Origin of the sequence: Veillonella sp. 20925_1_51 (genome assembly GCF_041431445.1) — a bacterium.
GTDB lineage: Bacteria > Bacillota > Negativicutes > Veillonellales > Veillonellaceae > Veillonella > Veillonella nakazawae.
The window spans coordinates 57,672-115,342 of record NZ_JAPVXT010000006.1; the positions used below are offsets into that span (position 1 = coordinate 57,672).

58 protein-coding genes (2 of these 58 cut by a window edge) are annotated in these 57,671 nt (G+C 38.9%); 55 read left to right on the forward strand and 3 right to left on the reverse strand.

Annotated features, from left to right (window positions below):
• The 35 genes from O3607_RS07365 to O3607_RS07535 form a co-directional block, all read left to right on the forward strand.
• Nucleotides 1–703 carry the 3' portion of a lysophospholipid acyltransferase family protein gene (locus O3607_RS07365; RefSeq protein ID WP_316707158.1) on the forward strand. Its footprint begins 200 nt before the window's first position, so only the last 703 of its 903 coding nucleotides appear in the window; the start codon falls outside the window, past its left edge; its stop codon occupies nucleotides 701–703.
• A gap of 262 nt (nucleotides 704–965) precedes the next feature.
• Nucleotides 966–1,805 carry a UDP-3-O-acyl-N-acetylglucosamine deacetylase gene (lpxC, locus tag O3607_RS07370; RefSeq protein WP_119206296.1) on the forward strand — a complete coding sequence of 280 codons (840 nt, stop codon included), beginning with the start codon at nucleotides 966–968 and terminating at the stop codon, nucleotides 1,803–1,805.
• The gene (fabZ, locus tag O3607_RS07375; protein WP_004695477.1) at nucleotides 1,802–2,227 is read left to right on the forward strand and encodes a 3-hydroxyacyl-ACP dehydratase FabZ; all 426 of its coding nucleotides are present in this window, start codon (nucleotides 1,802–1,804) and stop codon (nucleotides 2,225–2,227) included. The genes lpxC and fabZ overlap by 4 nt, the downstream gene beginning before the upstream one ends.
• Before the next feature lie 19 nt (nucleotides 2,228–2,246).
• Nucleotides 2,247–3,059 (forward strand): acyl-ACP--UDP-N-acetylglucosamine O-acyltransferase, encoded by an 813-nt coding sequence (gene lpxA, locus O3607_RS07380; RefSeq protein WP_174683260.1) that lies wholly within the window; start codon nucleotides 2,247–2,249, stop codon nucleotides 3,057–3,059.
• A gap of 367 nt (nucleotides 3,060–3,426) precedes the next feature.
• On the forward strand, nucleotides 3,427–4,263 hold the full coding sequence (locus O3607_RS07385; RefSeq protein WP_105090303.1) for an LpxI family protein: 837 nt from the start codon (nucleotides 3,427–3,429) through the stop codon (nucleotides 4,261–4,263).
• The gene (gene lpxB / locus O3607_RS07390) at nucleotides 4,263–5,405 is read left to right on the forward strand and encodes a lipid-A-disaccharide synthase (protein WP_060924943.1); all 1,143 of its coding nucleotides are present in this window, start codon (nucleotides 4,263–4,265) and stop codon (nucleotides 5,403–5,405) included. The genes O3607_RS07385 and lpxB overlap by 1 nt, the downstream gene beginning before the upstream one ends.
• On the forward strand, nucleotides 5,398–7,128 hold the full coding sequence (locus O3607_RS07395; RefSeq protein WP_060924942.1) for an ABC transporter ATP-binding protein: 1,731 nt from the start codon (nucleotides 5,398–5,400) through the stop codon (nucleotides 7,126–7,128). The genes lpxB and O3607_RS07395 overlap by 8 nt, the downstream gene beginning before the upstream one ends.
• Nucleotides 7,129–7,130: 2 nt before the next feature.
• Nucleotides 7,131–8,435 carry a 3-deoxy-D-manno-octulosonic acid transferase gene (locus O3607_RS07400; RefSeq protein ID WP_172703443.1) on the forward strand — a complete coding sequence of 435 codons (1,305 nt, stop codon included), beginning with the start codon at nucleotides 7,131–7,133 and terminating at the stop codon, nucleotides 8,433–8,435.
• A gap of 56 nt (nucleotides 8,436–8,491) precedes the next feature.
• The gene (lpxK, locus tag O3607_RS07405) at nucleotides 8,492–9,604 is read left to right on the forward strand and encodes a tetraacyldisaccharide 4'-kinase (RefSeq protein ID WP_316120070.1); all 1,113 of its coding nucleotides are present in this window, start codon (nucleotides 8,492–8,494) and stop codon (nucleotides 9,602–9,604) included.
• Nucleotides 9,605–9,648: 44 nt separating this feature from the next.
• Entirely contained in the window at nucleotides 9,649–10,380 is a 732-nt protein-coding gene (gene kdsB / locus O3607_RS07410; protein ID WP_316593321.1) for a 3-deoxy-manno-octulosonate cytidylyltransferase, read from the forward strand.
• On the forward strand, nucleotides 10,381–11,199 hold the full coding sequence (gene kdsA / locus O3607_RS07415; protein WP_105081432.1) for a 3-deoxy-8-phosphooctulonate synthase: 819 nt from the start codon (nucleotides 10,381–10,383) through the stop codon (nucleotides 11,197–11,199). It abuts the gene before it with no gap.
• Nucleotides 11,200–11,210: 11 nt separating this feature from the next.
• On the forward strand, nucleotides 11,211–12,182 hold the full coding sequence (locus O3607_RS07420; protein ID WP_371443641.1) for an SIS domain-containing protein: 972 nt from the start codon (nucleotides 11,211–11,213) through the stop codon (nucleotides 12,180–12,182).
• Entirely contained in the window at nucleotides 12,182–12,703 is a 522-nt protein-coding gene (locus O3607_RS07425) for an HAD family hydrolase (RefSeq protein WP_060924937.1), read from the forward strand. Before O3607_RS07420 ends, O3607_RS07425 begins: the two co-directional genes overlap by 1 nt.
• A 14-nt stretch (nucleotides 12,704–12,717) precedes the next feature.
• Nucleotides 12,718–13,650 (forward strand): lysophospholipid acyltransferase family protein, encoded by a 933-nt coding sequence (locus O3607_RS07430; RefSeq protein WP_060924936.1) that lies wholly within the window; start codon nucleotides 12,718–12,720, stop codon nucleotides 13,648–13,650.
• Nucleotides 13,637–14,173: an LPS export ABC transporter periplasmic protein LptC gene (gene lptC, locus O3607_RS07435; protein WP_024065922.1), complete on the forward strand. Its 537-nt coding sequence runs from the start codon at nucleotides 13,637–13,639 to the stop codon at nucleotides 14,171–14,173. Before O3607_RS07430 ends, lptC begins: the two co-directional genes overlap by 14 nt.
• Before the next feature lie 14 nt (nucleotides 14,174–14,187).
• Nucleotides 14,188–14,907: an LptA/OstA family protein gene (locus O3607_RS07440; RefSeq protein ID WP_119209190.1), complete on the forward strand. Its 720-nt coding sequence runs from the start codon at nucleotides 14,188–14,190 to the stop codon at nucleotides 14,905–14,907.
• A gap of 9 nt (nucleotides 14,908–14,916) precedes the next feature.
• Nucleotides 14,917–15,636, forward strand: a complete 720-nt coding sequence (lptB, locus tag O3607_RS07445; protein ID WP_349224622.1) for an LPS export ABC transporter ATP-binding protein — start codon at nucleotides 14,917–14,919, stop codon at nucleotides 15,634–15,636.
• A 9-nt stretch (nucleotides 15,637–15,645) separates the two neighbouring features.
• On the forward strand, nucleotides 15,646–16,737 hold the full coding sequence (locus tag O3607_RS07450) for an LptF/LptG family permease (RefSeq protein WP_119209191.1): 1,092 nt from the start codon (nucleotides 15,646–15,648) through the stop codon (nucleotides 16,735–16,737).
• 87 nt (nucleotides 16,738–16,824) lie between these two features.
• The gene (locus tag O3607_RS07455) at nucleotides 16,825–18,039 is read left to right on the forward strand and encodes a DUF3084 domain-containing protein (protein WP_119209192.1); all 1,215 of its coding nucleotides are present in this window, start codon (nucleotides 16,825–16,827) and stop codon (nucleotides 18,037–18,039) included.
• A gap of 114 nt (nucleotides 18,040–18,153) precedes the next feature.
• Nucleotides 18,154–18,681: a hypothetical protein gene (locus tag O3607_RS07460; protein WP_024066127.1), complete on the forward strand. Its 528-nt coding sequence runs from the start codon at nucleotides 18,154–18,156 to the stop codon at nucleotides 18,679–18,681.
• Nucleotides 18,671–19,540, forward strand: coding sequence for a YitT family protein (locus O3607_RS07465; protein ID WP_105090307.1), 870 nt, complete (start codon nucleotides 18,671–18,673; stop codon nucleotides 19,538–19,540). Before O3607_RS07460 ends, O3607_RS07465 begins: the two co-directional genes overlap by 11 nt.
• Before the next feature lie 9 nt (nucleotides 19,541–19,549).
• Nucleotides 19,550–20,122, forward strand: coding sequence for a signal peptidase I (gene lepB / locus O3607_RS07470; RefSeq protein WP_213467080.1), 573 nt, complete (start codon nucleotides 19,550–19,552; stop codon nucleotides 20,120–20,122).
• A gap of 612 nt (nucleotides 20,123–20,734) precedes the next feature.
• Nucleotides 20,735–21,997, forward strand: a complete 1,263-nt coding sequence (locus tag O3607_RS07475) for an S-layer homology domain-containing protein (RefSeq protein WP_295216480.1) — start codon at nucleotides 20,735–20,737, stop codon at nucleotides 21,995–21,997.
• A 606-nt stretch (nucleotides 21,998–22,603) separates the two neighbouring features.
• Nucleotides 22,604–23,839, forward strand: coding sequence for a putative porin (locus tag O3607_RS07480; RefSeq protein WP_371443642.1), 1,236 nt, complete (start codon nucleotides 22,604–22,606; stop codon nucleotides 23,837–23,839).
• Between the two features lie 288 nt (nucleotides 23,840–24,127).
• Nucleotides 24,128–24,940 (forward strand): Cof-type HAD-IIB family hydrolase, encoded by an 813-nt coding sequence (locus tag O3607_RS07485; protein ID WP_156718920.1) that lies wholly within the window; start codon nucleotides 24,128–24,130, stop codon nucleotides 24,938–24,940.
• Between the two features lie 12 nt (nucleotides 24,941–24,952).
• Nucleotides 24,953–25,867 carry an RNase adapter RapZ gene (rapZ, locus tag O3607_RS07490; protein WP_105086205.1) on the forward strand — a complete coding sequence of 305 codons (915 nt, stop codon included), beginning with the start codon at nucleotides 24,953–24,955 and terminating at the stop codon, nucleotides 25,865–25,867.
• 12 nt (nucleotides 25,868–25,879) lie between these two features.
• Entirely contained in the window at nucleotides 25,880–27,229 is a 1,350-nt protein-coding gene (gene yvcK / locus O3607_RS07495; RefSeq protein WP_156718919.1) for a uridine diphosphate-N-acetylglucosamine-binding protein YvcK, read from the forward strand.
• Between the two features lie 15 nt (nucleotides 27,230–27,244).
• On the forward strand, nucleotides 27,245–28,192 hold the full coding sequence (whiA, locus tag O3607_RS07500; protein WP_060924926.1) for a DNA-binding protein WhiA: 948 nt from the start codon (nucleotides 27,245–27,247) through the stop codon (nucleotides 28,190–28,192).
• 12 nt (nucleotides 28,193–28,204) lie between these two features.
• Nucleotides 28,205–30,970, forward strand: coding sequence for an ATPase (locus O3607_RS07505; RefSeq protein WP_371443643.1), 2,766 nt, complete (start codon nucleotides 28,205–28,207; stop codon nucleotides 30,968–30,970).
• A 352-nt stretch (nucleotides 30,971–31,322) separates the two neighbouring features.
• On the forward strand, nucleotides 31,323–32,273 hold the full coding sequence (locus O3607_RS07510) for an aspartate carbamoyltransferase catalytic subunit (RefSeq protein ID WP_060924924.1): 951 nt from the start codon (nucleotides 31,323–31,325) through the stop codon (nucleotides 32,271–32,273).
• Nucleotides 32,257–33,543, forward strand: a complete 1,287-nt coding sequence (locus O3607_RS07515) for a dihydroorotase (protein ID WP_039969456.1) — start codon at nucleotides 32,257–32,259, stop codon at nucleotides 33,541–33,543. The genes O3607_RS07510 and O3607_RS07515 overlap by 17 nt, the downstream gene beginning before the upstream one ends.
• Entirely contained in the window at nucleotides 33,543–34,610 is a 1,068-nt protein-coding gene (carA, locus tag O3607_RS07520; RefSeq protein WP_060924922.1) for a glutamine-hydrolyzing carbamoyl-phosphate synthase small subunit, read from the forward strand. The genes O3607_RS07515 and carA overlap by 1 nt, the downstream gene beginning before the upstream one ends.
• 1 nt (nucleotide 34,611) lies before the next feature.
• The gene (gene carB, locus O3607_RS07525; protein WP_371443644.1) at nucleotides 34,612–37,812 is read left to right on the forward strand and encodes a carbamoyl-phosphate synthase large subunit; all 3,201 of its coding nucleotides are present in this window, start codon (nucleotides 34,612–34,614) and stop codon (nucleotides 37,810–37,812) included.
• A 4-nt stretch (nucleotides 37,813–37,816) separates the two neighbouring features.
• Entirely contained in the window at nucleotides 37,817–38,584 is a 768-nt protein-coding gene (locus tag O3607_RS07530) for a dihydroorotate dehydrogenase electron transfer subunit (protein ID WP_119206528.1), read from the forward strand.
• Complete coding sequence (locus tag O3607_RS07535; protein WP_024065728.1) at nucleotides 38,584–39,534, forward strand: dihydroorotate dehydrogenase; 951 nt, start codon at nucleotides 38,584–38,586, stop codon at nucleotides 39,532–39,534. The genes O3607_RS07530 and O3607_RS07535 overlap by 1 nt, the downstream gene beginning before the upstream one ends.
• A 208-nt stretch (nucleotides 39,535–39,742) precedes the next feature.
• Here O3607_RS07535 and O3607_RS07540 read toward each other — a convergent pair whose 3' ends face one another.
• Nucleotides 39,743–40,633: a LysR family transcriptional regulator gene (locus O3607_RS07540; RefSeq protein ID WP_060924918.1), complete on the reverse strand. Its 891-nt coding sequence runs from the start codon at nucleotides 40,631–40,633 to the stop codon at nucleotides 39,743–39,745.
• A gap of 195 nt (nucleotides 40,634–40,828) precedes the next feature.
• On the opposite strand from O3607_RS07540, the gene O3607_RS07545 reads away from it, so the two are divergent.
• Nucleotides 40,829–41,017 carry a hypothetical protein gene (locus O3607_RS07545; RefSeq protein WP_024065726.1) on the forward strand — a complete coding sequence of 63 codons (189 nt, stop codon included), beginning with the start codon at nucleotides 40,829–40,831 and terminating at the stop codon, nucleotides 41,015–41,017.
• A 21-nt stretch (nucleotides 41,018–41,038) separates the two neighbouring features.
• Here the strand turns inward: O3607_RS07545 and O3607_RS07550 are convergent, their stop codons facing one another.
• Nucleotides 41,039–41,692 carry a YigZ family protein gene (locus O3607_RS07550; protein WP_024065725.1) on the reverse strand — a complete coding sequence of 218 codons (654 nt, stop codon included), beginning with the start codon at nucleotides 41,690–41,692 and terminating at the stop codon, nucleotides 41,039–41,041.
• Nucleotides 41,693–42,029: 337 nt separating this feature from the next.
• Between O3607_RS07550 and O3607_RS07555 the strand changes: the two genes are divergently transcribed.
• Together O3607_RS07555 and O3607_RS07560 are read left to right on the forward strand one after the other, a co-directional pair.
• A complete protein-coding gene (locus O3607_RS07555) occupies nucleotides 42,030–44,204 on the forward strand; it encodes a heavy metal translocating P-type ATPase (protein ID WP_371443645.1) in 2,175 nt (724 codons plus the stop codon).
• Between the two features lie 191 nt (nucleotides 44,205–44,395).
• Nucleotides 44,396–44,923, forward strand: a complete 528-nt coding sequence (locus O3607_RS07560; RefSeq protein ID WP_005387332.1) for an ECF transporter S component — start codon at nucleotides 44,396–44,398, stop codon at nucleotides 44,921–44,923.
• Nucleotides 44,924–45,091: 168 nt separating this feature from the next.
• Here the strand turns inward: O3607_RS07560 and O3607_RS07565 are convergent, their stop codons facing one another.
• Complete coding sequence (locus O3607_RS07565) at nucleotides 45,092–46,417, reverse strand: FAD-containing oxidoreductase (RefSeq protein ID WP_005387333.1); 1,326 nt, start codon at nucleotides 46,415–46,417, stop codon at nucleotides 45,092–45,094.
• A 233-nt stretch (nucleotides 46,418–46,650) separates the two neighbouring features.
• Here O3607_RS07565 and ylxM point away from each other — a divergent pair, with 233 nt between their 5' ends.
• From ylxM to ruvB, 17 genes are all read left to right on the forward strand, one after another.
• Nucleotides 46,651–46,986 (forward strand): YlxM family DNA-binding protein, encoded by a 336-nt coding sequence (gene ylxM / locus O3607_RS07570; protein ID WP_316120094.1) that lies wholly within the window; start codon nucleotides 46,651–46,653, stop codon nucleotides 46,984–46,986.
• Nucleotides 46,976–48,328: a signal recognition particle protein gene (gene ffh, locus O3607_RS07575; RefSeq protein WP_316120095.1), complete on the forward strand. Its 1,353-nt coding sequence runs from the start codon at nucleotides 46,976–46,978 to the stop codon at nucleotides 48,326–48,328. Before ylxM ends, ffh begins: the two co-directional genes overlap by 11 nt.
• Before the next feature lie 59 nt (nucleotides 48,329–48,387).
• Nucleotides 48,388–48,651 carry a 30S ribosomal protein S16 gene (gene rpsP / locus O3607_RS07580; protein ID WP_005377914.1) on the forward strand — a complete coding sequence of 88 codons (264 nt, stop codon included), beginning with the start codon at nucleotides 48,388–48,390 and terminating at the stop codon, nucleotides 48,649–48,651.
• Nucleotides 48,652–48,672: 21 nt separating this feature from the next.
• Nucleotides 48,673–48,900 (forward strand): KH domain-containing protein, encoded by a 228-nt coding sequence (locus O3607_RS07585; protein ID WP_009352618.1) that lies wholly within the window; start codon nucleotides 48,673–48,675, stop codon nucleotides 48,898–48,900.
• A gap of 14 nt (nucleotides 48,901–48,914) precedes the next feature.
• On the forward strand, nucleotides 48,915–49,322 hold the full coding sequence (locus O3607_RS07590) for a YlqD family protein (RefSeq protein WP_105086221.1): 408 nt from the start codon (nucleotides 48,915–48,917) through the stop codon (nucleotides 49,320–49,322).
• Nucleotides 49,322–49,819 carry a ribosome maturation factor RimM gene (gene rimM, locus O3607_RS07595; protein WP_060924912.1) on the forward strand — a complete coding sequence of 166 codons (498 nt, stop codon included), beginning with the start codon at nucleotides 49,322–49,324 and terminating at the stop codon, nucleotides 49,817–49,819. The genes O3607_RS07590 and rimM overlap by 1 nt, the downstream gene beginning before the upstream one ends.
• Before the next feature lie 121 nt (nucleotides 49,820–49,940).
• Entirely contained in the window at nucleotides 49,941–50,771 is an 831-nt protein-coding gene (gene trmD, locus O3607_RS07600) for a tRNA (guanosine(37)-N1)-methyltransferase TrmD (protein ID WP_316120097.1), read from the forward strand.
• Nucleotides 50,768–51,421, forward strand: a complete 654-nt coding sequence (locus O3607_RS07605) for an NAD(P)H-binding protein (protein WP_302859026.1) — start codon at nucleotides 50,768–50,770, stop codon at nucleotides 51,419–51,421. Before trmD ends, O3607_RS07605 begins: the two co-directional genes overlap by 4 nt.
• A 76-nt stretch (nucleotides 51,422–51,497) precedes the next feature.
• Complete coding sequence (locus O3607_RS07610; protein WP_316120101.1) at nucleotides 51,498–52,568, forward strand: hypothetical protein; 1,071 nt, start codon at nucleotides 51,498–51,500, stop codon at nucleotides 52,566–52,568.
• 10 nt (nucleotides 52,569–52,578) lie between these two features.
• The gene (locus O3607_RS07615; RefSeq protein WP_285365761.1) at nucleotides 52,579–53,010 is read left to right on the forward strand and encodes a DUF350 domain-containing protein; all 432 of its coding nucleotides are present in this window, start codon (nucleotides 52,579–52,581) and stop codon (nucleotides 53,008–53,010) included.
• Nucleotides 53,011–53,021: 11 nt separating this feature from the next.
• Nucleotides 53,022–53,582 (forward strand): hypothetical protein, encoded by a 561-nt coding sequence (locus tag O3607_RS07620; protein WP_371443646.1) that lies wholly within the window; start codon nucleotides 53,022–53,024, stop codon nucleotides 53,580–53,582.
• A 14-nt stretch (nucleotides 53,583–53,596) separates the two neighbouring features.
• Nucleotides 53,597–54,883: a glutathionylspermidine synthase family protein gene (locus O3607_RS07625; protein WP_371443647.1), complete on the forward strand. Its 1,287-nt coding sequence runs from the start codon at nucleotides 53,597–53,599 to the stop codon at nucleotides 54,881–54,883.
• Between the two features lie 113 nt (nucleotides 54,884–54,996).
• Nucleotides 54,997–55,569 carry an RNA methyltransferase gene (locus O3607_RS07630; protein ID WP_129823863.1) on the forward strand — a complete coding sequence of 191 codons (573 nt, stop codon included), beginning with the start codon at nucleotides 54,997–54,999 and terminating at the stop codon, nucleotides 55,567–55,569.
• Nucleotides 55,570–55,578: 9 nt separating this feature from the next.
• Nucleotides 55,579–56,316 carry a YebC/PmpR family DNA-binding transcriptional regulator gene (locus tag O3607_RS07635; RefSeq protein ID WP_005387348.1) on the forward strand — a complete coding sequence of 246 codons (738 nt, stop codon included), beginning with the start codon at nucleotides 55,579–55,581 and terminating at the stop codon, nucleotides 56,314–56,316.
• A 205-nt stretch (nucleotides 56,317–56,521) separates the two neighbouring features.
• Nucleotides 56,522–57,016, forward strand: coding sequence for a crossover junction endodeoxyribonuclease RuvC (gene ruvC / locus O3607_RS07640; RefSeq protein ID WP_129823864.1), 495 nt, complete (start codon nucleotides 56,522–56,524; stop codon nucleotides 57,014–57,016).
• Entirely contained in the window at nucleotides 57,016–57,624 is a 609-nt protein-coding gene (gene ruvA / locus O3607_RS07645; protein ID WP_024066356.1) for a Holliday junction branch migration protein RuvA, read from the forward strand. Before ruvC ends, ruvA begins: the two co-directional genes overlap by 1 nt.
• Before the next feature lie 2 nt (nucleotides 57,625–57,626).
• Nucleotides 57,627–57,671, forward strand: partial view of a Holliday junction branch migration DNA helicase RuvB gene (ruvB, locus tag O3607_RS07650; protein WP_129823865.1) — the beginning only. It continues 960 nt past the right edge of the window; 45 of the gene's 1,005 nt are visible here — the first part of the coding sequence; it begins with the start codon at nucleotides 57,627–57,629; its stop codon lies beyond the right edge, outside the window.

Genomic DNA, 57,671 nt, shown 5'->3' on the forward strand with positions numbered 1-57,671 from the left:
TACACGCTTTGGTCGTATGATTATTGATGTATTACGCTATCCTGAAATTAAGGATGGTGCATACAAAGATATGGTAGAGTTTATTAACAAAGAGTACTTAGATGATGCTTTAGAAAATGGTCGAGGCGCAATCTTGGCGGCTGTTCATAGTGGCAACTGGGAACTCCTTGGGGGGGTTCTTGCTTCGGAAGGGTATCCGTTGATTTCTGTGGCCATGAAACAGAATGGTGATGCTGATAAGTTTATCAATGAATATCGTCGGATTATGCACCAACATGTGACTTATAAAACTGGTGTGAGGGAAATGATCAATGAGCTAAAAAAAGGTGCTTTTTTAGGCCTTATTATGGATCAGGATCCTGGTGATGATGGTGTTCTTGTACCATTCTTTGGTTATGAAACATTGACGGCTGCTGGCCCAGCTGTACTGGCTCGTATGCAAGATGTACCTATCATTTTTGTGACAATACATTATAGTCCATTTTCTGAGAAGTATGAGATTGAAGTGCATCCACCAATTTATGTGGAGCGTACAGATGATAAAAAACGTGATATAGCGGTAACAACAACGCTTTTAAATGAGTTTATTGAAGATTATATTAGAAGATATCCTGAAGATTGGTTCTGGCTTCATAACCGTTGGAAGTGGACACGTCGTTTTTATGGCGAGCAGATTGAAACTCCGCCAGATGTATATCGCTAATAATTAAATATAAAGAGATTTTACATGTATATTTGTACAGTGTCGATTTAGATGCCGCATGAATAAAGCATAGTAAAGTCTCTTTTTATTTTGCAGTGTATAAAGTACTATTTATAATTAAATTTATATAAAGTTAATTATGTGAAAAATGCTTTCAAAATCATTGAATATATGGTAAATTTCTTGTAACACCTATGCAAATAGGGTATAATACATATTGGTGTATAGTAAACGTGAATTCAGATTATGAAAGGACTTTCTTATGAGTAAGCCACAACAAACAATTAAACAGGCTATTTCATATCAAGGGATTGGCCTTCATAGCGGTGAACCAGTGAATATGGTTTTTAAACCTGCACCTGAAAATACAGGAATTGTGTTTATCCGCACGGACATTGAAGGTCATCCTTCTGTGCGAGCACATATTGATAATGTGACGAACACTATGCGCGCTACTACATTAGAAAATGGTGAAGCGAAGGTTTTCACTGTAGAACATGTTATGGCTGCGTTCAGTGCTATGAATATTGATAACTGTTATATCGAGATGGATTCTCCTGAACCTGCTGTAGGTGATGGTAGTAGTGCTATTTTTGTAGGCCTTATAGAAGAGGCTGGCATTCAAGAACAAACAGCACCACGTCATGTATATAAAATAACTCGCTCTCATGCTATTTATGATGGTGATCGTTTTGTAGTTATTTTGCCATACGATGGCTATCGCATTACATTTACATCGGTTAACAGTCATCCGTTACTTGGTACGCAAAATTGCGATTTTGAGGTTTCACCAGAATCCTTTAAAGAGCATATTAGTGCTGCTAGAACTATCGGATTTATGAAAGAATTAGAACAATTACAGGCTATGGGCCTTGCAAAAGGTGGTACCTTAGATAATGCGTTAGTTTATGATGATGAGAAGTGTTTGTCTGTACCTCGCTTTGATGACGAATTAGTTCGTCATAAGGCATTAGACGTAGTAGGCGACTTATTCTTATTAGGACGAATCGAAGGTCATGTAATTGCTATGAAATCGAGTCATGAATTAAACTCAAAATTGGCTCGTAGTATAATGGAAGAAATAAGGGAGACACAGCCATGATTCTTAATCACGAAGACATTTTAGAAATTTTACCTCATCGTTATCCTATGCTTTTGGTAGATCGCATCGTTGAGTTAGAACCTATGAAACGCGCTGTGGGCATTAAAAATGCTACATTCAACGAATTGTTCTTCCAAGGTCACTTCCCAGGCAATCCAGTAATGCCAGGCGTGTTATTGACTGAGGCTATTGCACAAGTTGGTGGTATTGCTTTGCTATACCCTGAAGAAAACCGAGGTCTTACACCTATGTTTACAGGTATTGATAAAGTTCGTTTCCGTCATCCTGTAAAACCTGGTGATCAAGTGCGTATGGAAGTTGATATTGTAAAAATCAAAGGTAAAATGGGTAAGGTTGAAGGCCGTGCCTATGTTGGCGACAAATTGTGCGCTAGCGGTGAATACATGTTTGCCCTTGTATAATGATTGAGGAGTGATTGTAGTGATAGTTGTAGGCATGGAAAATGCAGAATCCAACATCCATAGTACAGCCATAGTCCATCCAAATGCTAAATTGGGCAAAGATGTAATCGTAGGTCCTGGCGCTGTAATCGGCGAACATGTCGAAATTGGCGATGGGACACAAATCGGTGCACATGTTGTAATTGGTGGTTGGACAACCATTGGTAAGCGTTGTGAGATTTATCCTAACGCATCTATTGGGTTGGAACCGCAAGATTTAAAATTCAAAGGCGAAAAAAGCTATTGTAATATTGGCGATGAAACGGTTATCCGTGAATTTGTCACTATTAGCCGCGCTACTGGAGAAGGTGAAGAAACACGTGTAGGCAATAACTGCTTGCTTCAAGCATGTACACATGTGGCTCATAACTGTATTGTTGGCAATAATGTAATTATGAGTAACTGTGCAGGCTTAGCTGGTCACGCTATCGTTGAAGATCGCGTAGTTATTGGTGGCCTTGCAGGTATTCATCAATTTGTTAAGATTGGTCGAAATGCTATGGTTGGTGGCATGGCTAAGGTGGTCCAAGATATTCCACCATACGTTATTGCTGATGGTCAACCAGCGCGTGTTATCGGCCTTAACTCTGTTGGTTTATCTCGTGCAGGTATTTCAGAAGAAGTACGCCGAGATTTGAAACAAGCATTCCGTATTATTTATCGTTCTGGTTTTAGCTTATCTAAGGCTATTGAAGAAATGGAAATGCAGCTTGATTCTTCTGTAGAAATCGAAAATTTATTACGCTTCTTACGCAATGCCGATCGTGGTATTATGCGTACACGTCGCGACTAATTCAAAAGACCTCGTACAATGTACGAGGTCTTTTTGTGTAATCTATAAAGATTAATATTTTTATATGATCTATAAAATTTAGAATTTTAATGAGATAAGAATTTTATAATAGTAGTTCATTAATATAAAATATTTTGATAAAAATATTTGAATATATTTTACGTTCTTGAGTTGTAAAATTGGGATTAAAATAATTCTGTTAAAATGTTGAAGAAATAGGCATAAAACATGGTGTTTTAATGGTAAAAAGTATCTATTTATAGTACAATATATTGTATATGATTATGTCTTTTTTGAGGCATTATTTATTGTAAATTTGTAATTACTAATTGATATATAGGCCGTAGGTCATCTAGGAGGTATAGTCTTGGCAAAGGTAGGATTGATTGCAGGCATTGGAGTTTTACCTGTAGAATTCATGCGTGCCGCTCATGTATTAGGCCACGAAGTGGTTGTTATCGGTGTGGTACCTGATATTGACCCAGCTTTAAAAGCTGAGGCCGATGCTTTCTATGATATTAGTGTTGCTAAACTAGGTAAAATCTTCAAAACCTTGAAAAATGAAGGTGTTGTGGAGTTAACCATGTTAGGCAAAGTTACTAAAGAAATTCTTTTTAAGGGCCTTGCTTTCCCAGACTTGAAAACATTAGGCGTGCTTAAACGTTTGAAAAATCGCAAGGATGACACGATTATGCTTGCCATCGTTGATGAAATCGAAAGAGAAGGATTTAAAGTTTTAGATCAAACCGTATATCTAAAACCATTTATGCCAAAGGTGGGGGTGCTTTCAAAAGCACAACCAACTGATGAGCAATGGGCGGATATTTGCTTTGGCTTTGAATTAGCAAAACAAATGGGTGGTCTTGATATTGGACAAACTGTTGTTGTTAAGCACAAAGCGGCAATGGCTATCGAGGCTATTGAAGGTACTGATAAGTGCATTTTGCGTGGCGGTGAGTTAGGTCGTGGCGATGCAGTTGTAGTTAAAACAGAAAAGCCAAATCAAGACGTGCGTTTTGATGTACCTGCTGTGGGGATTAAAACATTAATGTCTATGATTGACAGTGGCTGTAAAGTGTTAGCTGTTGAAGCAGAAAAGACTATTTTTGTTCAGCAAGAAGACGTACTTGATATGGCTAATCGCCATGGTATTGTCATCTGTGCTGTAGACCAAGAATTTGTGAATTCCAGAAAGGATGCATAATGAAAGTCATGTTTTCTGCCGGAGAAGCATCCGGTGATACTCATGCGGCCAGCGTTGCAAATGCACTAAAAGAAATAGATCCTTCGGTCGATATGTTTGGTATGGGTGGCACCTTGATGGAACGCGCTGGTGTTCGCATCGTATACGATATTAAAAATTTAGGTGTTATAGGGATTGTAGAGATTGTCAAATCCTTACCAAAATTCTTTAAACTTCGCACCTATTTAAAACGTGTCATGATGAAGGAAAAACCGGATATTCTCGTATGTGTAGACTATCCTGGATTTAATATGAAGCTGGCAGCCGTAGCTCATGAATTAGGGATTCCTGTTCTATATTACATTGCCCCTACAATTTGGGCATGGCATAGTAGCCGTGGCAATACGATTCGCAAGTATGTCACTAAGGTAGCATCTATATTTCCTTTTGAAGCAGAAGCGTATCGCAAATATAAATGCGATGTAGAATTTGTAGGGCATCCTTTATTGGATATCGTACATCCTACAATGACTAAAGATGAGGCTGAGGAATATTTTGGAGCCCGTAAAGAGGCTAAAAAGGTTTTACTCATGCCTGGCAGTCGCAAGCAAGAGGTTTTATCATTGCTTGATACGATGTTAAAAAGTGGTGAGCAATTGATGGCAAACCATGAAGATATTCAATTCTTCTTACCTCGAGCACATACCATCGATCGCAGTGAGCTGGAAACCTTTATCGATGCCCATAAGGTGCCTGTTACGATTACAGAAGACCATACGTATGACTTGATGCAGATTTGTGATGTGTGCCTTGCCGCATCAGGAACTGCTACGTTGGAAACAGCAATGATGGAATTACCGACAGTGTTACTGTACCGTGTCTCCCCAATTACTTATGGTATTGGAAAAATGGTAGTAAATGTATCACATGTAGGATTGCCTAATATTGTGGCTGGTAAAGAGGTAATTCCTGAATTATTACAAGATTCTGTTACACCACAGGCTATTGTATCTTTAGTGGAACCTCTTCTAACTGATGTTGAGAAAAATAAAGCTATGCGCAGTGAATTGCGTGAAGTACATCATAAATTAGGTGAACCAGGCGCCGTAAAGCGTGTAGCGGAATTAGTATATAATCTCGGTAAGGAGAAATGTAATGAATAGTTACTCTAGGCTCTTATATTTTGTAAAGCCTTATTATAAACGCATGATCTTTGCAGTATTTTGCATGATTGTTGCGGCTGCAGCCTACTTGGTAGTTCCTTGGTTAATTAAAAATGTAGTAGACCAAGTATTAGATGAAAAGAATATGTTTATGTTGAACCTCATTGTAGGGGCTATCATTCTTATATTCTTAATTCGTGGCTTTGCTACCTATGGTCAAACCTATAATATGTCCTACATTGGACAACGTGTCATCATCGATGTCCGTGAGGCTATTTTTAATCACTTGCAAAAATTAAGTTTATCTTATTTTGACCGCCGTAAAACAGGCGTTATCATGAGTAATCTTACAAATGACGTTGCTGCGCTTCAGTCTGCTGTAGTGGATAACTTAATTTCCTTTATTACAGAATCTGTAACACTGATAGGTTCTCTCGTGTCTATGCTTCTCATTGATTGGAAATTGACACTCGTTACCTTTATTACGGTTCCTGTAGTGTTGGTCATTATCAATGTATTTGGTAAAAAGCTTCGCGTCGCAGGTCATGATGTACAAGGTCGTGTGGCTGACATTACAGCCCTTTTACAAGAGGTTATTAGTGCAATTCGTGTTGTGAAATCCTTCGCCCGTGAAGATTTTGAACGCAAGCGTTTTGAAGATGAAAATGATCGCAACTTTAAAGCTGTTATTAAAGCTACTAAGTTGACTAGTTTACTAAGTCCAATGGTTGAGTTTTCTGCGGCTATTGCAGTGGCAGTCATTCTTTGGTATGGTGGCTATTCTGTAGTAACAGGAACTATTACAGCAGGCTCTTTGATTGCTTTCTTGATTTATGCCATTAATTTGTCCAACCCGGTAAAACGCTTGAGCCAAGTGTATGGTAACATTCAAAAAGCCTTAGCAGCAGCTGATCGTGTATTTGAAATCTTAGATACTAAAACTGATGTTGTAGAAAAAGCTGATGCTATTACGTTGCCATCTATTAAAGGCGATGTAGAGTTTAAAGATGTTTCCTTCTCTTATGATGGTGAAAAAACGGCGCTTGAAAACTTCACGTTGTCTGTTAAGGCTGGTGAAAGTGTAGCCCTTGTTGGTCCATCTGGAGCAGGTAAAACGACTCTTGCTAACTTGTTACCTCGCTTCTACGATGTAACGGGTGGCGCTCTTACCATTGATGGTTATAATGTAAAAGATGTTACATTTAAATCATTACGTGAGCAAATCGGACTTGTACCACAAGAAACAGTATTATTTAATGCCACAATTAAAGAGAATATCTTGTATGGTCGATTAGATGCTACTGATGAAGAGGTATATGAAGCTGCTAAGGCTGCTAATGTTCTTGAGTTCGTAGAAAAGATGCCTGATGGTCTCGATACAGTTGTAGGTGAGCGAGGCAGCTCCTTATCTGGCGGTCAACGTCAACGGGTAGCCATTGCACGTGCTATTTTAAAAGATCCTCGTATTCTAATCTTGGATGAAGCCACATCTGCATTAGATACAGAGAGTGAAAAACTTGTACAAGAGGCACTAGATCGCCTCATGAAAGGGCGTACTGCATTTGTTATTGCCCATCGATTGAGCACAGTTCAAAATGCTCATCAAATTGTTGTACTTAATCAAGGCCACTTGGTAGAGCAGGGGACTCACCAAGAGCTATTAGCTGTTAATGGCGGATTGTACAATCATCTCTATTCCGTTCAATTCTCCAACAAAGGATAACCATGTACTGGATATATAATGTATTGCTCATATTTTATTGGATTGGCTTGATTCCGGTTATTTTATACCGTCTCGCCTTTGAAGATGGATTTTATGAGCGTATCAAACAGAGTGCAGGCTATATGCCAGCCTCATTACTAAAGAAAATTGAAGGACGTCGTGCTATTTGGATTCATGCTGCTTCTGTAGGGGAAATTGTAGCTACTAGTCCGTTAGTAAAAGAGGTAAAAAAGGAATTTCCTGAAGCCGTTGTGGTCGTATCTGTCGTAACTGCTACAGGTCATGCAATGGCACATCGCATTATTCCGGAGGCAGAAGGTATTATTTTCTTCCCTCTTGATTTGCCTTATTTGACACGTAAGATTTTGCATATTATTAAACCTATTACTATCTTACTTGTAGAAACAGAAATTTGGCCAAATTTCTTGCGCATTGCGCAATCAGAAGATATTCCTGTTATGATGGTTAATGGGCGGATTTCTGATCGTAGTATGAAACGCTATAAATATATTAGTGCGTTCACAAAAGAAATGTTGCGTTCTATTGAACGTTTTTGTATGCAATCTAAGTTTGATGCAGCACATATTGAAGTGTTAGGAGCTCATACACCAGATATTACTGTAACAGGGAATATGAAGTACGACCAAACGTACGCTACTGTATCAAACGAAGAAAAACAATCTCTTCTTGAAGAGTTTGGCTTTGGTAATAATCATCCTATAATTATTGCTGGTAGTACACATAAGGGTGAGGAAGAAACAATATTTGAGACCTTTAAACAAGTATTACAAGAATACCCTCAAGCTCGTTTACTAATTGCGCCTCGTGAGATATATCGCGGTCATGATGTTCAAAATCTAGCGAAGCGTTATGAATTAAATGCTATTTGTCGTAGTGATATGACAGAGCCAGTTCATGAAGGAATACCTGTAGTTGTTTTGGATACTATTGGCGAACTCGGTCGTTTATATAGCTTAGGGGATATTATTTTTGTTGGTGGTTCTCTTGTGAAAACTGGGGGCCATAATATTCTCGAACCGGCAGCACATGGTAAACCAATTCTTGTAGGACCATATATGTTTAATTTCAAAGAGATTTTCGCTTTATTACATTCTCGTCATGCTTGTGAGCAGGTGAAGAATGGTAAAGAATTAACTGATATGGTATTGCGATTATGTAAGGATAAGGATTTATCAACGGAAATGGGGCAAAACTGTCTTGATATTATTCGTGAAAATCGCGGTGCTACACAACGCAATACACAAGAGTTACGTCAGTTATTTGAAAAACACCATATTATTCCATAAGCTAGATATAATTTATTAGATTCATCTATGATGTTACATAATAGGAGGAGTCACCTATGAGTGGGGAAGCATTATTTAAATCCATCGTTAGTGGTGAGAATCAATCCATATTAGGTGATATAGCTCGTTCCAGCTTGGGCTTTCTAAGTAAAGGTTACGAAAAGGCTGTATCAATACGAAACGCTCGATTTGATGCGGGAAACGGGGTTACTAAAGTTACCGTTCCGGTTATCAGTGTTGGGAATATTACTGCTGGTGGTACAGGTAAAACCCCAATGGTGAGATTTATATGTGATGTACTCGCCCGAAAAGGACTCCATCCTACTGTGCTAAGTCGTGGCTATCGGGCTGAGGACAATAAGAAAAATATAATTATTTCTAAAGATGGTGCTATGTTGGTAGAGCCATTTATTAGTGGTGATGAAGCTTGGTTGTTAGCCAAAGTATTACAAAAGTCTAATGTGATCATCGGTCGTGAACGGGCTAAATCTGCAGAAATTGCTATAAATGAGCTCGGTGCAGATTGTTTAGTTATGGATGATGGCTTTCAACATCGCGCATTAGCTCGAGATATTGATATCGTTCTTATTGATGCTTCTAACCCATTTGGTTATGACCATGTATTACCCCGTGGTTTATTACGAGAACCGCTTAGTGGGTTACAGAGAGCTAGTATTATTGTTCTTACCAAGGTGGATCAAGTGGCACCAGGTGTTGTTTCAGGTATCCGTAAGCGTTTAGCTCATATGCTTCCCAATACACCTGTATATGAAACAATCCACAAGCCTCAATGTATGTATACATTAGATGAGTGGGCCAATGGAGAAAATGGTTCTCCAGTCGATACATATCAAAAGCATCGAATCATGGCGGTTAGTGGTATTGGGAACCCTCAATCCTTTACACAAACATTGACCGATATCGGATATAATGTGGTCCATACAATGCCATTTGGTGATCATCATAATTTCGAAAATGATGATGTTGTAGATATTTGGAAAGAGGCATTTGCTCATCAAGCAGATGCTATTTGTATCACGGAGAAGGATGCGGTGAAGTTGAGTCAATTGCATGCAATTGAAGACTTGAAAATGCCGATTCTAGTGCTATCTATTGGGATTGAATTTATCTCTGAAAAACAAGAATTCATAGAAAATTTAGAGATTTAGTGTATAATAATTAGATACACGAATAACAGAAATGGGGGATTATTGTGAAGTTTGGATGCGTTATTCCTGCTCGTTATGGTTCTACAAGATTACCAGGAAAACCATTAGCGGATATAGCAGGTAAACCAATGATTGAACGTGTTTATGCAAGAGTGTCACAAGCGACAAAAACTGAGTGTACTATTGTTGCTACAGATGATGAACGTGTATATTCTGCAGTTCAAAACTTTGGAGGTTCTGTTATGATGACAGACCCTAATCACCCTACAGGAACTGATCGATTAGCTGAGGTTGCTAATCATTATACAGACTTAGATGTCATTATTAATGTTCAAGGCGATGAACCTATGATTGAGCCAAAACTTATTGATGAATTGGCCCAACTTTTTGAAGAAGATCCAAACTTACAAATGGCAACTGTAGCAACTCCTTTATTGGAGGATGAATACGATGAACCATCAGCTGTAAAGGTTATTTTAAATAATCGCAATGATGCGATGTATTTTTCTAGATCCTTAATTCCGTATCCACGTCATGATTTTGTACGTGCGCCGTTAAAACATATTGGCATCTATGCATATCGTAGAGATTTCTTATTAAATTACGCTAAGATGGAGCCAACTGCTGCGGAGCAAACAGAATCGTTAGAGCAATTACGCGCTCTTGAAAATGGCTATACTATTCGTGTTATTCTTACAGATAAACGATTTATCGGTGTAGATACACCGGAAGACTTAGCTCGTGTAAATGCAATTTACGAGCAAGAGGAGAAATAAATGAAAACAGTTCAAATTAAAGATATTACAGTAGGCGGTGGCAAAGGCTTATTCGTTCTGGCTGGACCATGTGTTATCGAGGACTATGATCGCACATTAGCCATTGGTAAACGTGCAAAAGAGATCTGTCAGCGTTTAGGTGTTCCATACATTTTTAAAGCATCTTTCGATAAAGCTAATCGTTCTAGCTTTGGCTCCTTCCGTGGCCCAGGTTTAGAAGAAGGTTTAAAAATGCTTGCTTCTATTAAGAAGGAACTTAACGTACCAGTTGTAAGTGATATTCACTCTATTGAGCAAATAGAGCCTGCTGCTGAAGTATTAGATATTCTTCAAATTCCAGCTTTCTTATGTCGCCAAACAGACCTTGTCTACGGGGCCGCTAAAACTGGTAAATGCGTAAATGTAAAAAAAGGCCAATTTATGGCGCCTAAGGACATGGAAAATGTTCTTAATAAAATGAAAGAAACAGGTAATGAAAATCTTATGCTTACAGAACGTGGTTTTAGCTTTGGTTATAATAACCTCGTAGTAGATATGAGATCGTTCCCAATCATGCGCTCTTTCGACTATCCTGTAATCTTTGATGCTACTCACAGTGTTCAATTACCAGGCGGTGCAGGTACTAAATCTAGCGGTAATCGAGAATTTGTACCTAACTTGGCTCGCGCAGCTGTAGCTAGTGGCGTAGATGGCTTGTTCTTTGAAGTGCATGACAATCCAGAGGAAGCATTATCCGATGGTCCAAACATGTTGTATTTAGATCAATTCGAAGCTGTGCTTCGCGATTTAGTAGCTATTGATAAAATCGTAAAAGGTTAGGGGCGGTATTTGTGACTATTTTAGAACAAGCTGCACAAGTGCTTCTTGAGGAAGCTCGTGCTATAGAAGAATTAAGTTCTCGTTTGGATCACAATTTTGTAAATGCTGTAAATATGATTTTGGCTTGTAAGGGCCGTGTAGTATGTACAGGAATGGGTAAATCTGGTCATATTGGACGCAAGATTGCGGCTACCTTGGCTAGTACAGGTACTCCAGCATTATTCATGCATCCTGGTGAAGGCGTACATGGTGATCTTGGTATGATTACAGAAGATGACGTAGTATTAGCCTTTTCTAATAGTGGTGAAACTGGTGAAATCATTAGTATTTTGCCATCCTTGCGTCGCATAGGTGCAAAATTAATCTGCATTGTAGGGAAACCAGAATCTACATTAGCTAAGAATTCTGATATTGTATTGCTAGCTGAAGTAGAACGTGAAGCTTGTCCATTGGGGTTAGCGCCAACTACAAGTACTACTGTTGCTTTAGCATTAGGTGATGCCTTAGCAGTATGCTTATTAGAACGACATCACTTTACACCTGAAAACTTTGCTGTATTCCATCCAGGTGGTTCTCTTGGTCGCAAATTATTGTTGACCGTAGAAAATATTATGCATGGTGGTGAAGATAATCCTACAGTATTTAAAGGTGCAACAGTGCGAGATGCACTCTTTGTAATGACCGAAAAAGGTTTAGGTGCTACTAATGTTATTGATGAAGAAGGTCACTTATTAGGCCTTGTTACCGATGGTGATGTGCGCCGCGGATTAGATTCTGGTAGTAATTTCCTAGAATGGCCTGTAGAGGATATGATGACCTCTATGCCTCGTACGATTACAAAGGACAAATTAGCGGCTGAAGCTCTTCATTTAATGGAGAAAAATCAACCACGCCCTATTACGGTGTTACCAGTTGTAGATACAGATAATAAATGTCTAGGCATTGTTCATATTACGGATTTATTGCGTAGAGGCATTGTATAATGAATATTCAATGGATTATTCTTGATGTTGATGGCGTGCTATCTGATGGTACTCTAATCTATACATCAAGTGGGGAAGAGCTTAAGTCTTTCTCTGTAAAAGATGGCCTAGGATTAACGGCAGCTCGAAAAGTAGGACTTAAGCTTGCCATCATTACAGCACGGATATCTCCTATGGTTGAGCGACGTGCTAAGGAGCTTCATTTTGATGCATTGCTTATGGGGCATGCCAATAAGACAGAAGCATTAAGAACCCTTTGTAAAGAGCATCAAATCAATTTAGAAGAGATTGCTTACATGGGGGATGACCTAAATGATTTAGGGGCACTCCAAATCGTAGGTTTACCAATGGCACCAAACAATGCGGTACCAGAGGTCAAAGAATTAGCTAAATTTATATCTACTGTCAATGGAGGCCATGGTGCCGTTAGAGAGGCTGTAGAATATATCTTGAAAAATCAAGGTCTATGGGAAACTGTTGTAGCAGACTATGCACGAGAGGCCCATGCTCATGGACAATAAAGGAGGTGGGCAGAATGAATAACGAATGGCAATACCATTTAGTTAAAGGCATTAGCTGGCTCGTTTGCCGACTGCCGTATAAGCTCATTTTGCTCATAGGCGCTAGTTTAGGACCAGTATATGGTCTCATAGCGAAGAAGCAAAAACTTAGAGGTATAAAAAACATAAAGATTGGCATGAACATGAATGATCAAGAGGCAGAACAATTAATTGAAAAGTTGTTCAAAAATCTTGGCCGTAGTGTTATGGAAGTCTTGTATATGCCAAACCTGACAAAGTATTTTATCAATAAACATATTGAAATGAGAGGCGTAGAACATTTAGAAAAAGCTATCGCTGAAGATAAAGGTGTAATTGTTCTTACTGGACATGTTGGCAACTGGGAATGGATGGGGGCTGCTATGGCGGCTCATGGTTATCCATCAACTACTATTGTTAAGAAACAACCTAATGCTCAATTTACACGTCTCATGAATGAATATCGTGAGATGGTGGGCCTTGATGTGTTTGCTAGTGGTGGCAATGAAATCGTTTCTGCTGCTAAAGCATTAAAAAAGAAGAAATTACTTGGTTTTTTAGCTGACCAAGATGGCTATATACATGGTTTACCTGTTCCATTTTTAGGCCAAGATTCCTCCGCAGTTATTGGTCCGGCTACGTTTGCAAGAAAATTTGGATCTCCAGTAGTTCCAATTTTTGCATCTCGTAAACCAGAAGGTGGTCATATTGTTCACATTCTACCAGCCTTACATTATATTGATACAGGTGATGAAGATGCAGATATGTATCGTCTAACTGAGGAATGTGTACGTGTTACAGAAGACTTTATTCGTGAGCATCCAGATGAGTGGCTATGGTTCCAACATCGCTGGATGACTAAGATGGATCAAATTATTGATTATGATAAGAAGGTAGCTGCACGGGAGAGGGCACATGAAAAACAATAAAAAATTAATTGCCATAGTGGCCGCCATAGTGTTGGCTCTGATTGGTCTTATCGTATATATTATGAAAGACTCTGGTGATGTTGGTACCACTCAAAATCAGAATGGACAACTGGTTAATTTCCAAGGAGCAGATTTACAAGAGGAAAAAGATGGCAAGCTAGTATGGGCATTATCAGCGGAAAAGATTGAATATGATCCACGTACAAAAGCTATTGTGCTGACTAATTTAAAAGGTCTTTTCTATCAAGATGATGTAACTACAACAATCACAGCACCTCATGCTGTATTGACCGGTGATCGCAACTCCCTTGATATTGATCAAGGTGTTACAGCTACAAATACTGATGGAGCTGAGTTTAAAACTGATGCACTTCACTTTGATAATAAGACGAAAACGTTGACATCTAAATCTGCCTTTACCTATAACGGTAAAGATATAACATTAACTGGTGATAAACTTGAAGGCAATATGTCCTTGAAGAAAATTAAAGCTATTGGTAATGCAAAGTTAACGAAGAAGTAATGCGAGGAAATATAATGAATAAGAAAAAACAGATTGGTATGGCTATTTTGGCTATGCTTATGACAGCATCTGTTACAGCTTGGGCCGCAAATGATCCTTTGACTATTAGCGCAGATACATTATCTTATGATGGCAATACGGGAATTGCTGATGCAAACGGTAATGTGGTAATTACTCAAGCTGATAAAACGATGACTGGTGCCAATGGATGGTATAATACAAAAACTCAGGAAGCAAATCTTGATGGCGGCGTATCTATGATTGGTTCTGATATGGCTATGTCTGCACAATCAGTGCACAGTTACAATAATAATAAATTCACTGCTAATGGCGGAGTTCATTTACAACGTAGCGATCGTCAAATTTTCGGTGATAAAGTTGAATATAATACAGATACAGAGTATGGTCTTGTATCTGGCAATGCTCGTTTGATTGCAGAAGGCACTACTTTGACAGGTAATCAAGTTGAAGGGTGGCTAAAAGAAATTCGTGCAGTAGCACAAGGGGATGTGACATTCTCTAATCCAGAACGAAATGTATCTGGCTCTGCAGAGCGTGCTACCTATACGCAAACACCTAATCAAAATGATGGAGTTGTACTTTTATCTGGATCTGCTCATGCTGTTCAAAATGGTAATGTACTCAATGCACCAGAGCTTAAAATTCGTTTAGCTGATGATTCTGCTGAAACATTGGGTGGTCGTAGTACACTCATCATTGTTCCAAATCAATAAGGATTAAATATGTATATAGAAACCAAAAACTTAGTCAAAACCTTTAGCGGTCGCAATGTTGTAGACGGGGTTAGTTTACGCGTTGATAAGGGGCAAGTCGTTGGGCTCCTAGGTCCTAATGGGGCAGGGAAAACTACATCATTCTATATGATTGTTGGCATTGAACGACCTAGTTCTGGTATCATTACCGTTGATGGCAAGGATATTACGAATATTCCAATGTATAAACGAGCTGCTGAAGGTATTGGGTATCTTCCACAAGAAGCATCAATTTTTCGCTCCATGACTGTTGAGGATAATATTCGTGCTATGTTACAAACAACATCAAAGAAATCTGATGAAATTGAAGCTATAGTGGAATCCCTCATTGAAGAATTTCATATTGGTCATGTTCGAGATCGTATAGGGATGCAGCTATCTGGTGGTGAACGCCGTCGCGTAGAAATCGCTCGTTGTCTTGCGTTAGAACCGAATTTTATTCTTCTCGATGAACCTTTTGCTGGTGTCGACCCTATAGCGGTTGCTGACATTCAACAAATCATTTTGCATGTAAAAAATCGCGGTATTGGTATCTTGATTACAGATCACAATGTGCGTGAAACATTGGGGATTGTAGATAAGGCGTATATTTTAAGTAGTGGTAAGATCCTCCTAGAAGGCACCCCTGAAGAAATTGCAAACGACCCAATCGCTCGTGAGCATTACTTAGGGGATAACTTTAGATTATAGGAGGGGACTATGAGATTATTAGATAAATATATATTAAAAGCCTTTGTAGGTCCGTTCCTATTTGGGGTATTTGCTTTTACCAGTATTTTTATTGGCACAGGCACATTGTTTAGAATTGCTCAATATATTACTGAATATGGGGCACCACTAGTTCTCGTTATGAAAGCTTTTGTGTTGGCATTACCAAGCATTGTTATCTTAACATTCCCAATGTCAGTACTATTGGCTTCACTTATGACCTTTAGTCGCTTGAGCAGTACTAGTGAGATTGTTGTTATGCGTGCCGGTGGTCTTAGCTTTTTACGCTTAGCGATGCCTGTATACATTATTGCCCTTATCATCTCAATTGGGGCTGTCGCATTTAATGAATTTGTTGTACCACGTACAAATAATATGTATCAAACGATTGTGCGTGAACAGATTATGAAAAATGCATCACCTCAAACACAAAATCATATCGTTTTAAAAACAATGAATGGTAATGATTTAGGCACATTAATGTATGCTAAAAGCTACAATGCGGAGACTAAAAAATTAAGCATGATTACGGTGCAACAGTTTGGTGAAGGTGGCAAGTTACAACAAGTTGAAAATGCGGATACTGCTGTTTGGAATGGCCAATATTGGGTGATGCAAAACGGCATTATTTATGATATTTCCGCTGGTGATGGTGTAGAACGTACAATGAAGTTCAAGGAGCAATCCTTGCCAATTAAGTCTGCGCCAAAGGATATTCAACAAGATCAACGTAAACCAGAAGAATTAACAATCAAAGAATTACGTCATCAAATTAAAGCGTATAAGGCGGCTTATACGAATGCCAATAAACTAGAAATGGAAATGTACCAACGTTTTACAATTCCATTAGCTAGCTTTGTATTTGCTCTTGTAGGTGCTCCATTAGGTCTTCAAAAGCAACGTTCTAGCTCATCTATTGGTTTTGGTATCAGTATTTTAATCATCTTTATTTATTATGGGGTGATGACATTTGCTGGTGCATTAGGTAAAGGTGGTGCATTGCCAACCGTATTTGCTGCATTAATTCCAGATACATTAGGCATCATTGCTGGCCTATATTTGAATTGGCGTGTATCTAAGTAACCTAGTATATAAAGAAATAAATTTGATTTACGAAATAGCATATTTTCGAATCCAATAATTGTGTAATCTTATGAAAGGAGGGACTCGATGTTAGTAGGTGTTAAAATATTAGTTATTATTGCCCTTATGGGGGGACTTATTGCCTACATGGGGGATAAGTTAGGCACTAAAGTTGGTAAGCGTCGCATGTCCCTCTTTGGATTACGGCCTAAGCATACATCGATTATTGTTACTATCGTAACGGGATTGTTAGTTGCTGCTGCTACAGTAGGTGTATTAACTATTACATCTCAAAGCGTACGAACAGCGCTCTTTGGGATGGATCAGTTACGAGCAGATATGAAGCAACTTAATGATGAGGTAGCTGCTAAGACGCAAGAGCTTATTCGAGGACAAGCATTGCTTGAGCAAAATAAGCAAGAATTAGCAGAACGAATGGCTGAAATAGAGCAAATTCGTAAAGAGGTTGATGCAACTAAGGCTGAGTTGGCTAGTGCACAAGCGGCTAAAGATGCGACTGAAGCTGAGTTAGCTACACTTCAAGCTTCATATGATGAAGTATCTAAAAAATTAGCTGATTTAGAGGCTACAAGAGCCAAGATGGAAGCTCATATTAAGGATTTACAGACAACGCAAGAACAGTTGCAAAATGGCATTATTCATTTGCGTGAAGGTACAATTCTTTTCCAAGTTGATCAATTATTGGCTCAAGCTGTTGTTCGACCTGGTTTAAGTGAAGAAGATAGCCATGCAGCCATCAAAAATATTATTGATGATACAAATAAATTGGTATTACGTCGTCTTGGTATAGAAGATCAAGGTCAGGCTGTTGTGTATGTAGATCGTCAGAATATTGAGGTAGCTACACAAAAGCTTAATAGAGCAAAGACTCCAATGGTGGTTCAAGTAGTTGCTGCTGGAAATATTATTGCTGGTGAACCAGCGGTAGCAGTTATCCAAGTTTACCCACAACAATTTATTTATAAAAATGGAGAAGTAATCCATTCTGCTATAATGGATGGTGGCCCTAACGCTCAATCTGCTATGCTTCAATTCTTAAAGCAAGTAAATGAAAAGGCAAGAGAGAAAGGGATTATTCCGGATTCCTTATCTGGTGATATTGGAACGATACCAGGGGATGATTTGTTTACTGCTATTCGTCGTATTGCTACAATGCATGGAAAGGTTCATGTGGAAGCGTATGTTGATGGTGATACATATTCATCTGGTCCTGTACATCTTAAGTTACGTATTACTCAAATGCCTGTTTTTAATGATAAGGCTAAAATGCCAGCTTATTAAATTGAATAGTATTTTGGTTTATATACTTTAAACGAAGGTCTTATGTAAATTTTTACATAAGACCTTCGTTTTGTGTTAAAATATAAATGCTGTATTAGAAATGAGGATAGTAATATGACTGATACTACGTACATTTTGGCTGTAGATCCAGGCAATGAAAAAACAGGTGTAGCAATTGTAACACCTTCTGGTACTATGGTATGTCGTAAAATTATTATGACAAAACAGTTCAATGGTGAAATTGAACGTATATTAACTGAATATTATGGTATTGTTCATATGGTATGTGGAAATGGTACAAATCATAAATATTTATATCCATCTCTCCAACAAATTGGACGAAATCACAGAATTACTACTAGTTTAATTGATGAATCGCATAGTACTGAGGAGGCTCGAAAATTATATTGGCAATATAATTCACCTACAGGGTGGCGTAAGATTATCCCTACGTCTATGCAATTTCCACCAGAGCCTGTAGATGATTTAACTGCTTTTATTATTGGTTTACGTTATACAAAACAGTTAAACCAAACTGCTAATGATATACAAAGTAATATGATGGACTCTGGTGAGTTAGAAGAAAAGAGACTACATGCTATGGAGCAGTTGTACGGTAAAGGAGAAGTGCATGAAAAATGAAGCTTCAACGCATAAGTGGTCAAATTTTATTATGCGTTGCTTAATGATGATCTTAGGGGCTCTAATTTATACTATAGGCTTAGATTTATTTTTAGTACCGAATAGTATCATCGATGGTGGTGTAGTTGGTATTTCCTTGATGGCTGCAGAGCTTTCCGGAATTTCTTTTAGTATTTTCGTCGTACTCTTTAACTTGCCTTTCTTATATATTGGCTATAGAGCTAATGGCAAAAACTTTACTTTCTCTACACTATTTTCTATCGTATGGATGGCAATTTTCTCTACCTTTGCTCATGATTTTACACCTATCACAACAGATCCATTCTTAGGTTCTATCTTTGGTGGTATCATTTTAGGTATTGGGGTAGGCCTCATAATACGTAATGGTGGTTCTTTAGATGGCTCTGAAATTGTGGCAATCATCTTTGATAGACGTTCCACTTTCTCCGTTGGTGAAATCGTAATGGCCATGAATCTCATTATTCTTGGTGCCGCAGGTTTTGTATATAGTTGGAATAGTGCTATGTATTCCTTAATCGCTTATTTCATTGCTTATAAGATGATCGATATTACAATTACAGGCCTTGATGAATCTAAAGGGGTAATGATTATTACAGATGCAGAGAACTCTAAGAATCTTGCAGATGCATTAAATGCGAACCTTAATCGTGGTGTTACAATTATGTATGGTGAAGGGGGCTATTTAAAGCAACCTAAGCATGTTTTATATTCTGTAGTAACAAGACTTGAAATTATGAGGTTAAAAAATACTGTTTATGAAGTAGATCCATCGGCATTTATTACGATTCAAGATGTACATGATGTATTTGGTGGTAGATTTACAAAGAACGGTCATTAAGGGGTTAATATGAGTAATAAAATAGTAAAAGAAATATTAGATTGGATTTATGCCATTGTATTGGCATTAATTATTGCCATGGTAATTCATATTTTCTTGATTCAACCAACACGTGTATCTGGTGAATCAATGGAGGATACATTACACAATGGCCAATATTTAATTGTAACGAAATGGCATCATATTATGAATGAAATGCCAAATTATGGTCAAATTGTAATCATTGATAGTCGTGTTAATCGCGCACGTACTTGGGTAGATGATGTAGAAGAACCATTGATGAACTATGCATCAGTCTTTAATAAAGCTGCTCAAACAAATGATGTATGGGTTAAGCGCGTTATCGGTCGTCCTGGTGATGTATTAGAGTTTAAAGATGGTCATGTATGGCGTAATGGTGAACAATTACAAGAACCATATACCAAAGATACAAAAATGAATTATACACGTTCTACACCTGTTACAGTTCCTGAAGGACATGTATTTGTGATGGGGGATAACCGAAATCATTCTAGTGATAGTCGTTTCATTGGTCCTGTTCCAGTTGATCACGTCCTAGGTTTTGTATCCTATGCAATTTAATGCTTCTAAAAGCCTCTCTATAGTAGTAATTACTATAGAGAGGCTTTTTGTATTTAAATAATGGGTTATTTATAGCTTAATAGTTTTAATGACATATTTTAAGCGAAAATATATGATGAATGGCATTGATAAGGTTATTACTAATAAAAATTAGAGAGAGAAAATAAAGATATTAATAATAGAAAAGGGGAATATAATTATATTTTAGTCTGATATATTAGTTTTACATATTAAATAATATAAAGTTTATTATTTTTAATAATTAAAAAGTGTGGCTTTATCATCTAATACACATGAATTTTAGATAAATAAAATGAAATTGTACAAAATTAAATTTTGAGAAATACAGGAGAAATCTATGTTTATAGGTTTATTTTTATTCATGAAAGAAATTTCATCAAATTTAGTTGTATAAAATGCTTTACAAATAATTTGGACGGTGATATATTCTAATCACAGCAAGGCACCACTAATAAAGAGGTGAGGCTGTGATAGATAATATAGTCGAGGAAACGTGGACACTCCTAATATATCTTTCATAGTTATACCACTTATACAGTGAATGTCTTCTGATAATATAAATTCTTATTTATAAGAAAGAAGGAATTCATTATGAAAAAACAATTCGCAACAATTTTTGCAGCAACAGCAGTATTAGGTGTAACAACAGCATTCGCTGCTAACCCATTCTCCGATGTAACTCCAGATAGCTGGGCATACCAAGCAGTATCTCAATTAGCACAATCTGGTATCGTTAATGGTTACCCAGATGGCACTTTCAAAGGTCAAAACAATATCACTCGTTATGAAATGGCTCAAATGGTAGCTAAAGCAATGGCTAACCAAGATCGTGCTAATGCAGAACAACAAGCAATGATTAACCGCTTGGCAGATGAGTTCTCCAATGAGTTGAATAGCTTGGGCGTACGCGTATCTCGTTTGGAAGATCGCGTAGGTAATGTAAAAGTAACTGGTGATGCTCGTATCCGTTACCAAGGCTCTGAAGATAAAGGCGTTTACAAAGCTAACAGCAAATCCTTAACAGATGGCCGTGCACGTGTTCAATTCAACGGTAAAGTTAATGATAAAACAGAAGCTGTTGTTCGTGTAAAAGGTAATTACGAATTCGGTGATTCTACAAAAGGTGCTGATGCAACAATCGATCGTGCTTATGTAGATCACAAATTTGGTAATCATGTATCCGCAAAAGGTGGTCGTTTCCAACAAACAATTGGTGGCGGTTTAATGTACGATGATACATTCGACGGTGCTCAATTGAATGTAGGCAATGATAAAGTTCAAGTACAAGGTGCTTATGGTTACATGATGGCAGGTGCTGCTGATGGTAACTCTAAATCCGATAACCCTTCCGTAGCTTATGTAGGCGTTAAAGGTAAAGTTGGTCAAGAATCTACAGTTGGTGGCTTCTACTCTAAATTATCTAGCGGTAACTTGAACCATAACGGTTCCACAGTAAACTCTGATAGCCAAGACGTATACGGCTTCAATGCAGACTTCCGTAAAGACAAAGTTTGGGTTGGTGGTGAATGGTTGAAAGCTTCCAACGTAAATGATTCCCAAGCTTGGACAGCAGGTGTTGGTTATGGTAATTACGACATCGCTAAAAAAGGTACATGGGATGTAAAAGGTCAATACTTCAACCAAAAAGCAAACGCTCCAATCGTAAGCTCCACTTGGGATCAAGCATATGACTTAACAAATACATCTAATGGTTACAAAGGTTATATGGCTAGCGTAAACTACGCAGTACAAGATAACGTAGGCTTATCTGCAGGTTATGGTTTCAACTCTAAAGACCAAAAAGGTAATGATCTTTCCGATTTCTACCGTGCAGAATTAAACTACAAATTCTAATTCCCTCACAAACAAAAAAGACTTCTTCGGAAGTCTTTTTTTGTTGTATATAAAGAGATAATATTTTCTTTTGTATATAATAGTATATATATAGTAAAATAAATCTATATATAGTAAAAGGTAAAAATTTATTTGATTAGTATGTATATTGATCTATTCCACAATATATTGTATGAGGTGTTTATGAACTATTTATGCATAAAATAGGCCTTAACTAATTAATAGATGTATCGTTAATTAGTAAAACTTAATAATGTATATGATAATAAATCTCATTTAATACAAAAAAAGATAAATTTCATATTTTTAGTAAAAAAATATATATCGCATAAATGTAGATAATACGTGAATTTTGGGGCATTTTAAATTATAAAATTTTTATAATGAGAATTATATTGAGAAAAAAGGGTTTACACGAAAATTTGGTTATGCTAATATCACCCTACAAGAAGTAACAAACACATGAAACGAAGAACTTCGATGTAGAATGTGGCGAGGAAACGTGGACACTCCCAAAAATTCTTAATCTGAAGAACAGAGTAGAATGTGAATGTTATGACTTGTAACATTTTATATTTCTATTTTTCAGAAAGAAGGAATTCAACTATGAAAAAACAATTCGCAGCAATCTTTGCAGCAACAGCAGTTTTGGGTGTAACTACTGCATTCGCAGCTAACCCATTCTCCGATGTAACTCCAGATTCTTGGGCATACCAAGCAGTTTCCCAATTGGCAAACGCTGGTATCGTTAATGGTTACCCAGATGGCACTTTCAAAGGCCAAAACAACATCACTCGTTACGAAATGGCTCAAATGGTAGCTAAAGCTATGGCTAACCAAGACCGCGCTAACGCTGAACAACAAGCTATGATCAACCGTTTGGCTGATGAATTCTCCAACGAATTGAACAACTTGGGCGTTCGTGTAGCTCGCTTGGAAGACCGCGTTGGTAACGTAAAAGTTACTGGTGATGCTCGTCTTCGTTACCGTGATGCTGAACATGCTAACTCCAAATTCGACGCTCGTGCACGTGTACAATTCAACGCAAAAGTAAACGATCGCACTGACGCTGTAGTTCGTTTGACTTCTGGCAACTTCGAATTAGGTAACTCTGAAAATGGTGGTAATGCAAACGCTACAATCGACCGCGCTTATGTAAACCACAAATTCGGTGAACGCGTATCTGCAAAAGCAGGTCGTTTCAACCAAGTTCTTGGTGGCGGTCTTGCATTCGATGGCACATTCGACGGTGCTCAATTGAACGCTGGTAACGATAAAGTTAACTTCCAAGCAGCTTACGGTTACATGGTATCCGGTGACAATGGTATTATCGCTGGTGCAACTACTAACAAATTAACTAAAGAAGCTAACGTAACTAACACTTACCTTGGCTTGAACGGTAAAGTAGGTAAACACACTATGGTTGGTGGTTTCTACGATCGTGTAAACCAAGATAGCTCTAATGGTTACAAAAACATCTACGGCTTCAACGCTAATGCTAACTTCGACAAAGTTTGGGTTGGTGGTGAATGGTTGAAAGACTCCCATGTAGACGACTCTCAAGCTTGGACTGCAGGTCTTGGCTATGGTAACTACAACATCGCTAAAAAAGGTTCTTGGGATGTTAAAGGCCAATACTTCAACCAAAAAGCTAACGCTCCTATCGTTGATACTACTTACAACCACCTTTACACTACAGATGCTAAAGGTTGGATGGCTTCCGTTAACTATGCATTGCAAAACAATGTTGGTTTGTCCGCTAACTACGGCTTCGACTGGAAAACTCAAGACGGTGCTGATCTTTCCGACTTCTACCGTGCAGACCTTAACTACAAATTCTAATTTGATAGTTATCAATACAAAAGAGACTCCTTCGGGAGTCTCTTTTTTTATGGTTAATATATAAAATTCTATAACAAATTGATATAGAATGCCTTTTATTATGCAATTTTGATAATTATAGATCGATTTATATACAAATTATACTTATCTTTAATTTGATCATTTATTAGCTTTATTACTGGGAGGTGTAAAATATTTTTGATAAAGGATTACTGTATATTTCTATCTATATAAGTATTATAAATGGTATAATAAAGAGTATTAGATTTTCTTGTGAAGGAGGTAAGAATGAATCCTTCTTTTTCTCATATAAAAATGGTAGCCATCGATTGTGATGAGACGTTAGTTCGAAGTGATAATACAGTTTCTGCGTATACAGTTGATGTATTGCATCGCTTGCAGCAGAAGGGAATTGGTATAACAATTGCAACTGGACGCATGTATCAAACGGCAAAACCAATTGGATTAGCATTACAACTTGGTAATGTTCCTATGATACTGTTCTCTGGTGGTTTAATCCAGGAGTTAGAAACGGGATATAAGCTATTTGAACAAACTGTTCCTATAGATGTAGTACATCGTGTTTTTCAACTCGGTCAACAATATAGTTGGCATATACAATCGTACGTAGATGATCATTTACTGTGTCATCATAAAAATTGGCAATCCGATCATTATGAACAGCAAACAGGGGCTGTAGCTGAGTTTTTAGGGGATACAATTTATACACTTTCTTCAGAACCCAATAAGCTCATTGCTATCGATACAGAAGAAGGAATCGATAGAATTATTGATATCTTGACCCCATTAGTTGGTAATCAAGTTACATTAGTGCGTAGTCAACGAGATTTCCTCGAAATCACTGCACCGAATGTATCAAAAGGGCGTGCATTAGCTCAATTAGCTCTAGATAATAATCTTAGTCTTGAAAATATAGTTTCCTTTGGAAATGCAGAGAACGATATTTCTATGTTAAGTGAAACGGGATATTCGGTAGCTGTTTCAAATGCAACAGAACATGTAAAATCTGTGGCTAATGAAGTATGTGGTCATCATAATGAAGATGGTGTAGCTCACTGGATAGAAAAGAATCTTTTATAATGGAGTAAAACTATGGAAGCATTTCGTTTATTAATTGTTACAGGCATGTCTGGTGCCGGCAAAACTCAGGTTCTACAAGCATTAGAGGATATGGGCTATCTATGTATTGATAATATTCCTCCTATACTGATTCCTAAGCTAAGTGAAATTTGTCGACAAGGTGGAGAACGTACAAACCGTGTAGCTTTAGTCGTAGATATTCGCGGTGGTGAATTCTTTGAAGCTCTTTCATCATCTCTTGAAACATTAAGAGAAATGAAGGTAGATTATGAAATTGTCTTTATGGATGCCACAGATGAGACGTTAATTAGACGATATAAAGAAAGTCGTCGCAGCCATCCACTGGCTCCAGATGGGATGATCACTACAGGTTTGAAAGAAGAACGTCAGATATTAAATTCTGTACGACATAAAGCAGACTTCATTATTGATACAACGAATATGAAAACTGCGAGCCTCAAAGAGTATTTAAAAACACGATTTACTCAAGTTGATGAAGGGCATGGCATGTCTATTACAGTTGTAAGCTTTGGCTTTAAATATGGATTACCATTGGATGCGGATATGGTTTGGGATGTTCGATTTTTACCAAACCCATTCTACATTCCAGATTTCCGTCATAAAACAGGTCGTGTGAAAGCTGTAAATGAATATATTCATTCTTTTGAAGTTACAGAGGAATTTAAAAAGCGTTATTTTGATACCATTGATTTTCTTGTGCCTAATTATGAACAAGAAGGGAAGTCTCAATTTATCGTTGCTGTAGGCTGTACAGGTGGTATGCATCGATCTGTGGCTATGGCAGAAGCATTATATTCGCATCTATTAGAAAACGGCTATCGCGTTTCTGTAGAACATCGAGATATGATGAAAAATAATGTAGAAGAAGATTATAATCCTCATGAAATTAAAACATTTGGTAACTAGATAGGGGTTCATATGTTGCGAAAAAGATGGTTTCGGTGGCTTATTCCGGGCCTAAATATAAAACGTTGGCTTGCCCTATTTAGTTGTGGTGTAGGTCTTTTAATCATAGGCATTTCATTGATATTTAATTATCAATGGCTTGCCGTTCTTGAAGATATTGTATTAGCCTTTTCTTATAATATGACGGGCTTTTACAATTATAATGTGCTCATTGCTGTAGGCGCTGTTGTACTATCGATTGGCGCTGTGTTAATGTTAATCGGTACGAGTAAGGTTATTAAAACGATTATTCGTGCTGTATTACCTAATCCTGATAGTAAGGTGTCAGATATTATTTTCCAAAATATACGCCTCGATAAAGGTCCTAAGATCGTTGTTATCGGCGGTGGTACAGGGCTATCAAATTTATTACGTGGATTAAAAATACACACCTCTAATTTGTCTGCTATTGTAACCGTAGCTGACGATGGTGGTTCATCGGGGCGCTTGCGTGAAGATTTTAAAATGATTGCTCCTGGCGATTTGAGAAACTGCTTGATTGCATTAGCTGAACAAGAAGGGGTTATGGAAAATCTTTTCCGTTATCGCTTTGAAGGGGAAAATGAGCTATCTGGGCATAGTTTTGGTAACCTCTTTATCACAGCACTTGCTCAAGTATATGATGGCGATGTGGAGGAAGCGCTTGAAGCGGCTAGTAAATTGTTGCGTGTACGAGGTCGTGTAATTCCGTCGTCTACTGAGTTCATTAAATTAGTAGCGGAGATGACCGATGGTACTATCGTAGAAGGTGAAAGTAATATTCCTAATTCTGGTAAACGCATTCGCCATATGTATAGTGAGCCAGCACAGCCAAAACCAGAAGGTGCTGCGTTACGTGCTATCGATGAAGCAGATGTTATCATCTTTGGCCCGGGTAGCTTATATACAAGTATTATTCCGAATTTGTTAACTGATAAAATTGCATCTCATGTACGCGCTAGTAAGGCAAATAAAATTTACATTGCTAATGTTATGACTCAACCTGGTGAAACTACAGGTTATACCTTAAGTGATCATGTGGAGGCTCTCATTGCACATGGTGGTGAAGGCATTGTAGATACTGTACTTGCTAACGATGGGCCTTTACCAATTCAAATGGTAGAACAATATAGTGCTGTAGGTTCAGAGCCTGTAGTATTAGATACTAAGAAGCTACAAGCTAAAGGAATACGTACGATTCGGGCTACATTGATAAGTCCTAAAAAGCCGGCTGTTCATGATCCTGAACGGTTAGGTAAAGTAATTATGGATATTGTGCATGCTATGCAATCAGATACTGAACCACATATCCTAGAGTACTATCTCCAACGAGATGATCATTAATGAGAAGGGATACCTATGTCATTTGCTGAAGATGTAAAAAATGAATTATGCCAATATGAATCCTCTAGTGATGCAGATTTGGCCATGAAAATTGAAGCATCTTGCTTATTGCGCATGGGTGGATCTATCATTCTGGGGATGAAGGGTGCTGTTGGTATTAGATTGGCTACTGCAAATAATGCAGTAGCTCGTCGCTTGTTAGGCATATTAAAAAAACAATATGAATTACCTACCAATGTATTAGTACGACAAGGACTAAACTTGCGCAAGAAAAATATGTATACTTTATCTGTAGAGCCATCTATAGAAGGGCGACAGGCGTTAGAAGATCTTGCTTTATGGCCTGTGACTGAACAAATTCCTCGTAGTTGGCTTAAATCTATGGAGGCACGACGTGCTTTTTTACGGGGTGCCTTTTTAGGCGGTGGATCTGTTAATAAGCCACAAAGTGACTATCATCTCGAGTTTATGACGGGGAATGAGAATTTTGCAAAGGAAATTATACATGTATTGCGGTTATTTCATATTCATGCAGGTTTGACTGAGCGTAAGGAAGAGTATGTAGTATATCTTAAAGAAGGGGACGCTGTAACGAGTTGTTTGCAAATTATGGGTGCTCAATCAGCACTGATGGAATTTGAAAACGTGCGCATAATGAAAACTGTGCGAAATCAAATTAATCGACAAGTAAACTGTGAGACTGCAAATTTGCAAAAGGTTGTAGATGCTGCAGTACGCCAGGTAAAGGCTATTCGAATTATCGATAGAGAAATTGGTATTGATGAATTGCCTGAAAAGTTGCGGATTGTAGCAAGATTGAGATGGGACAATCCAGAAGCGAGTCTGAAAGAACTTGAAGAATTGATGGATGGCGAATTATCTAAGTCGGGTATTGGACATCGTTTAAAGAAAATCGAAGCATTAGCACTTACATATGACCCTATGGGGCTTGAAGAAATATAGAGGTATTAATATATGTTTTCTTATAAATCAAAATATTGTGTAGCCGCAGCGATGGCCGCCATGGCTGCTCTTACAGGCCATGTAGAGGCTCGTGATATAGATTTACAATCAATTGGATATTTTCAGTTTTCTCCGTTGCCACCAAGTTTGGTGTCTCAAACGGATACATTGCTACTATCAGATAGCCCTGAATATGTAGGACCAGTAGGTGGTACACTTAGTGCAGGTACAATTAATGGAAATGGTCGTATCTATTTTTACCATGTAAATGAAATGGATCAGCCCCATAAGATTGCTATCGTATTGGAGAATCAATCGGCGTATCCCAATACTGTTCATGTGATGAGACAGTTGAAATCTGTGGCCACACCAGATTATTTTGCTGCTGGTCGTGATTTATCCCGGAAGGACTTAGAGCATCCTTTAGATGAAAGTCCCAATGCGAGACCTTTATATTCGCTAAGTATTCCGCCACAAGGGCGCCAATTAATCTTTAGTGATTTGGAAAATACACCAGTATATCGAGATGAATTATTTACCGGTATCGTAGATATTAAAACAGAGGCACCAATCTTTGCTCGTGTTATGATGTTGCCTATGGGGATGGATGCTGTAGATGCATCTCATTGGGCGAAAAATTTGCCTATTGATGAAATTCAGTTGCGTGGTACCTATACTGGGTCTAAGCGTAATATGGAGGTTACTACACCATTTGATACGACATTAGGTGGTGCTTTTGTAGAAATCGGTAATGATCGTGAAGATATGTTTATCAACGGTGTAGACGAAATGCAAAATAAAGCATTTGTTCGTGACCGTGGTAACTATGGTGTCTCATATACTTTAAAAATTCCTACAAAAGGTAATGAACCATTTAGATTGTATTTTAACCCTCTTGGTGGTCCCTATTCTGGTTCCTTTACGGTGAAAGCATTACACCAACAAGGTGCTCGTCGCGGTCAAACAGATACACGAACCTATCATATTGGCGGTTCTGATGGTATCTCTGCACTTGGGGATGGAACTATTTTAGATAGTCGCATCATGGGTAACTATAACGCAGGTGATTTATTAACATTAAACTTTATGCCTGCAGGGGCATCTAACTTGCCGATACGGTTTTTGTTAATTCCTGAATCTCTTGCGAATCCACAAAAACATCAAACTATTGCTGTTAATGTTCCTAAGGATGTAAAAGATAGTTTAGGTCATCCAACTCAAGGGACTACGCAAATTCCGGTAGGCCCTATAGGTAGTAAAGATAGCAATAAAGGTACTGTAGATACTACAAAATCCACATTGACACCTAGTAAGCAGGCAGAGAATATCGCTCATGAAGAAACTAAAAAGTTAAGTGATAAAGCAGCTGCTGAAGCTAAAAAAGAAGCTCAACTTAAAAAATCAAAAGAAGCGGAGGAAACATTAGCTCGTAAAAAAGCAGAAGAAGCTAAATTAGCTGCTGAAAAAGCAGAAATGGCACGCAAGGCTGCAGAAGCTAAACATGCTGAAATTGAGCGTAAAATGGCAGAAAAAGCTGAAGCTGATCGCAAAGCTGCTGAATTGAAGGCGGCTCAAGAAGCACAAGCTGCAAAAGAAAAAGCTGCATTAGAAGCTAAAAAAGCTGAAGAAATGCGCCAAGCAGAAGAAGCTAAACGACTAGAAGCTGAAAGAAAAGCTGAGCTTGATCGAAAAGTAGCTGAAGCACGTAAGGCCGAAGAAGAACGTAAAGCAGAAATGGCGCGTATTGAAGCTACAAGAAAGGCTGAGGTGGATCGTTTAGAAGCGGCCCGTAAAGCGGAGGAAGCTCGTGTAGCGGCAGAAGCGAAACGTCTTGAAGAAGAACGTAGAATAGAAGCGGCTCGTATTGAAGCCGCTCGTAAAGCTGAAGAAGCTAGACAAGCCGCAGAAGCCAAGGCTCGATTTGAAGCACAACGGGCAGCAGAAAAGGCAGCGTTAGAGGCAAAAAAAGCTGAAGAAGCTCGCGTTGCTGCTGAAGCAAAACGTCAGGAAGAATTGCGTAAAGCAGAGGAAGCTCGAATTGCAGCAGAAGCAAAACGAGCAGAAGAACTTCGTAAGGCAGAGGAAGCTCGAATTGCAGCAGAAGCAAAACGTGCAGAAGAGGTTCGTAGAGCAGAGGAAGCACGCCGTATAGAAGAGGCTAGACGAGCAGAAGAAGCGCGAAAAGCCGAAGAAGTACGTATAGCTGCTGAGGCACGTAAAGCAGAGCAAGTTAGATTGGCTGCAGAACGTGCAGAGGCTGAACGCCAAGCGGCAGAGGCAAAACGCATTGCTGAAGAACGTTACCAAGCTCACTTAGAAGCGGAACGTAAGGCGGAAGAAGCACGTCAGCAAGCTCTTGCGCAAGCCGAAGTTGAACGTAAAGCAAAAGAGCGAGCTGAAGCGATTCAACGTGTCAAAGAACAACAAGAAAATGCTCGTCGTCGCGCAGAACTTGCACGTCAACAAATTGAGGCAGAACGTAAGGCAGCACAAGCTGCTAAAACAGGACCTTCCTTCGGCGAACTTGATGATGTACATGAGGATACACCAAGTGTAACTATTCCAAATGCTGTATCTATTGATGAGTTGACTAAACCTAGACCGACTGCATCTCAAAATACACGTCGTCGTGACCAACGGCAACCACAACAAAATCAACAATATGTACAGCAAAATCCAATGACTGATGGTCAACAAGGTCAAGCTCCTTATAGTTCACAGCAAGGTCAACAAAATGATGATCAAAATCCACCAAAATTATATCCTATGGGTCAGTAATATTAGCTTATAATAATGAAAATTATTTGTATCTAATTATAGATGGATTATAAGGAAACAATTTGTGAAGTATAGAGAGGACAAGCCACTTTTGAGGGTTTGTCCTCTTTTTAAAATACTTATGAACTTTTGCTTTCACATTGACTTTCAAGGGCAGATTCAGTACAATAAATAAAGAAAATGCATCCATGGTACGAGAGACCATTGCATATTACAAAACCTTTTAATTTAGTCCAGAGAGGCTGAGAAAGGAATATAGTTGAAGCGCCCCATAAGGGCTTCTTTGTGCAAACTATTTGACCTTTTGCCCTGGGCAAAAGGTCTTTTTTGTTACGTGAGTTAGGAGGAAATCATGGGACAAGTTAGCCTAAAAGGCAAACATTTATTAGGTTTGCAAAATGTGTCACCTGAAGAAATCAAATTGATTTTAAATGTGGCAAAAAAAATGAAAAAAATCGTTCTTTCTGATGACAAGAAGGTTCCACTTTTAAAGGGGAAATCTATTGTTAACCTCTTTATGGAGCCAAGTACTCGTACCCGTAGTTCCTTTGAATTGGCCGGCAAATATTTAGGGGCTGACGTTATTAATCTTTCTCCTAGTGGTTCTTCCATGGGTAAAGGTGAAAGCTTCCGTGATACTTTGCTAACATTATCCTATATGGGCACAGATGCTATCGTAATGCGTCATAGTGCAGAAGGGGCTCCTCTATATGCGACTAAAGCAGTAGATCCTATCATCATCAATGCTGGTGACGGCGCTCATGAACATCCAACACAAGCATTATTAGATATGTACTCCATTTTAGAGAAAAAAGAATCTATTGAAGGTCTAAAAGTTGTTATTCTAGGCGATATTATGCATAGCCGTGTAGCAAGATCTAATATTTATGGCCTTACAAAAATGGGTGCTAAAGTACATTTGGCTGGTCCTCGTACTATGGTATATCCAGAGCTCGAAAAATTAGGTGTTACCGTACACCACGATATTCGTGAAGCAGTGGCTGATGCAGATGTGGTTAACGTACTTCGCATTCAATTAGAACGTATTCATTCTGCGTTGTATCCTACAAATAGAGAATATGCACGTATCTTTGGTATTAACAATGATGTATTGAAATTGGCTAAAGATGATGTGATGGTAATGCATCCAGGTCCTATGAACCGTGGCCTTGAAATTGCACCAGATGTAGCATATTCTGATCAATCCGTAATTCAAGAACAGGTACGTAATGGCGTAGCTGTACGTATGGCTGTATTGTACTTAACTATTATCGGAGGTGACGGTAGTGAGCTTGCTTATTAAAAATGGTACGGTAGTTAATCCGGCAAAAAAACAAAACGAAGTAGCAGACGTTCTCGTAAAAGATGGTAAAATTGCAGCCATCGGTCAAAACTTAAGTGCTGAAGGTGCTGAAGTATATGATGCAACAGGTCTTATCGTAGCACCTGGTCTTATCGATATTCACACACATTTGCGTGAACCAGGCCAAGAAGCTAAAGAAGATTTCCACTCTGGTACACAAGCGGCTGCCGCTGGTGGTTTCACACGTGTAGTCACTATGGCTAATACAAACCCAGTTGTAGATAATGCTGCACTCGTAAGAGGTTTACAAAAACAGGCTGAACTCACTGGCGTTGTGAAAGTAGAATTTATTGGTGCTGTATCCAAAGGCCTTGAAGGTAAAGAACTTGCTGAAATGGGAGATATGGCAGAAGCCGGTGTAGTAGCCTTCTCTGATGATGGTCACTATGTAGAAAATGCCGCGTTTATGCGTCGTGCCTTAGAATACTCCTCCATGTTCAATAAAATGGTTATCGACCATGCAGAAGACATTACATTGACTAAAAATGGTCATATGCATGAAGGTATCGTTTCCTATGAATTAGGTGTTATTGGTCGTCCTGCAGTAGCTGAAGATTTGGCTGTTGCTCGTGACATCTTGTTGTCTGAAATGACAGGTGGTCACATTCATATTGCTCACGTAAGTAGTAAAAATACTGTGGATATGGTTCGTCGTGCAAAAGCAAAAGGTCTTAATGTAACATGTGAAGTTACAAGCCAACATTTATCTTTCACAGATGAATATTTACGCGAATATAACCCAGCGTTCAAAATGGCTCCTCCAATTCGATCCGAAGATCATCGCCAAGCATTATTAGAAGGCTTGAAAGATGGCACAATTGATGCAATTATTACAGACCATGCACCACATGCGTATGAAGAAAAAGACCATGAGTTCTGCTGTGCACCAAATGGTTTCAGTGGTCTCGAAACATCTTTGGCAGCGGTTATTACTAATGCATATGGTCCAGATAAACTTAGCATCGACCAAGTTGTATACTATATGAGTACACGTCCAGCTGAATTAATGCGCCTTGATGCAGGTGTTCTTGAAGTTGGTAAACCAGCAGACATTACTGTATTCTCAACAACTGAAGAGTGGACAGTAGATCGCAATAAATTCTATACAAAAGGCAAAGTCAGCCCATTTGATGGTATGACTGTTACCGGTAAGGCCAAACTCACAGTAGTTGATGGCAAAGTAGTTATGAAGGAGGGCGTAGTCTTATAATGAAAGGCAAGTTAGTTCTTGAAGATGGTTCCGTGTTTGAAGGTTCCTTATTAGGTGGCGCTCCTACATTAGGGGAAGTTGTATTTAACACAGGTATGACAGGGTATCAAGAAATCTTGACTGACCCGTCCTATGCAGATCAAATTATTACATTAACATATCCTTTGATTGGTAATTATGGTACATTGAATGCTATTACTCAAGGTCCTAAACCATATTGTAAAGGCTTTATCGTAGGCGAACTGTGTGATTTCCCATCTAACTGGCAAAATGAAGGCCTATTTAGTGAGTATCTTCGTTTACACGGAATCCCTTGCCTTTATGATGTAGATACACGTGCTATTACACGTGTTCTTCGTAATCATGGTGTAATGAAAGGCGTACTTGTACGTTCTGATTACCCTATGGAAGATATCCAAAAATTATTTAAACAAGACTTGCCAACAGATCAAGTTATGCGTGTAACTACAAAATGGCAAGGTATGCGTGGCGATAAAAATGCAGAGTTCCATGTAGCTGTAATGGACTATGGTGTAAAGGAAAATATCCTTCGTTCTTTAGAAGCAGCTGGTTGCCGATTAACAGTGTTCCCTGCAGATGCTAAGGCTGAAGATGTGTTAGCAGCAAATCCAGATGGTGTATTCTTATCCAACGGCCCTGGAGACCCTCAAGATCTTGGCTATGCTGTAGAAGAGGTAAAGAAATTGTTCGGTAAAAAACCTATCTTCGGCATTTGCATGGGCCATCAAGTATTGGCACAAGCCTATGGTGGTACAACATTTAAATTGAAGTTTGGTCACCGTGGCTCTAACCATCCAGTACAAGATTTACGTACAGGCCGTGTATATATTACATCTCAAAACCATGGCTATGCAGTAGATGATACTTCCTTGCCAGATTTTGTAGAAATTACACATCGCAGTGTAAATGATGGCACTGTAGAAGGTATGCGCCATAAAGAATTGCCTATTTTCTCTGTACAATATCACCCAGAAGCGTCCCCAGGACCTACTGATAATCTATATTTATTTGACGAATTTGAAGACTTAATGAGAAAGGGAAAATAATATGACCACAGAAGCAAAAAAAGTACTTGTAATTGGTTCTGGTCCAATTATTATCGGCCAAGCTGCAGAGTTTGACTATGCTGGTACACAAGCATGCCGTTCCCTTCGTGAAGAAGGTTATAAAGTAGTATTGGTTAACTCCAATCCTGCTACAATTATGACTGATACAGATATTGCAGACCGCGTATATGTAGAACCAATTAGTCTTGAATTCGTAACAGAAGTAATCAAAAAAGAACGCCCTTGGGGCTTATTGGCTACATTAGGTGGCCAAGTAGGTCTTAATATGGCCGTACAATTGTCTGAAGCTGGCATATTAGAAGAATACGGTGTAAAACTTCTTGGTACAACTCTTGAAGCAATCAAACAAGCCGAAGACCGTGAGCTCTTCAAAGAAGCGATGAAGGAAATCAACCAACCAGTTCCTGAATCCGATATCTTTAACGATCTTGAAGAAGCTGTAGCCTTTGCTAATCGCATTGGTTATCCTATCATCATCCGTCCTGCCTATACATTGGGTGGTACTGGTGGCGGTATTGCGCATAACGAAGATGAAATGTATGAAATCACACGCCGTGGTTTGAAACTCTCACCAATTCACCAAATCCTAGCAGAACGTTCTGTAGCAGGCTGGAAAGAAATCGAATACGAAGTAATGCGCGATAGTGCAGATAACTGTATCATTGTATGTAACATGGAAAATATCGACCCTGTTGGCGTACATACTGGTGACTCCATCGTTGTGGCACCAAGCCAAACATTGAACGATATTCAATACCAAATGCTCCGTACTGCATCTGTAGAAATCATTCGTTATTTGAAAATCGAAGGTGGTTGTAATGTACAATACGCCTTGAATCCTAATAGCAATGAATATATCGTTATCGAAGTAAACCCTCGTGTATCCCGTTCCTCTGCATTAGCATCTAAAGCAACTGGTTATCCAATTGCGAAGGTAGCTGCAAAAATTGCAGTAGGCATGACATTGGATCAAATTACAAATGCTGTAACTGGCGAAACAAAAGCATGCTTCGAACCTACACTGGACTATGTAGTAACTAAGTTCCCACGTTGGCCATTTGAAAAATTCAATTTGGCAGACCGTACATTGGGCACTCAAATGAAGGCTACTGGCGAAGTTATGGCTATTGACCGTTCTTTAGAAGGTTCTTTACTTAAAGCAATTCGTTCCTTGGAAATTGGTTTAGACCATATTGAGCTTAAGAAAATCTCTCATGAGTCCATGGAACAATTGATTGAACGTTTACATTTAGTAGATGATGAACGTATCTATGTTGTAGCAGAAGCACTTCGCAAGGGCATTAGTGTAGAGAAAATTCATTACATTACAAAAATTGATACATTCTTTATTGAGAAAATCAAAAACATTGTTAATGTAGAAAAAGCGTTAGCTGAACATGGTTTAACAGAAGAAGTATTGCGCAAAGCAAAACGTTATTCCTTCACTGATTCTGTTATCGCTCGTTATGCTAATACAACTGTAGAAGATGTTCGTGCAAAACGTAAAGAATGGAACATTCTTCCAACCTATAAATATGTAGATACATGTGCTGCCGAATTCGAATCTAAAACACCGTACTACTACAGTGCTTATGCACAAGAAGACGAAGTTAAACCACTAGGTGAAAAATCCGTTGTAGTTCTTGGTTCTGGTCCAATTCGTATCGGTCAAGGCGTAGAGTTCGACTACTGCTCCGTACATTCCTCTTGGGCACTTCGTAAAGCGGGTTACCAATCCATTATGATTAATAATAACCCAGAAACAGTGTCTACTGACTTTGATATTTCTGATTCCTTGTACTTCGAACCATTAACAGTGGACGATGTAATGGAAATCATTGATAAAGAAAAACCAGCTGATGTTATTGCTCAATTCGGTGGTCAAACGGCGATTAACTTGGCAGGCCCATTAGCTAAGCGTGGTGTCAAAATCCTCGGTACATCCGTAGATAGCATTGATATGGCAGAAGACCGTGAACGCTTTGATGAATTGTTGGCAAAACTTGGTATTCCACGTCCAGTAGGTGCTCTTGTAACTTCTGATGAAGAAGCACAAGCAGCAGCTAAAAACTTGAAATATCCATTGATTGTTCGTCCTTCCTATGTATTGGGCGGTCGTGCCATGGAAATCGTATACAACGATAAAGAGCTTGATGTATACATGAAGGAAGCTGTAGTTGCATCCAAGGAACATCCTGTTCTTATCGACCGTTACATGGTTGGTATGGAAGTAGAGGTTGACGCTATTTCCGATGGTACTGACGTATGTATTCCTGGTATTATGGAACAAATCGAACGCGCTGGTGTTCACTCTGGTGACTCCATGGCCGTTTATCCTGCTCAACATTTGAGCCAAGAATTGATTGATCAAATTGTAGACTATACACGTCGTATTGCAGTAGGCCTTAATGTTAAAGGTGTACTTAACATTCAATATATCGTGGCTGATGGTGAACTTAACGTAATTGAAGTTAACCCTCGTTCTAGTCGTACTGTACCATTCATTTCTAAGGTTACAGGCATTAATATGGTAGAATATGCAACACGCATTGCTCTTGGTGAAAGCTTAAAAGATTTAGGCTTGCCACTCGGTCTTGTACCTAATAAACCATATGTAGCTGTAAAAGCACCTGTATTCTCCTTCTCCAAAATGGGCCTTGTAGAAATTGCTCTTGGACCTGAAATGAAATCTACTGGTGAAGTTATGGGTATTGGTCGCACATATTCTGAAGCTTTGTTTAAAGCAATCAATGGCGCTAACATGCGTATCCCAGAAGATGGTACAATCCTTATGACTGTTGCAGATCGCGATAAAGATGAAGCGAGTCAATTAGCAAAAGGCTTTATTGAATTGGGCTATCACATTGAAGCAACGGGTGGTACTGGTAAATACTTCAAAGAACATGGCATTGACTGCAAGGTAGTTAACAAAATCTCTGAAGGTGATGACAACTGTGCTGACCACATTCGTCAAGATAAAGTCGATCTTGTACTTAATACATTGACGGCAGGTAAACGTCCTGAACGTGAAGGGTTCCAATTGCGTCGTCTTGCTGTAGAAATGGGTACACCATGCTTAACAAGTCTTGATACAGCTCGTGAAGTATTGCGCGTTGTAGCAAACCGTAAAGATGATGCTAACTACAATGTAGAAGCATTACAAGATTTTGAATTGGAGTAAAACCATGAGTGGTTATGTAGAACAGGGCGAAGTCGTTCGCAATGAGCAAATAGGCTCTGATGTGTGGATTATGGATATTCACGCACCAAAACAGGCAGCAGAAGCAAAGGTAGGACAGTTTTGTAATGTTCGCGTAGCGGACTCTACGGCGCCATTATTGCGTCGCCCTATTAGCTATGCTGGATTCGATGTACAAAAGGGGACTATTACCCTTTTGTATCGCGTCGTAGGCAAGGGGACTGAAATTATGACACGTCTCGTGCCTGGTGATACATTAGATTGTTTAGGACCTTTGGGTGAACCATTTGTAACATCTAATAATATGCTACTTGTTGGTGGTGGTGTTGGTATTGCACCGATGCTATGCATCGCGTCTCACTTGCAAAACGGTGAAGAAGCACAAGTTATTTTGGGCTTTAGAAATGAAAGTGAAACCTTCTGGGCAGACTTATTCAAAGATACGCCTGTAGAGGTACATATCACTACTGATGATGGTAGCGTAGGTACAAAAGGTTTCCCTACAGCGATCATGCCAGAACTTATTAACGCCAATACGTTCACATCTGTTATGACTTGTGGTCCTACACCGATGATGAAGGGTGTGGCAAAAGTTGCTAAAGAGCTCAATGTACCATGCCAAGTATCTCTTGAAGAACGCATGGGATGTGGTACAGGCGGTTGCTTAGGTTGCGCTTGTGATGGTGCCGGTGGCAAACGTTATAAAGTTTGTAAAGATGGTCCTGTATTCCCAGCTGAGGAGGTGTTCTTTTAATGAGTGAACGCGATTTAAATAACACCGTTACACCTAATCCAAAGCTTGCTGTAGATTATTGTGGGATTAAGATGAAAAATCCTATTATCGCTGCATCTGGTACCTTTGGTAATGGCCCTGAGTATGCTGGTTATTTAGACCTTAGTAATGAAGTAGGTGCTATTTCTGTAAAAGGATTAACGCCTAAAGGTCGTCATGGTAATCCAGGGACTCGTATTGCAGAAACACCATCTGGTGTATTAAACTGTATTGGACTTGAAAATCCAGGGGCAGAGCATTTTGTTACAGATATTTTGCCAGACCTCAAGAAATATGATGTACCATTGCTAGCAAATATGTCTGCTGGTACGGTAGAGGAATTTGCGTGGATGGCAGAAACACTATCTGTAGATGGTATTGCAGGCCTTGAAGTTAATGTATCTTGCCCAAATGTTGCCTGTGAAGGCATGGCTTTTGGTATAGATCCAAAGGTAGTAGAACAGGTAACAAAAGCGGTTCGCAAAGTAACAGATAAGCCCGTTATTGTAAAACTTTCACCAAATGTTACGGATATTGTGGAAATCGCAAAGGCTGTAGAAGCTGGTGGCGGCGATGGTGTCAGTCTCATTAATACCATTCTTGGTATGGCTATCGATATCCATCGTCGTAAACCTGTATTGGGTAATATTTATGGTGGTTTATCTGGGCCAGCTGTTAAACCGGTTGCACTTCGCATGGTGCACCAAGTATATAAAGGGGTTAATATTCCTATTATGGGCCTTGGTGGGATTATGACAGGCACTGATGCTGTTGAATTTATGATGGCTGGTGCACAAGCAGTCCAAGTTGGGGTTGCTACAATGGTAGATCCCACGGCGATTTCTCGTATTGCTCGTGAAATGGGCGATTATGTGGAACAATATAATCTAAACAGTATTACTGATATAGTAGGTGCTGTGCATCAAGGGTAGTAATAGTTTGTATCTAGTAAATGTAACGACTAAAAGTTTACTTGTGCAGCTTAAGATGGCTTACCATACATATTAAGATGACAAAGAAAAGACCTAGTACATAGTGTACTAGGTCTTTTCTTATGTATTGTATTGGTATCTAACATAGGGTAGATACCAATCGTGGAAACTGTTGATATCATAATAGTAATCATATGTAGAAATTTAATTATACATAAGCTTTATAGAAATCAATAAATTGCTGTGCTACCGGAGATAAAGCATGTCCTTTGAGGGTAATAAATGCTTTTTTGAAATCTCCAGAGAATTCTGGTAATTTAATGCGGGCCATTTTACGATGGTTAACAAGCTCTTTACCATCCATAGGAACTAAAGAGACAGTTCTACCAGAAGATGCCCATTCGATAGCAGAACTCTTAGTTGTAGTGATAGCAACGGCATTGAGTTGGTCCATATCTGTCAAGCTAGATTGCATAATCATTCGCACAGAGCCGCCGGAGAGGGATAATGGGCATTTTTTGATATCATCCCAAGTGATTGTATCATGTTCGCGGTCTATCCAGAATACATCACGACGGAAGATAGCATATAAGTGTTCTTCTTGTGTGAGAAGAATATCAAATTTGTCAGTGTCTACCATTTGGATATTAGCAATTCCTAACTCAGCATTACCATTAATCAGTTGATTAACTACATTCGTCATCAGTCCTTCATAGATTTCAAAGTGAACTGATGGATATTTCATGGAAAAGGCTGGTAAATATTGTTGTACAATTGGTGTGGAACGAGATGCAGAGGTTGCGATTCTCAACGTACCTTCAATGCGTGAATTTAACTGCTGTACCGCATTATACGTAGATTCTTCAATAGAACATAGTTGTTGGGCTTTTTCGTAGAAGATTTTACCTGCATCAGTAAGTTGTAAGTTCGATCCTCGTTGACCGCGCTTGATATTGATGAGTTGAGCCCCAAATTCAGCTTCTAAATATTTTAATTGTTTACTTAAAGCTGGTTGTGTAATATGAAGAATCTCTGCGGCCTGTGTCATATTGCCCGTTTGAACGAGGGTAATAAAATTGTGGTAGTAAGATGTATCCATAGAATCTCCCTATTATACACAAAATAAGATAAATAAAATTTATAACGAACTGAGTAATAGTAATTTCACATTTAATAAAATGGTATATATACTATAGTTATCAAGGAAAGAGAAAGAATAATGTGTTTGAAATAAACTTTCTATCCTTATCACAAATTTTTATATAATATAGTGATTAAGAAAGTAGGTACTATCATGGGCGTAGTAAAAAGAACATTAGGTAAAGCAATTCGTAATTGGGAAGCACGTAGATTAATGACTGCACATAATACAGGTCTTAGTCGTAAAAAACAACTAGAACGCGTATGGCCTCATCCATTGACTAATGAAAAACGTCACGAACTAAGTCAAGGCATAAGTGGATTAGTCCATAGTGATAACTAATTAATGTGCTCATCAGTAAGATTATTGTTCTAGCGGTAGCACCACTTCAATAGAATCTAATATAGTACAAGTAGCAGCTCCATGACTCATGTCTTGGAGCTCTTTTTGTATGCGCTCTACATCAGTAGGAGGTACTAAGATAGTAATATCTACATGTTCGCCAAAACTTGCTTCATAATGTAGTTTTTGATCTTGCACATATCTTTCTATAGCCCCATACAAGGAATAGTCGATGGTAGCCTGCAACTGAGTTCGTGTTGTGTGTAGTTCTTTAGGGGCAAGACGTAAAGTTTCTGCAACGGAGTGTGAATATGCACGAATCAAACCACCTGCGCCTAGCTTAATACCTCCAAAATAGCGCGTTACTACGACGGCTACATTGGTAATACCTGTTTTTTTGAGTACTTCTAACATAGGTTTACCAGCGGTACCAGAAGGCTCACCATTGTCAGAAGAGCGTTGTTGCTCTTGCTTTGGTCCTAATGCAAAGGCCGTACAGTTGTGGCGGGCATCCCAAAATTCTTTGTTGATGCGGTTAATAAAAGCCTGCGCCTCCTCTTCTGTAGAACAAGGATATATTGTTGTGATAAAACGCGATTTCTCCACAACATATTCGTGGCGAAACTCCTTCGCTACCGAAGTGAATTCTACTATAGGGCTTATTGATTCACACATAGTTTCACCTCCTTTGGAATCAAAGTTTATGTTTATTCATCATCACTTTATTATAATCTATTTATGAATGTTGTGTATAGGTGGGGAGATGTTAAATCCCCTATAAAAAAGGAATAGTCCTCTAGATTTGGTAGGATATTGACGTAATGATAATTTATGTTATTATTGATTATAGACCTATGAATGAATACTCATGTAAAAGTGTTCATATATTAAATGATACGTGTTTATAAAGTATTCTGTTAGCGATGTATGATATATCTACTATAAGTTTCTGACTTATATAGATATATAGGAACATATATCTTTGAAGATTATGTTAGAAAGAAGTGATACTATGAGCAAGAAGAAACAAGAGTTTGATATTACAGGTATGCACTGTGCTGCTTGTGTAAAGCGCGTTGAAAACGTCGTTTCTAAGATCGATGGCGTAGAATCTGTAAAGGTTAATCTACTCACTCGAAAGGGGAGTGTAGAATACAAAGATAGCTCTACTGTAGAGCCACAACAAATTATCGATGCCATTACGAATATTGGTTTCGGTGCTACGGAAGCAGATGAAACGAAGCAAGAAATAGAAAAGGTTAATTTAAAACCTCATATTACGCGTCTTATCATTGCTGCTTGTATGGCCGTACCGATGATGATTAACATGACATTACATCGTTTTGGCATTCAAGCCTTGCCAGTATGGGTAGAGTTCATTCTTGCTACCATTGCTCAGTTCGGCCCTGGCCTTATGTTCTATAAGAGTGCGTGGAGTGCGGTAAAGAATGGCGCCCTTACCATGGATGTTCTCGTTGTAATGGGTACGACTGTTGCCTATCTATTCAGTATTTATAATTGGCAGTTCCATCCAGAACTTGGGCCTCATGGCATTTACTTTGAAACCTCAGCTTGGCTCATTACATTCATTCTTCTTGGCAAACTTTTAGAGGAAATTGCTAAGGGGCGTACCTCTGAAGCACTTCAAAAATTGATTGCCTTACAACCTGCAACAGCTCATGTATTGCGTGACGGTGAGTTCGTAGATATTCCTACATCTAAGGTTGTAGCAGGTGATATTTTACAAGTTCGTGCAGGCGAAAAAATCCCTGTGGATGGTACAATTACTGACGGCTATTCTACTGTAGATGAAGCTATGCTTACCGGTGAAAGTTTGCCTGTAGAAAAACAAGTAGGCTCCGAGGTAATTGGGGCGACTATTAACTTGAGCGGTGCTTTCACAATGGAAGCAAAACGTATCGGCTCCGATACAATGCTCTCTCAAATCATTAAAGTCGTAGAGGAAGCTCAAACCTCTAAAGCAAGTATTCAACGTATTGCAGATATCGTTGCTCAATATTTTGTGCCTATTGTTATTGGCCTCGCTGTATTGACTGGCCTTGTATGGTATTTTATTGTAGGCGATTCTGTTAATGTAGCTCTCATTAATGCTACAGCAGTGCTTGTTATTGCTTGTCCTTGTGCACTTGGACTTGCTACACCAACATCTATTATGGTAGGCTCTGGCTTAGGTGCGGAGCATGGTGTTCTCATCAAGAGTGCAGAATATCTTGAAAAAGCTGGTAAACTCGATGCCATCGTTATGGATAAAACTGGCACTCTTACACAAGGTGTTCTCGATGTAACGGCTTTCAAAAACTATAATGGTGATGAAAGTAGAAATATGTCCCTTATGATGGCCCTTGAAAGTGGTACATCGCATCCGATTGCAAAAGCTATGGTCTACTACGGTGAAGATCATGGTTATAAAGGTAAAGCGGTAGAGCTTGAAAGCTTCGGTGATGTACCTGGTAAAGGTTTACAAGGGGCATATCAAGGTGTATCTGTACAACTTGGTCATAGCCGTTGGATGTCTGAATTAGGTTATGATCTAAGTGCCGTCCAAGACGATATTCTACACTATGAAGAACAAGGTGCTTCCGTGTCTGTTCTCGCTGTAGATGGTGTGATCAGTGCATTATGGGCTGTAGAGGATGAATTGCGTCCAGAAACTATTGAGGTGGTAAAAGAATTACAGTCTCAAGGTATCGATGTGTGGATGCTTACCGGTGATAATCGCCGTACAGCTCAATATATTGCTAAACAAGCAGGTATTACTCACGTTATTGCAGAAGTCTTGCCTCAAGATAAAGCTAGCAAGGTAAAAGAGTTACAAGATAAAGGTCTGGTAGTGGGCATGGTTGGTGATGGTATCAATGATGCACCAGCTCTTGTAACGGCAGATATTGGTTTTGCTATCGGCAGTGGTACAGATATTGCCGTAGAGGCAGCAGATATTGTTCTTGTAAGAAATGATTTACACACACTAGTACAAGCAGTACGCCTCAGTCGTAAGACTATGACTAATATTAAACAAAATCTATTCTGGGCATTGATCTTTAACTGCATTGGTATTCCATTGGCTGCCATCGGTGCATTAAATCCTATGATTGCAGGTACAGCGATGGCATTCAGTTCCGTTACAGTTGTGGGTAACTCCCTTCGCTTGAAACGAGCTAAGATTTAATTTAACTTGTATCTTATAACACATAATATTTGATAGAGTTGATTAAAGTTTATAAAGCACCTATACCATGGTATAGGTGCTTTATTTTAAATCTGACTATATATTTAAATCCTATGAAATTAGTGTTTTTAGACAGAGTGAGATTTGTTATACTAAATATAGTTATTCAGCTAAAAGAGAGGAGCTAGATTATGAAATTAAAGACGCGCGATATTGTATATATCGGATTTATTGCTGCCTTATGTGCAGTAGCAACAACAATTCGCATCGAAATACCGGGTGGTGCAATGGTTCACTTAGGATCTGCTGCATTATTTACATCATCCATTCTATTTGGTGGTTTATATGGTGGTTTAGGAGCGGCGATTGGCTCCGCATTATTTGATCTTTTTGGTGGTCATACACAGTATATTGTATTCTCGTTCTTTATTAAAGGTATTGCGGGCCTTATTGTTGGCGGTATGACAGCAGGCTATTTGCCACCATCCATTACAAAGCCAACAGCATCCTTTACACGTATTTTGAGTGCTTTAATTATTGGCACAATTTGGACTGCCTTTGGTTATTTCCTTGCATGGTGGTTTGTTCTTGAAAGTGCAGCCGTAGCAGCTAGTAAAATTCAATATTCTTTGATTACAAGTGCAGCTGGTATTGTGGTAGCTATCGTATTGACACCTAAATTGCAATCTGTAGTTCGTAGATTATTTACAAAGAACTAAATAGAGTAACTAATGATAAATTACTAAAAACTATATATTGCTAACTAATAACTAATAATCCAAAATTGATCATTAGGCATAAATAAAAGAGTCTCCCTTAACTTATGTATTCAAGTTAAAGGAGACTCTTTTATTTATTATATTAGATTATGTAGTTACTATTCTTACCTAGAAATTACAGAGATCATTTAAATTTTCTGCCATTGTAGGATGTGTGAAGATTTGGTTCTTGAAATATGTATACGGAATGTTGTTATCCATAGCTACTTTAATCATGTTAATCAATTCTTCGGCACTTTGGGAATAGAGTGTAGCACCGAGGATTAAATTGCTTTCCGCATCTACCACAATTTTGAAAGCCCCTTTAAGGTTGTCATTTACATGAGCCCTTGGCATAGTGGCTACAAGCATTTCCTTCGTTTTAACAGTGTAACCTTTATTAATAGCATCCTCTTCTGTAAGACCAACACGAGCGAGTGGAGGTGTTAAGAAGGTGGTGTAAGGAATGTTTTTGCGATCTTTTAATGTATAGTGACCATTACCTGTAAGTGCACCAAATACGATGCGGAAGTCATCGAGAGAAATGTAGGTAAATTGCGGACCACCGTTTACATCGCCTACAGCATATACACCTGGAACGGAGCTTTCACAAGTATCATTTACTACGATTGCACCGCGTTCATTAGTAGTAATATCCGTGTTTTCTAAACCAATATTTGTAGTATTCGGTCTGCGACCTGTAGCATAGAGAACAGCATCAAAGGTATAGTTTTGACCATCTGCAGTGATAACAGGTTTGTTGCCATCATTAGATACAGAGTTTAATGTTACATCATTAAGAATAGTGATGCCTTGCTCAGTCAAGTATTCATTAGCTAATTCTTGTACAATCGGTTCCTCCCGTTTTAAGATGCCAGATTCAATATTAAATACGGTTACCTTTGTACCTAGTTTAGCGTATAGGCTAGCGAATTCAAGGCCGATAGGGCCAGCACCAATGACGCCTAGTGTACTTGGTTGAGAGGATAATTGTTGAATTTCTGTGCTATTATAGAAGCCTGTTGCGGTGTCGATGCCATCAATATTAGGCTTAATCGCTACAGCACCAGTGTTAATAATAATTGTTTCACCACATAAGACGATTTTATCTTCCCCAGCGGTAACGGCGATTTCTTTATTACTAATGAATTCACCATGTCCAGTATATACATCGACATGTTCATTTGTGTCTAACATACCGAAGTTTTTATTGCGTAAACGAGATGTAACTACCTCGCGTTGGTTTAATACTTGCTCGTAAGATAAGCCTTTTGATGCGGCTATAATCATCGTTTTAGTTGGGATACATGCAATATTAATACATGTGCCACCATACATAAGTGGGTTTTCTTCAATCATAGCTACAGATTTGCCCATAGAGCCAAATTTAGCTGCTAATGTTTTACCGGCTTTGCCGAAACCTAGAACGATAAGGTCATATTGTTTGGTATTCATAAAATACCTCCTGTCTTTATATTGAAAATATTAGATATCTATATTATAGCACTTTATTACAGATATAAAAGTAAAAAATAAAATTTATTATCATTAAAGTAATTATCTTAAGAACATAAAAGTAGTTGAGTACAAGACCATAATTATGTGTTAAGTATTTCTACTTGACACATCTTTTTTTATGCTGTAGTATATGTAAAGTAATATGACTTGACAGTGATGGAGGTGGCGAAATGGAAGAACGAGTACTTATAAGTTTGCTCTTAGATTTCTATGGGCCATTATTGACGGACAAGCAACGCATGTCCTTACAACTTCACCACGAAGACGATATGTCCCTTGGCGAGATTGCCGAGGAATTAGGTGTATCACGGCAGGCTGTATATGATAATTTACAGCGTGCTCGACATATTTTAAACGATTACGAATCTAAATTACACTTGGTAGCACAATATGAACAGCGTGAAGGTTTGCTTTCACAGTTGAAAGAGAACTTGCCTGAAGAGGTGTTAGCTGAAACCAAGGTACAAAAAGTATTGGCGCAAATGGAGGGATATTATGGCATTTGATAGCTTGTCAGAAAAACTGCAAGAAGCCTTTCAGTCCTTGAAAGGGAAAGGCAAAATTACAGAAGATGATGTCAATCTTGCGTTGCGTCAAGTACGTACAGCACTATTAGAAGCGGACGTTAACTTTATGGTTGCGAAGGACTTTGTGAAGTCCATTAAGGAAAAGGCCCTCGGTGAAGAGGTATTCGGTTCTTTAAATCCAGCACAAACGGTTATTAAAATCGTAAATGATGAGTTAACAGCCTTATTGGGTGGTACACAAAGTCGCATCATGATTTCCAGCAAGCCACCAACAATTATTATGCTTGTTGGTTTACAAGGTGCTGGTAAGACTACAACAGCTGGTAAATTGGCAGTATACCTTCGCAAACAAGGTAAACATCCAATGCTCGTAGCTGCCGACGTATATCGTCCAGCTGCGATTACTCAATTGCAAGTTGTAGGTAAGCAAATCGACATTCCTGTATTTGCTGATGAAACACCTGGCGCTAATCCAGTAGACATTGCGCGTCGCGCCGTAGAGCAAAGCACGCATATGTTGAAAGATGTTGTTATCATCGATACAGCTGGTCGCTTGGCTATTGACGAAGTTCTCATGGACGAGTTAGCCAACATCAAAGCAGCTGTTCGACCTCATGAAATTTTACTCGTTGTAGACTCCATGATTGGTCAAGATGCGGTAACAACAGCACAAACATTTAATGAAAAATTAGGCGTTGATGGTGTTATCCTTACTAAACTCGATGGTGATGCGCGCGGTGGTGCGGCGTTATCCATCAAAGCTGTAACAGGTTTGCCAATCAAGTTCACTGGTGTGAGCGAAAAAATGGATGGTTTCGATGTATTCTATCCAGACCGTATGGCTTCTCGTATTCTCGACTTGGGTGACTTTAAAACATTGATTGAAAATGTTCAAGGCGCTATCGATGAAGAAGAAGCTCGTGAAATGGCTAAAAAAATGGCGAAAAACAATTTCACCTTGGATGATTTCTTGAAACAGATGAATCAGGTAAGAAAGTTAGGGCCATTACAAAATATTATTGGTATGTTGCCAGGCATGGGACAAATTAAGGATCAATTGAAAGACCTTGATTTGAACAGTAAAGAGGTGCGCCGCATTGAGGCCATCATTACATCTATGACGGCAGCAGAGCGAGAAAATCCAAATATTCTTAATGGTTCTCGCCGCAAGCGTATTGCATTAGGCTCTGGTACTCAGGTACAAGATGTAAATCGCTTGTTGAAACAATTTGAGGAAGCGCGGAAGATGATGAAGCGCATGCAAGGTTTACGTGGCGGTAAGGGCGGCTTCCCAGGAATGCCTAAATTACCGTTTATGTAATACATGGGCAGGGGCGCTGAACCTGTCCACCTATATCAGTATAAGGAGGTGAATTTCACATGTTAAAAATTCGTTTGACTCGTTTAGGTGCTAAAAAAGCTCCTTTCTACCGTATCGTTGTTGCTGACTCACGTGCTCCACGTGAAGGTCGTCCTGTTGACACTATTGGTCAATATGATGCTACTAAACAACCAGCTATCGTTAATGTAGACGAAGAAAAAGCTTTGGCTTGGTTAGCTAAAGGTGCTCAGCCTACTGACACTGTTCGCTCCTTGTTCAAAAAACAAGGCGTTATGCAAAAATTTGCTGACGCTAAAAAGTAATTAATAGAGAGGCATACTGTGATGATAGAATTAATTTCATTAATTGCGAAATCATTAGTGAAGCAGCCTGATGCCGTATCTGTTACCATGGTCCAAAAGGGGAATATGGAGGTTTACGAACTTCACGTAGCCCCAGAGGATATGGGCAAAGTCATCGGAAAGCAAGGACGAATTGCGAAAGCGATTCGCGCTGTGGTGAAAGCGGCGGCTATTAAAGAGAACAAAAAGATATCTGTCGATATTGTCTAAAAGGGAGTATTCCAATGGAAGAAATGACATTACGTGTCCCTGTAGCAGTAAAAGCAAAAGTAACAGAAGACTTGAAAGCGAAAATTGTATCCGATCTTGAAACTCGCCTTGATATGGTGAATAAAGATTTGGAAGCAATTGAGTTCCAAGCTCAACGTATTTTGGCTGATGCGGCTAAAGTTGATGCTACAAGTCTTACTGCGATTCGTCAACAAATCGACGAAGAGAAAAATAAACGCTTGGCTTTCAAAGAAGAAGTAACAGCTAAATTGAAAGATGCTCAAGAATTGTCTTTGGGAACTGAAATTCCTCAAGGCACATTAGAGCAAACAGTTACCGTTAAAATCGGGGATAATTTGGATGCCATGATGGGCGCTGAAATCCTATTAGAAGACGGTAAAATCGTTGCGTTTCGTCAATAATGAAGCATAACGATTTCATCACAATAGGTGTTATCATCGCCCCGCACGGCGTGCGGGGTGATCTTCGTATTATGCCTAGAACCGATTTTCCAGAACGGTTCATGCATATGGATGCCTGTTACATCGATGGTAAAGAATACCACGTTGCATCCGCACGATTTCATAAACAATTTGTACTAGCATCCTTTAAGGAAATCCCTGATCGCAACGCGGCTGAATTATTCGCTAAGAAAGAGATTCAAGTACGTCGTGAAGATTTGGTAGAATTACCAGAAGGTCGCTACTACATCTTTGATATCATTGGTCTTGAAGTACAAGATACAAAGGGAAATGTGCTTGGCACAGTGACTGATGTATTGCAACCTGGTGCTAATGATGTCTATGTGGTTTCCAAAGATGGGGAACCAGATCAATTATTTGCAGCCATTGAAGAGGTCGTTAAAGACATCGATGTGGAGAATAAATTGATGATCGTAGATCCGCCTGAATGGATATAATCCTTTAGGCGGTTTTATTTTTATCTAAATATAGGTATATTATGGTAAAAGTTATATAATATAGCTATATATAGATAATGCTAATGAGTTTATGTGAGTTAATAAGTACAGAGGACGGTCTATGCGTATCGATATCGTATCTTTATTTCCTGAGTTTTTTGATGCTTTTTTTAGTCATTCCATCATAAAACGGGCTATCGAAGCGGAACGCTTATCTATGGGCGTAACTAACCCTCGGGACTTTAGTCATAATAAACATGGTCAAGTAGATGATACGCCGTATGGTGGTGGTGCGGGTATGCTCATGATGGCACCTCCCATCTTTGAAGCCGTAGAATCTGTTATTGCTCAATATGATAGCGAAACTAATAGCGCCTATTCTACAGATGAGATATGTGATGAAATGAGCCTTATTGGTAATCCTAGTGAAAGTATACGACGTCGTGTTATTTTTATGGGCCCTACAGGTCAACCTTTTACACAAGAAAAGGCTCGTGAACTAGCGACGTACGATCAATTGGTGCTCATTTGTGGTCATTATGAAGGTGTAGACTATCGTGTAGAGGAACATTTAGTAGATGAAACTATTTCAATTGGCGACTATGTGTTAACAGGTGGCGAGTTGCCTGCTATGGTAGTAGCTGATGCGGTGGCTCGTATGATTCCCGGTGTATTAGGCGCAGCTAGTGGGGCCCAAGAGGATTCCTTTTATGAGCCTCTTTTAGAATGCCCACAATATACAAAACCACCAGAATTTAGAGGTTGGACTGTACCAGATGTATTACGCAGTGGTCATCATAAAAATATTGCTGCATGGCGTCAAAAAGAAGCACTAAAACGGACACGATTATTGAGGCCCGATTTATTGGAACGACCATTAACAAAAGAGGAAATTAAACTGTTAAAAGAAATTACTGCTGAAGAGTCTGAAAGAGATATAGGTGAAGTATGAAAGCTTTAGTATTAGGTGCTACTGGTGCAGTTGGTCGCCATATTGTAGAATCATTGATTGACAATCATGAAATTCAAGAAATTCATGTATTTGTACGTCGTCAAGTTACGTATACATCTCCAAAGGTAATCGTTCATATCGTCAATTTTGATGAACCTCGTGAATGGGCACACCTAGTAACAGGGGATATTTTGTTCTCCGCTATGGGCACAAACCGTAAACAAGCAGGCTCTAAAGAAGCACAATGGACAGTCGATTATACCTACCAGTACGAAATGGCTCGCATTGCAGCTCAAAATGGAGTAAAAAAATATGGATTAGTCTCCTCTTTAGGGGCAAACCCAAAATCGAAATTCTTTTATATGTCCATGAAAGGACAATTGGAAGAGGTCATCTTAGAACTTCCATTTGAAGCGATTGTTATTGTTCGTCCAGCTACCTTGATTCGAGAAGAACCTAAATTGGTAGAGCGTATTAGCTGTGCTGTATTGGGGGTCATTAATAAAGCACGTGTATTAATGAGTCAAGAGCCTGTAAAAACTGCTGATGTAGCTAAGGTGCTTGTAACAGCTACTATGGGGCAACAATATGGTATTTCTATTATTGAAAATAAAACGATTCATGAACGTATAGGCTACTTTAAAGCTTAATTTCATTAAATCCCGTTTAGGAGAGAGAGTAGTTTAGATGCGTAAATAGGTTATTGCTACTCTAACGAGGTTGTTTATGGAGTTTAATTGTTACGATGTCCTTGAGGTTCAGGGCAGCCGTTATATAATAACTGAAAAAATTAAATATAATGAGATTATTCCAAAAGCTGATCAGGAACAAGCCTATAAGGCTAAACCATCTATGCAAAAGTCTCCTGGTGATTATTGGCATGAATATGGCCTAGAGGCTGTTGAGGGAACTGATAAAATATGGGTTACCATCGAGTACAATGATAATGCGTGGTGCACTGTATCTAGAACATCCTATCGTAAGCGTGCGCCGAAAGGCTTTACATTACATCAAATCGGTTTGGAAAAGGTTGTAGACGTAGATGGTGATAGTGGTGCGTCCGTAGGTGATCGAGCTGGGTATAAGGAATATCAATTGCCCTGTGAAGGCGGCGCTAGCGTATTCTTTGAAGAAAATTGGTTCAAAGGTGAAAAAATGTTTGCCGAAGGATCACGAGTGCCCTTGGTGAATATTCGTCTTTGTAATGATGCAGCCGCTCAAGCTATTAAGAAAAAGATGCGTAACAAATCAATGAAAAAGAGGTTTGGAGCTATTGCTGGTGGCGTGGGGTATGGTGTACTATTTTTACTATTTCTATTTTGGTCGGACAATGATTTGTCTTGGCATAGTATACGCGCTATGTTTGGAGTGCCTTACACGGCAAAAGAACATATGCATGACACATCTGCATATTATACAAAAACGGATTCGGATAGCGACTATGTATACACGTCTACACTAGATCCTGTTAGTACCGCATTAGATTTGATTGATTCTGTGAATGGTGATATTAACAATGAGCGGGATAACTTAGAAGAGGGCCATGAAGTTATTGTCTTTTATTCGGGGGACTTGGTGTATCTCATCACTAATACGGATGGACAGACTAAGGTTAAGGTATGTGAACAATCAAAATTAACACAAGAGGATTGGAAAATTATTGATCGTACAGTAATCAGCTCTCATATACTTGATAACTATGCGACTATAGTTCGCCTACGGGATAAGACGGGACGCGAACGATTGTATCCTACTGAAGGTTCTGGTAACACATCCAATACAAAATTATATTATTAGGAGGCTTATTATGATTTATATGCCAGATGTATTATTGACGATTTTTTATGCTTGTTTTGGAATTTTCTTAATGTTAACTGCCAACACGGTTATCGATTTCTTCGTGCCTGGTAAATTTAGTGAAGAAATCAAACGTGGTAACTGTGCTGTAGCATGGCTATCTGCAGGTTCCTTTATCGGTATTGGTGAAATATTGCGTGCTGTTATCATGTCTCCTGTAGTTACTACAGCAGATACATCTTTATTGCACGGTGTAGTAGCAAGTGTTGTTTATGCTATTCTTGGTATTGTACTATTTGTAACAGGCTATATGTTTATTAATTTATGGCATCGTAAATATAATTTATCTGAAGAGATTATGCGTGGTAATACAGCTGCAGGTATTCTCGTATTTGGTATCTTTGTAGGTCTTGCTCTCGTTGTTAGTGGTGCTGTGCACTAAGGGAGTGTCCTATGTATAAGCCAAGTAAGAAAACTATATACATAACGAGTGCCTTTGCCGCTGTGGCGGGCATCGTTGGTGTGTCTTCATACTGGAATGACATCGCTTATGCCGTATGTGATAAAATCTACCCGGAAGCAAATGATGGGGAAGTTCGATTAAAGGATAATCAAGGTAACCGCTATTCTTTATTGAATCATGGCGATGGTAAAGAGACCGCCTTGTATGATGACAATCGGTCTGTTACCTTTCACCGTGATACTAGTGGTAATTTAGTATGGGATGCAGGGCTAGCAGGACTTTTGCCTAGTATTGCAGCAGGCTACTATATTTTTCATGGATTTAATCCTCCTACGGCACGTATGGATGGACGAACTATGACCAATCGTGTGGCAGCACCTTTGAAACCCTATGAGGAGCCTAATGTATATACAACCACAGGCTCTAATACGCATGGTACGTTGGGGCGACGTACTTATCAAGACTATGAGAAGCGAAGAAGTCAAAGAGCCTCTTCTATAGGTCAAAAGTCGGGCTTTGGTAGTGCTGGTTCACGCTCTGGTGGCTCGTGATGGGAGGCGGTACTATGCAATCCTATATTGATGAGTTAGATACGGGCATACTGCCTTTTGTAGATTATGAAGGATATGACGATCGATATCCAACGCTTTCAGTACAATCTTTTCCAGCTGAGTTTTACGATGAAATACGACATGCATCTCGTATGTTATTCCAAATATTTTATAAGGCTACTAAAGTCTTTCAGCAGGCACCTGATGAGTTCGCCCTCAATATGGATATGCCGGAGAATCTGATTCCTTATCTTCACCGAGGGAACCCGTTAGGCCTACCTACGTGGCTGTCTCGCTTTGATTTTGTTCTCGATACACAGGGGCGATTGCGCATGGTGGAAATTAATGCGGATACCCCTTGTTTTTTGATTGAAAGTTATTATGCTAATGAGGTAGGCGCCCGTTATTTTGATAAAGAGCATCCAAATGAAGGGGCTAGGGATGAGCTAGAACGTTTTTTGAAACGTGTTTATGAACGCACTTCTCAGGAAAATAGTAAATATAATACGGTAAAGAATGGTGAAGCGAATCCATTTGTGTTTGCTTGCTTTCATGATTATTTAGAAGATTTAGGAACCACTAAGTTTTTAATGAATACGATGAAATCCGCATGTCCTGAAGCGGATGTACGATTCTTATCATTTTATGATATGGTCATTGATGATGAAGGGATTTTACTTCCCGATGGCAGTCATGCATCAAACCTATATCGTTTGCATCCCATGGAATTGTTAATCGATGAGACGACGGCAACGGGAGAACCGTTAGGTGAAATGTTCTTAGATTTATATAATGAGGGGCGGTTTAATTTATTTAATCCTCCAGAAGCGATCATTTTGCAAAATAAGTCATTTATGTCCTTGGTGTATGCCTTATACTTAACTAATCAATTTTTTACAGGTCCTGAGCGAGATATTATTGAACGTTATTTGACTCCGTCCTATTTTGAAAGTGATTTTCCTAACCTCGATGAGGGTCTTTATATTCAAAAGGAAATCTGGGGTCGTGAGGGGCGTAATATACAAGTCGTAGAAAAACATGGGGATCAAGCAAAGGTCTTTATGGAAAAGTTTGTAGATAATTATGATGACATTGTTTGTCGTGATAGTAAGAAGGTTATGTACCAAGATTTTATTAAGCAAAAACGTTTTATTCACACCGTAGATAGTGGTACAAAAGAAGGGTGCTTGACGCTGTCTTGTTTTATGTTTGGGGACCAAGCCTCTGCTGTGGGAGCCCGTTTCTCTCCTGAAGAAATTGCTGGTACAGAAGCCTATTTTTTACCTTTAGTTATTGATTAAAAACTATGTAGAATGATTAATGGTACATAAATTATAGGGTGAGAAACATAAAGTTGTAAGGCTAGTATTACTATTATTTATATTTGTTGTTAGGGTATAGGAGATATAAGGCATTGGCTAACTTATATATTGGACTCGTTCATTATCCAATTATGAATAAGCATAAAGATGTGATAACGACGGCCATTACCAATTATGATATTCACGATATTGCACGCGCATCTATCACCTATGATGTATCTAAATATTTTGTGATTCATAATATACCGGCTCAACGAGAATTAGCAGCTACCATTATGGAGCATTGGAAGTCAGGCTTTGGTAGTACCTATAATCCGGACAGAAAAGATGCTTTCACCGGTGTAGAACTGGTGAACTCTATTGCTGTTGCGGTGCGTACTATTGAGGATCTGGAAAAGGTAAAACCTATCGTAGCAACTACCGATGCTAGAACTTATGATAATACAATTTCCTATGCACGGATGCGTGAACACCTTGAAAATGAGGGCCGCCCTGTGTTAGTATTATTTGGTACCGGTTATGGTATGACAAAAGAAACGATGGAAAGCTTTGACTATATTTTAGAACCTATATATGGCCATGGTGAATACAATCATTTATCTGTGCGTAGTGCCGTTTCAATCATTTTAGATCGATTGCGGGGCGAGGCATGGTGGAATAAATAGGAGGCGTCTATGTCAGGACATTCAAAATGGGCAAATATTAAACATAAAAAAGGCAAAACTGATGCTTTGAAGGCTAAACTAGCTACAAAAATCGGTCGCGAAATTACTGTTGCAGCACGCATGGGTGGTGCCGATCCAACAGGTAATATGCGTTTGAAATTGGCTTTGCAAAAAGCTCGTGAAAACAATATTCCTAAGGATAATATTCAACGTGCCATCGATAAAGGCGTTGGTGCTACGGATATGAACGCATACGAAGAAATCGTATATGAAGGGTATGGTCCAGCTGGTGTGGCTGTTACTGTAGAGGTTATGACGGATAATCGTAACCGTGCGGCTGCCGATGTACGCCATGCATTCTCTAAACAAGGTGGTAACCTTGGTGAAAGCGGTTGCGTAGGTTGGATGTTTAAATCTAAAGGCGTATTCGTTATCGATAAAGAAGGTCATGACGAAGATGAATTGACTATGTTAGCTCTTGAAGCGGGCGCAGAAGACCTTAAGTCCGAAGACGATGTATTTGAAATTTATACTACTCCTGAAGATTATGATGCGGTAGAAGCAGCTCTTGCTGATGCGGGCATTGAAACAGAAGTAGCGAAAATCACAATGATTCCAGATACTACAATTGAATTGACTGGCGATGATGCTGTAAAAATGCAAAAAATGCTCGACGTATTGGATGATCTTGATGATGTACAAAACGTATATCACAACGGTATTTTGCCAGACGACGAAGAAGAATAATATTAAGGAGTACTCTGAGGGGTGCTCCTTTTTTATTGATTCATGAAATTTAGAGTTTCTGTAAATGTTAAGAATACTAATAGATTTCTTATAAATTTTATATTGGAATTCATGAAATTCGATGTGGTATTGTGCTATAATAAAATAGATTATGTAATGGAGGTAGGCGACAGCTTATCTCATTTTTAAACTAAGGTGGGTTGAGGTGCGAATAATAGGTATTGACCCAGGCACGGCTATATGCGGGTATGGCATTATTGACGTGAAGGGTAGCAAGTTAACGCCAGTAGCCTTTGGGGCTATTACCACTCCTAAGGAATTAACTGATTCACAACGGTTAGAAATTTTATTTAATGATCTAAGTGATATTCTAGAGGAATTTAAGCCGGATAAGTTCGGCGTAGAGGAATTGTTCTTCAATCGCAACGTAACGACGGCGATTAAGGTTGGTCAAGCTCGAGGTGTTATCTTGTTAGCGGCTGAGCAGCAACGAATTCCTATCTATGAATATACACCGCTACAAATTAAACAGGCTGTTACTGGTTATGGTAAGGCTGATAAGAATCAGGTTATTTACATGACCATGAATATTTTGGGGATTCGTGAGAAAATTAAGCCCGATGATACGGCAGATGCATTAGCTGTTGCTATCTGTACGGCCCATAGTTCTCACAATGATAGATTGAAGAGGTTGGTATAATGATAGGGTATGTACGGGGCATCGTAACACATCTCTTTAAAGAGTCTTGCTATGTAGATGTACATGGCGTAGGGTATCGCGTATATGTGCCGACCACTACGCGTCAACAATTGATAGAAGGCCATGAGGCAACGTTATTCACGTATCTCAATGTGCGTGAAGATGCGATGCAACTCTATGGCTTTTGGACGGAAGAGGAATATGAGCTATTTATTCTACTCATTTCTGTTTCCGGTATAGGGCCTAAGGTGGGGTTAGGTATTTTGTCTGGCATGACACCGGAGGCTTTCAAATTAGCAGTTATTAATGGCCAAGTTCAGCAATTAACTAAATTGCCTGGCATTGGTAAGAAGTCCGCAGAGCGACTTGTTCTTGAATTAAAGGATAAGTTAGCTAAAATGACACATATCTCTACGGAGTCACCGGCGGTGATTCAGCCAATTGGAGTTACTGCAAGTGGAGCTACAGGAGAGGCTATTGAAGCTCTTGTATCATTAGGATATTCCGAGCGAGATGTGGCCGGTATTGTGGAGTCTTTAGATGATGGTAAACGCGATATATCTGAGTTGATTAAGGTCAGCTTGATTGAACTTGGGAAAGGACGATAAGGATGAACGAAGAAGTACGCCTTGTCGGAAATGGCGAGCACGAAGAA

What these genes read in the sequence shown, in the direction of transcription:
- carB (WP_371443644.1), top strand. Translation starts at nt 34,612, where the DNA reads ATGACCACAGAAGCAAAAAAAGTACTTGTAATTGGTTCTGGTCCAATT.
- ylxM (WP_316120094.1), top strand. Translation starts at nt 46,651, where the DNA reads ATGGAAGAACGAGTACTTATAAGTTTGCTCTTAGATTTCTATGGGCCA.
- O3607_RS07485 (WP_156718920.1), top strand. Translation starts at nt 24,128, where the DNA reads ATGAATCCTTCTTTTTCTCATATAAAAATGGTAGCCATCGATTGTGAT.
- O3607_RS07590 (WP_105086221.1), top strand. Translation starts at nt 48,915, where the DNA reads ATGGAAGAAATGACATTACGTGTCCCTGTAGCAGTAAAAGCAAAAGTA.
- O3607_RS07560 (WP_005387332.1), top strand. Translation starts at nt 44,396, where the DNA reads ATGAAATTAAAGACGCGCGATATTGTATATATCGGATTTATTGCTGCC.
- O3607_RS07430 (WP_060924936.1), top strand. Translation starts at nt 12,718, where the DNA reads ATGAATAACGAATGGCAATACCATTTAGTTAAAGGCATTAGCTGGCTC.
- O3607_RS07620 (WP_371443646.1), top strand. Translation starts at nt 53,022, where the DNA reads ATGTATAAGCCAAGTAAGAAAACTATATACATAACGAGTGCCTTTGCC.
- O3607_RS07480 (WP_371443642.1), top strand. Translation starts at nt 22,604, where the DNA reads ATGAAAAAACAATTCGCAGCAATCTTTGCAGCAACAGCAGTTTTGGGT.
- O3607_RS07610 (WP_316120101.1), top strand. Translation starts at nt 51,498, where the DNA reads ATGGAGTTTAATTGTTACGATGTCCTTGAGGTTCAGGGCAGCCGTTAT.
- O3607_RS07465 (WP_105090307.1), top strand. Translation starts at nt 18,671, where the DNA reads ATGAAAAATGAAGCTTCAACGCATAAGTGGTCAAATTTTATTATGCGT.
- rpsP (WP_005377914.1), top strand. Translation starts at nt 48,388, where the DNA reads ATGTTAAAAATTCGTTTGACTCGTTTAGGTGCTAAAAAAGCTCCTTTC.
- ruvA (WP_024066356.1), top strand. Translation starts at nt 57,016, where the DNA reads ATGATAGGGTATGTACGGGGCATCGTAACACATCTCTTTAAAGAGTCT.
- yvcK (WP_156718919.1), top strand. Translation starts at nt 25,880, where the DNA reads ATGTTGCGAAAAAGATGGTTTCGGTGGCTTATTCCGGGCCTAAATATA.
- O3607_RS07585 (WP_009352618.1), top strand. Translation starts at nt 48,673, where the DNA reads ATGATAGAATTAATTTCATTAATTGCGAAATCATTAGTGAAGCAGCCT.
- fabZ (WP_004695477.1), top strand. Translation starts at nt 1,802, where the DNA reads ATGATTCTTAATCACGAAGACATTTTAGAAATTTTACCTCATCGTTAT.
- kdsA (WP_105081432.1), top strand. Translation starts at nt 10,381, where the DNA reads ATGAAAACAGTTCAAATTAAAGATATTACAGTAGGCGGTGGCAAAGGC.
- O3607_RS07530 (WP_119206528.1), top strand. Translation starts at nt 37,817, where the DNA reads ATGAGTGGTTATGTAGAACAGGGCGAAGTCGTTCGCAATGAGCAAATA.
- O3607_RS07550 (WP_024065725.1), bottom strand. Translation starts at nt 41,692, where the DNA reads ATGTGTGAATCAATAAGCCCTATAGTAGAATTCACTTCGGTAGCGAAG.
- O3607_RS07450 (WP_119209191.1), top strand. Translation starts at nt 15,646, where the DNA reads ATGAGATTATTAGATAAATATATATTAAAAGCCTTTGTAGGTCCGTTC.
- O3607_RS07535 (WP_024065728.1), top strand. Translation starts at nt 38,584, where the DNA reads ATGAGTGAACGCGATTTAAATAACACCGTTACACCTAATCCAAAGCTT.
- O3607_RS07395 (WP_060924942.1), top strand. Translation starts at nt 5,398, where the DNA reads ATGAATAGTTACTCTAGGCTCTTATATTTTGTAAAGCCTTATTATAAA.
- O3607_RS07545 (WP_024065726.1), top strand. Translation starts at nt 40,829, where the DNA reads ATGGGCGTAGTAAAAAGAACATTAGGTAAAGCAATTCGTAATTGGGAA.
- O3607_RS07625 (WP_371443647.1), top strand. Translation starts at nt 53,597, where the DNA reads ATGCAATCCTATATTGATGAGTTAGATACGGGCATACTGCCTTTTGTA.
- O3607_RS07565 (WP_005387333.1), bottom strand. Translation starts at nt 46,417, where the DNA reads ATGAATACCAAACAATATGACCTTATCGTTCTAGGTTTCGGCAAAGCC.
- O3607_RS07400 (WP_172703443.1), top strand. Translation starts at nt 7,131, where the DNA reads ATGTACTGGATATATAATGTATTGCTCATATTTTATTGGATTGGCTTG.
- O3607_RS07635 (WP_005387348.1), top strand. Translation starts at nt 55,579, where the DNA reads ATGTCAGGACATTCAAAATGGGCAAATATTAAACATAAAAAAGGCAAA.
- O3607_RS07425 (WP_060924937.1), top strand. Translation starts at nt 12,182, where the DNA reads ATGAATATTCAATGGATTATTCTTGATGTTGATGGCGTGCTATCTGAT.
- lptB (WP_349224622.1), top strand. Translation starts at nt 14,917, where the DNA reads ATGTATATAGAAACCAAAAACTTAGTCAAAACCTTTAGCGGTCGCAAT.
- lpxB (WP_060924943.1), top strand. Translation starts at nt 4,263, where the DNA reads ATGAAAGTCATGTTTTCTGCCGGAGAAGCATCCGGTGATACTCATGCG.
- ffh (WP_316120095.1), top strand. Translation starts at nt 46,976, where the DNA reads ATGGCATTTGATAGCTTGTCAGAAAAACTGCAAGAAGCCTTTCAGTCC.
- O3607_RS07555 (WP_371443645.1), top strand. Translation starts at nt 42,030, where the DNA reads ATGAGCAAGAAGAAACAAGAGTTTGATATTACAGGTATGCACTGTGCT.
- O3607_RS07460 (WP_024066127.1), top strand. Translation starts at nt 18,154, where the DNA reads ATGACTGATACTACGTACATTTTGGCTGTAGATCCAGGCAATGAAAAA.
- trmD (WP_316120097.1), top strand. Translation starts at nt 49,941, where the DNA reads ATGCGTATCGATATCGTATCTTTATTTCCTGAGTTTTTTGATGCTTTT.
- O3607_RS07455 (WP_119209192.1), top strand. Translation starts at nt 16,825, where the DNA reads ATGTTAGTAGGTGTTAAAATATTAGTTATTATTGCCCTTATGGGGGGA.
- O3607_RS07540 (WP_060924918.1), bottom strand. Translation starts at nt 40,633, where the DNA reads ATGGATACATCTTACTACCACAATTTTATTACCCTCGTTCAAACGGGC.
- O3607_RS07510 (WP_060924924.1), top strand. Translation starts at nt 31,323, where the DNA reads ATGGGACAAGTTAGCCTAAAAGGCAAACATTTATTAGGTTTGCAAAAT.
- lepB (WP_213467080.1), top strand. Translation starts at nt 19,550, where the DNA reads ATGAGTAATAAAATAGTAAAAGAAATATTAGATTGGATTTATGCCATT.
- lpxK (WP_316120070.1), top strand. Translation starts at nt 8,492, where the DNA reads ATGAGTGGGGAAGCATTATTTAAATCCATCGTTAGTGGTGAGAATCAA.
- lpxC (WP_119206296.1), top strand. Translation starts at nt 966, where the DNA reads ATGAGTAAGCCACAACAAACAATTAAACAGGCTATTTCATATCAAGGG.
- O3607_RS07475 (WP_295216480.1), top strand. Translation starts at nt 20,735, where the DNA reads ATGAAAAAACAATTCGCAACAATTTTTGCAGCAACAGCAGTATTAGGT.
- carA (WP_060924922.1), top strand. Translation starts at nt 33,543, where the DNA reads ATGAAAGGCAAGTTAGTTCTTGAAGATGGTTCCGTGTTTGAAGGTTCC.
- rimM (WP_060924912.1), top strand. Translation starts at nt 49,322, where the DNA reads ATGAAGCATAACGATTTCATCACAATAGGTGTTATCATCGCCCCGCAC.
- O3607_RS07605 (WP_302859026.1), top strand. Translation starts at nt 50,768, where the DNA reads ATGAAAGCTTTAGTATTAGGTGCTACTGGTGCAGTTGGTCGCCATATT.
- O3607_RS07615 (WP_285365761.1), top strand. Translation starts at nt 52,579, where the DNA reads ATGATTTATATGCCAGATGTATTATTGACGATTTTTTATGCTTGTTTT.
- whiA (WP_060924926.1), top strand. Translation starts at nt 27,245, where the DNA reads ATGTCATTTGCTGAAGATGTAAAAAATGAATTATGCCAATATGAATCC.
- rapZ (WP_105086205.1), top strand. Translation starts at nt 24,953, where the DNA reads ATGGAAGCATTTCGTTTATTAATTGTTACAGGCATGTCTGGTGCCGGC.
- lptC (WP_024065922.1), top strand. Translation starts at nt 13,637, where the DNA reads ATGAAAAACAATAAAAAATTAATTGCCATAGTGGCCGCCATAGTGTTG.
- O3607_RS07440 (WP_119209190.1), top strand. Translation starts at nt 14,188, where the DNA reads ATGAATAAGAAAAAACAGATTGGTATGGCTATTTTGGCTATGCTTATG.
- O3607_RS07505 (WP_371443643.1), top strand. Translation starts at nt 28,205, where the DNA reads ATGTTTTCTTATAAATCAAAATATTGTGTAGCCGCAGCGATGGCCGCC.